The organism is Rhodococcus sp. C26F (assembly GCF_053345925.1).
The window spans coordinates 239,950-297,414 of sequence record NZ_JBKFBA010000004.1; the positions used below are offsets into that span (position 1 = coordinate 239,950).

Sequence of the window (57,465 nt, forward strand, 5' to 3'; positions counted from 1 at the left end):
TGTGCGGAAGCGCGAACCACGCCCGCACCGGCGTGCCGTCGGCGGCCTCGGCGGTCAGTTCCTCGAGGCGTCCCGGCAGTTCCGGGAGCGCAGCGGGAGCACGTAGCGGCGTGACGGTGCCGGCGTCGGGTCCGGTGATGTCGATGCGCACGGGGTGCGGCGGCGCTTCGTAGGAGGCGCGCAGCGCGTACGCCGTGCTGCCGTCGGGTGCGAGGCAGACGTCCGTGTAGGCGGCGTCGTCCGCGGTCAGGCGGTCGGGCTGCGCGGACCCGAGTCTCTGCACGAAGACCGGCGCGCGGCCGTGATCGTCGGCGGTGAGCACGAGACCGGAACCGTCGGGCAGCCAGGTGACGGAAGTGGAACGTCTGTCCCATTCAGGGGCCTCGATGGTCGTGGTTCCGCTCGCGATGTCCAGGACCCGGACGGTGATCTGCGGCGGGTTCTCCGCGTCGCTCATCGATTCGTGCAGGTAGGCGAGCTTGGTCCCGTCGCGCGAGATCGACGGGTGCGTCACGTCGCCGGTCTCGTCGTCGACGAGCGGGGTGCGCAGGCCGGTGCCGAGATCGACCCGCACGAGCGTGACGCGGCGCGAGGCGAGCGGACCGGGGACCACCCAGGTCGCGGCGGCGAACGAACCGTCGGCAGCGATGTCGACGGAGCCATCACGCAGCGACCCTCGGATCCCGGGCGTGAGGTCGGTGAACCCGTCGCCGCTCTTGTCCGGGACGAGCAGGTGCGGCTGGTCGGGTCCGAGATCGTGGTCCCAGTAGCGCACCGGATAGCCCGTGTGCAGCACCGCGGTCACGGCTCCGTCCTTGCGAGCGTCCCGGATCCGTTCGTCGTCGGACTCGCTGTGGCCGAGGACGGACGCGACGAGTACGATCCGGTCGGCCTCGGATGCCGCGTGCACCGATGCGAATCCACCCTTGCGGGATCCGACCTGCTCGGCCTCGCCGCCCGCCGCGGGCAGTCGCCACAGCGACACCGGCAAATCGTCCTTGCCACGGGCGGCGGTGAACAGCAGGTCGCCGGACGCGATGAAGGTCGGGTTCGATTCACCCGTGGTGCCGTGGGTGAGGCGTCGCGCCGGGGCGTTGCCTTCGGGATCCACCTCCCACAGGGCCTCGGTATACGAGGTGGCCTTGTCGTCGAGCGTCGACTGCGTGATCACCAGGCGATTCCCGTCCGGGGACATCGTGAGGGAGGTGACGCGGGGAAGCGCCAGGTAGTCGTCGAGCTCGTGGAAGGCCGTCATGCCTGGACGATATCGGGAGTGGCGGTGGGCGGTCCGCAAGGTGGCACCGAGTTCGTCTGTAACCTGGTCGTTCGGCGGGTACATCCCGTGGCAACGCCGTCACCCAGTCCGAACGGAGCACTCACATGGTCGACCTCGCATACGTCATCGCCGGCTCGGAAGCGACCGGTGGCGCCGGTCTGCAGGTCGACCTCAAGACGTTCCAGCAGCTCGGTGTGTACGGGGTGGGCACCACGACGTGCATCGTCTCGTTCGACCCGAAGAACAACTGGGGCCACCGCTTCTTCCCCGTCCCGGCCGACGTGATCGCCGAGCAGATCGAGGCCGCCACCGCCGCCCACAATCTCGACGTGGTGAAGATCGGCATGCTGGGTACGCCCGCGACGATCGACGTCGTCGCCGAGGGTCTCGAGAAGCAGGACTGGCGGCACGTCGTGCTCGACCCGGTCCTGATCTGCAAGGGCCAGGAGGCCGGCGCGGCCCTCGACACCGACAACGCCCTGCGCGCGCAGGTGCTCCCCCACGCCACGGTCGTCACCCCGAACCTGTTCGAGGCACGCACGCTGTCCGGGATGGACGAGATCACCTCGGTCGACCAGCTCATCGAGGCGGCGCGTCGCATCCACGACCTCGGCCCGAAGTACGTCGTCGCGAAGGGCGGCGTCGAACTCGACGGCGAGGACGCCGTGGACGTGTTGTTCGACGGATCCGACGTCACCCTGCTGACGGCACCGAAGGTCGGCAACGAGCGTGTCTCCGGCGCCGGCTGCACCCTCGCCGCCGCGATCACGGCCGAACTCGCGAAGGGCGCGTCCGTCGCCGACGCCGCGGCCCGTGCGAAGGATTTCGTGACGACCGGGATCAAGGGTCGCGTGTCCGCCAACACCCCGTTCGACACCGTCTGGCAGGGCGCCTGATCCGAGAGCGGGAAGCATCCCGTCAGCGCGGCTGTCGCCACATCCCCCACAGGGTCGGCCCGCCACCGGGGATGATGATGGCGCGGGTGACCTCGAACCCGAACCGCTCGTAGTAGGGGACGTTCGATTCCTTGCTCGACTCGAGGTAGGCGGGAGCGTGTTCGGCGTCGGCGCGGTCGAGGCCGGCCTTCATCAGGGTTTTGCCGAGGCCGGTCCCCCGCGCGGCAGGTGAGGTGCCGATCGTCGACAGGTACCAGTGCGGCTCGTCCGGATGCGCCGCGTCGAGGGTTTCGTTGACCTGCCCTCCCCGCTTCATGTATCTGCCGAGCGCCGCGTAGAAGCCGGGCAGAAGGCGGAGCGAGGTCCACACATCGGTGCGCCACCGTCCGGGCGGCGCCCACATCGCCGCGCCTCCGACCGTCCCGCCGGACTCCGCGATGTCGGTGGCTCCCAAGGGCACCATGTGGTGCCGGGCGTCGGCGGCGAAGAATCGGGTCATGCGGCGGATCCGGTGCTTCTCGTCCGGGAACATCCACGTGAAGACCGGATCGTCGAAGAACGCCTCGGCGATCACCCGAGCGAAGACCGGAATGTCGCGGCGCGTGGCGGTTCTCGGTTCGACAGCCATGTCGGCAGCCTACGACGAAGACGTGCCCGACGACCTGCCTTCCGTCGCCAGTTCCTTCGCGAGGGGCGTGGGGAACCGCGGCATCACCCGCACCCCACCGAGCCAGTCGTCGAGGCGGGCGGCCTCCTCGCGTAGCACCGCGGTGCCCTCGGCGCCGATGTCCTCGAGCAGGTGCAGGCTCACCGCTCCCGTGTCGGTCTGCCACCACGTGCCGACGATCCGTCCGTCCCACCAGGCGGTGGGACCGGCGTTGCCGTTGGAGTCGAACAGCGCCTCCTTGTACGGCCCCAGATACCACTCGCGTTCGGTCCACCCCATGACCGTGGGGTCCAGGCCGGGCAACAGCGCACCCCACGGTTCGACTTCGCCCTGCTGTTCGAGGTCGTCGGGCAGCAGGTAGCCGGGACGGCCGTCGAGATCGACCTCCACCACGTCGAGTTCGGCGAGGGCCGCGCGGACGGCGGTGAGGGTGGAGCCGAGCCACCACTTCAGATCCGCCTCGGTGCCGGGACCGAATGCGCGCAGCCACATCCGCACGAGTTCACGCACACCCGTCGCCTCGTCGACGGGGTCGATGGCCGAGCCCAGCCACGACTCGGTGGTCGTCCAGGTGGGGCGCGAGACCCGCCACGACCCCTTGTTCGACGCCCGGACCACTTTCCCCTCGGCGGAGAGCACCGTGAGCACGCGAGGCGCGAAGGTGACCGGCCCACCCCAGGATTTGCCGGCACCGAACTCCAGCGCGCCGTCGAGGAGCGGGATCTCGGCCTTGAGCTCGCTCGATGTCGCCTCCCGCCCGTCGGCCAGGGCGGCGAGGATGTGGCGGCTCACCTCGTCGAGCCAGCTCTCGCCGTCGTCGTGCAATCCGGCCTTCACGACGTCCTTGACGACCGTGCGTCGCTGTGCGGCGGCGACCCGGGCGCTCGCCCCGGCCTGCACCACCGGGAGGGTGTCGCGCGGGACGACGAAGACGGTGCGCCGCATGGCCATGTGTTTGACCAGGGCGCGGTCGTCGTAGAGCGCCCTGTCGAGGTCGGCCACAGTGAAGTCGCCCACCCGCGCCCACGCCGACAGGTAGACGGTCGCCGGGTCGGTGCCGTGCAGGCACACCAGGCTCCCCGCGGCATCGACCGCGTCGGACGCGCGGTGCTTCGGGTGCAGGCGGTGCCTGGCGGCAAGTCGTGCTCGGCGTTCGGTTGCGTCGATCCTGCGCGCGGCCATGGCCGACATCGTAGAGGTGGTGTCCGACGCAGGAGGACTACCGACGAGCCGAATCGACAACTGCGGGGAGGTTGTGTGCGTGTCCATCAGAAATTCCGCACACAACCTCCCACTCGTTCTGCGTTCAGGATCGGACGCCGCCGTAGGTACGCAGCCAACGCAGACCCGGTCCGCGAGTACGCGTAATTCCCTTGTACTCGGCCATGTCGTCGGGAAGTTCGTCGAGGACCGAGTGGAGACGCTCGGACCACTCGGGCACCCGGGCGATGTCCTCGAACGACAGCAGGTGCGTGCGGACGAGGAACATGATCGCGCCGGAGACGCCGAGACGCACGAGGTGCTGGATCTCGACGCGGAGGTGCAGGCGTCGTCCGACGTCCTCGAGCGGCCCCTCGGCGAGCAATCGGCGGTCGCGGCCCCATTCGGGATAGGTCTCGGTGGACTGGTCGAGTCGCCGGTCGACGCTGAGCGACCAGTTCGTGCGTCGGTAGCACTGTCCCGCCTGCAGTCCCATGAGGAACTGCTCGGCGCGCGGGATCACTCCTTCGGTGTGGACGCGCGGGACCGGCCCGTGGATCTGGCGGAAACTCATGCCGACGTCGAAGCGTAGCGACCAGTCGGCCGCGAAGGTGACCAGGCCGGCGTCACCCCAGAGTGCACCTTCGCGCTGGTCGAGCAGGACGACATCCTCCTGGAGGTGCCTGCCGATGAACCGCAGCGGTGGTTCGGGCAGCGTCGACCGATCACCGAAGACGAAGGACTGTTCGACGCCGAGCGCGCGGTTGACGAACAGTCGCGCCTCACCATCGCGTTCGAGTGCGAAGGTCTCCGGGTACGCGTCGGCGAGCCTCCGCATGAGCGTGACCATCGCGTCCCACTGCGCGATCTCCATGTGTGGCAGGGACTGGAACCGGGTGGGGTCGGCGCCGAGGATGCGCTCTCGTTCGGTGAGGTCGTCGAGATAGTGGCCGTCGATGTCGACGGGATGCCGGCCCCATCCGCCCGCGGCGGTCTCCACGAGGCTCCCGGCGGGTTCGACGTTGGTGCTGTAGCGATAGGTGTCACGAGTGAACGGAAACGGGAAGCGGGCGATCCGATCGGGAAGCCCGAGGTCGTCGTCGCGGACAGCGAGATCGATTGTCGTACTCACAGATCCAGCTCCAATCGTGGGCCGTTCGCGCGGGAGACGCACGGCATCACGCAGTCTCCCGCTTCCTTCTCTGCCTGACTCAGATACAGATCGCGGTGATCGATCCCTCCGCTCGTCACGGGCAACCGACACTCACCGCACACGCCCTGCCTGCACAGATTGGGCACTGCGACACCGCGTCCTTCGAGTGCGTCGAGCAGGCTGACGCCCGAGTCGACGGCGACGTCGATGCCGAGGCGGGTCAGATGTGCGGTGAACGGTTCTCCCGGGTCGAGGTCGCCGACCCCGAAGCGCTCGTGGTGCACACGCGCGTCGGGCCACCCCGTGCGACGCGCACGTTCGCAGAGGTCGTCGACGAGACCGGTCGGTCCGCACATGTAGAGGTGGGTGCCGATGGGCTGCTCCAGCAGCGCCTGCCCCATCCGCTCCCGGAAGACCTCGCGCGCCGTGTAGATGTGCAGACGCGGTCCGCACAGGTCATGCAGTTCGTCGAGGTGGGCACCGTCGCCGTCGCGGAAGGCGTAGTGCACCTCGAACGATCGACCCCACTGCACGGCCGCGCGGACATGGGACAGGATCGGCGTGATCCCGATTCCACCCGCGACCAGCAGATGGTGCCGGGCCGTGAGGATGGGAGCGAACGCGCTGCGCGGTGTGCCGACCGGGACTCGGTCACCGACCTGGAGGTCGTGGACCCACTGCGAACCGCCGCGACCGGATTCCTCCAGCCGCACCGAGATCGCGTAGTGGTCGGGTTCGAAAGCGGGACCGGTCAGGGAATACGAGTTGCGACGCGGTCGCCCGCCGGGTCCGGTGCCGCAGGTGACGACGACGTGGCTACCGGGCGTGAAGGAGGGAAGCGTGTGGCCGGCAGGGTCCACGAGGCGGACGTGTTGCACGGTGGGCGTCAGCGCGATCGTCTCCGCGACCGTCAACTGCAGTTCCGTTCCGCCGGCCGAGTTCCCCACCGGGACGTCGGATGTCAGCGTCATCGGCGTTCCTCCGCGTCGGCCGCGAAGCCGAGATAGGCGGCGTGCAGGCGGGAGACATGATGGTGGACGACGAGTCCCGAGGCGCAGGTCGGGCAGGTGCTGGACTGTCCGACCGCGACGTCGGCGACGTGCGTCGAATGGCAGTGCGCGCAGTAGACGGTGCGCGCCGCCGAATCCACGGGGAGGGGAAGGATCTCGTCGTCGAGGAGTCCTGCGGCCACGGCCGCCGATCGTGCCGCGAGCACCGCCGCTTCCGGTCCGACCAGCGCGAGGCGCCATCCCACACGAGCTGCGCTCGCCTGCCGCTTTAGGATCTGTGCGGCGGTGTCATCCCACTCCTCCGGCAGGCGGATCCAGTCGACACGACGACCCCCGAAGGACGACACGAGACTGCGCGCCTGGTCCAGGGCGGTGTCACCGAAGGACAGGACCGTCACGTAGCGACCCCCGCCGGCGATGCGTCGTTCCTCGTCCCACCTCGGGACGCTGGTGGTGCCCATACAGACGCTCACGCGATCACCTGTGCCTTCCGGCAGCCCGAGACGACAGGACAACGGTTGCAGTGGTGTCGATCTCGGACATGAGAACTCCTCGGGAGGACCGACGTGGACACGGCGGGTGTGGCTGATACCGATCGCTGATGTGAAACAGACGATAATGGGAAGAAACACAGCGATGGGTTGCCACTCGGTTAACGCGTGTAACCGATTCCTCTCGGGGCACGACGTTCGGGCCGCGGACATCGAGGTCCACGGCCCGAACGAGGAATTCGTCAGCTCTCCGGAGCGAAGAACGCGCAGTGCCAGATCCGCGTCACGATCTGCGCGGCATGCTCGAGAGGCATGGGCACGGCCTGCATCTCTTCCTGGGCGTACCAGACATAGGCCGACTGCTCCACCATGCACGCCACGGCTTCGACCATGCCCCTGATGTCGACGCCGTCGACCTCGTCCATCCCGCACTTGACCCGCAGAACGGTGGTGAAGCGGTCGATGTGCCGGTTGCGCATCTGCCACCAGAACTGCCGGAACTGCGGATCGACGTTCGCCGCCTCGACCAGCGTGCGCATGATGTCGCGGTTGTCGTAGTAGTGCGTCAGATAACCGGTGTTCGCTTCGAGCAGCGCCTGGTAGGGATCGTCCTCGATGCGGTGCTCGGTTGCGCCACTGGCACGGAACAGGTCGTCGTGCGTGTCGGCGATCAGCGCAGAGAACAGATCCTCCTTGTCGCCGAAGTACCTGTACAGCCCCCCGAGCGACATTCCCGCTTCCGTCGCCACACCACTCATGGTGGCACCGACGTATCCGTCGCGGGCGAAGACCGCGCGGGCCGCTTCCAGCAGTTTCGTCCGGGTGCGACGCCCCTTGGTGGTGTTCGGTAGGTGCGGCATGTCCCTCCTTTCGTTGCGGGAATCGTAACCGGTCAACACGATCGTCATCGGAGTTAACAAAAAAGCGACGTCACTCTCTTGACGTGAGCCACGTTACTCCCCCAGAATCGTCTCAACAACACCGCGCAGACCCTCAGCGCCCTTCTTCTTCATCGTTTCCCTCGAACGGAGTCCCTGTGAATTCCCGTGCAACCACACTCGCCACCGCAGCGCCGGCCGGCCACGTCGCCGGCGCCCGGACTCCCCTCGACCTGTTCCTCGGGCACCTCGACAGCGACCCCCACGCCCTCGCCGTCCGCGACGACCGGGGCCACTCCCTGACCCGCGCCGAACTGTGGGAGCTCGCCGCGGACATCGAGCACGAACTCGTCGCCCACGGTCTGGGCCGGGGCGACATGGTGATCGTCTGCATGCCCAACTGGACCGAATGGATGGGTGCCTATCTCGGAGTGGTCCGCGGCGAGATGGTCGCCGGGACCCTGCCGGTGACCACCGATCCCCGATCCATCGCCTACACCGCGAATCTCGTCGGCGCGAAGGCCGTCGTCCTCCCCCGCTCGCACCGCGGCCGCGACTTCGTCGCCGAATCAGAGGTCCTGGCAGCAGAACTCGGACGCGAGGTGCAGATCCTCCTGGTCGACGGCCAGGACGGAACCCGCACCTGGCGCAGCTTCGACGGCCCGCACGCGACGATCCCCGCCTACCCGGACGATCTCGTGCACGTACTGTTCTCGTCGAGCACCACCGGGAAGTCGAAGGCGATCGCGCATTCCGAGGCGAGTCTTAGTGCCTACAACCGGATGGTCATCGACCGCTACGAGGTCTCCGGTGAGCGTCCGATCTTCATGCCCTCTCCGCTCGGCCACAGCACGGGTTTCTGGCACGGCGCCCGGATGTCGCTGATGACCGGTGCGGCACTGATCCTCCAGGACGCCTGGGACCCGCGCCGTGCCCTCGAACTCGTCGAACAGCACGGCTGTGAGATCACTGTCGCCGCAACTCCTTTCCTCAAGGACATCGTCGACACCGCATGGGATTCCACCACCCCGAAGCTGGCCGGGATGCGGATCTTCCTGTGCGGCGGTGCCCCCGTCGCCCCGAGCCTCATCGAACTGGCGCAGGAGCAGATGCCCGACACCCGTATCGCGGCGATCTGGGCGATGAGCGAAGGTGGAGCGACCTCGAGCCTCCCCGACGACTCCACCGAGCTCGTCGCGTACACCTGCGGCAATGTGATGCCCGGTGTCACCCTCGAGGTCGTCCGTGAGGACGGCACGCTCGCACCGCGCGGGACCGACGGCGAGATCGTCATGCGCACCCCGTCGCTCTTCCTCGGATACATCGGCCAGGAGCAGCTCTACCGCGACTCGTTCACGACCGACGGCTGGTTCCGCACCGGCGACACCGGCATCGTCGACGACAACGGCTATCTGCGCCTGACCGGACGCCTCAAGGACCTCATCATCCGCGGTGGCGTGAACATCTCCCCCGTCGAGATCGAGAACGCCATCTCCGGACACCCGCAGATCGCACGCGTGGCCGTCGTCGGCAGCCCCGACGAACGACTCGGCGAACGCATCTGCGCGGTGATCCAGCCGCTCGGCACCGCCCCGACCCTCGACGAACTCGTCGGATGGCTCGCGGAGCGCGACGTGCCCCGGCGGCTGTGGCCGGAATCGATCCGCGTCCTGCCCACCATGCCGGAGACCCCCGCCGGGAAGATCCGCAAGAACGTTCTCAGAGAACTGCTCTCGTCAGGAGAAGATATGACCAGCAGCACCGTCGAGCTCACGACGCAGACCGTCATGCTCCGCGACATCGACGTGACCTACACCCGCGCCGGTGAGGGCCCGGCGGTCGTGCTGATCCACGGCCTCGCCGAGGATCACCGCAGCTGGCGCGCCGTTCAGGAGGCCGGCCTGCCGGTCACCACCTATGCCTACGACCTCCGCGGGCACGGACGCACCACCGTCGGTTCGCCCGAGGGCACGCTCGCCCAGCTGCGCGACGATCTGATCGCCTTCCTCGAGGAGGTCACCGGTCCCGCGATCTGCGTCGGCTTCTCCCTCGGCGGCACCGTCGTCCTCTCGGCCGCGGCCGNCCGAGCGCCCCGATCTCGTGACGAAGGTCGTCGCACTGGGCACCTCGAGCGTCGTCGGCCGCGGTGCTGCCGGCTTCTACGCCGGTCGCATCGAGCTGTTCCGCGGTGACGACAGCGAGGCGCAGCGCTCCGCCCTCCGCGACGACACCGCCGCCGCCCTGCACAACCCGGACTCCGACCTCGACGCCGTCACGGACTTCCGCCTCGAGGCGATCGGTGCAGCGCAGGGTTACATCAACGCATCCACCGCGATGGCCGCACTCCTCGACGCGCCGCTGACGCCCGAGCTCTCCCGCATCGCGCCCGACACCGAGGTCGCGATCGTCGGCGCCGACCACGACACCTTCTGCCCGAAGAAGGCCGCGGACATCATCCTCGGTGCGATCGAGCACGCCACCTATCACGAGATCACCGGCGCCGGGCACCTGATGCTCGTCGATCAGCCGGAACGGTCGATCGAGATCCTCCGCGGCCTTCTCCCCTGAGAAGCACTGCGACCGAACACTTCCGAAACAGCGCTCTTCCGAAAGGCTCCATGATGCAAGAACGCCCCACCGCCCTCGTCACTGCTGCCGCGGGCGCCGGGATCGGCGCCGCGATCGCCATCCGCCTCGCTGCAGACGGTTTCGATGTCGTCGTCACCGACATCCACGAGCGCCGCACCCAGGAGCTCGCGGAGAAGCTGGCCGCCGAGCACGGACGCGAGTTCGACCACTACGTACTCGATGTCACCGACGAGTCCCGGGTCGAGGCCGTCGTGTCCGAGATCGCCTCGAAGAAGGGCCGTCTCGACGTCCTCGTCAACAACGCGGGCTGGAGCAAGATCGAGCCGGTCGCCGAGATGTCCTCGGAGACCTGGAAGCGTTGCCTCGACGTCGACCTCAACGGCACCTTCTACACGATGCGCTACGCGCTTCCGGTGATGCAGAAGAACAACTCCGGCGCCATCGTCAACATCAGCTCGATCGCCGCCTACGAGACCAGCACCGAGCACGGCGCCGCCTACTCCGCCGCCAAGGCCGGCGTCCTCGCGCTCACCCGCGTCGCCGCCGCCGAGAACGGTAAGCACGGCATCCGCGTCAACGCCATCACTCCGGGCCTGATCTACAACGACTTCCTCCGCAAGATCTACCCGGACGAGTTCTTCTCCGGCTACGCGGAGAACCGCTCCCTCGTCGGCCGTGTCGGCCGCCCCGAGGACGTCGCCGGTCTCGTCTCGTTCCTCGTCGGACCCGACGCCGGTTACGTCACCGGTGAGGTCTACGGCATCAGTGGTGGGGTGCATCCGCATGGCTGACAACCCGTTGCACCTGACCGTCCGGGAGCTCACCGACGCCTACGCGCGCGGCGACCTGAACCCGATCGACGTGACCGAGCAGGTCCTCGACCGGATCGACCGGTTCGATCCGGAGGCGCGCGCATATGTGACCGTCACATCCGGTCTGGCACGGTTGCAGGCCGCCGAGGCGGCCGAACGCTACCGCCGCGGTGAGCGTGCACCCCTGCTCGGGGTGCCGGTGTCCATCAAGGACGCCTTCCACCTGGCCGACACGGAGACCGGACTCGGGTCGCTCACCCAGCGTGGGCGCGTCGCCCGGTCGGATTCCGGTGCCGTGGCGCGGTTGCGCGCGGCAGGATCGGTGCTGCCCGGCAAGACGAGCGTGCCCGAGTTCTGCCAGTCCGCCACCAGCGACAACCTGCTCGGACCCGAGACCGGCAACCCCTGGGACCCGACGCGGACCCCGGGCGGTTCGAGCGGCGGCGCGGCGGCCTCGGTCGGCGCCGGTCTCGCGACGATCGCTCTCGGTTCGGACGGCGGCGGATCCATCCGGATCCCCGCGGCCTTCAGCGGCCTCGTGGGATACAAGCCCACCACCGGCCTGTGTGCCGACGAGCGCGGTTTCCGGGCGATGACGGATTTCGTCACCGCCGGTCCCCTCGCCTGGTCGGTGGACGATGCCCGCATCATGACCGAGGTCCTCGCCGAGACGAGCTTCGCCCGCGCCTCGGCGCCGAACCGGCGGATCGCCTTCTGTCCCCGCCCGGACGGCCGGCCCGTCGATCCGGCGATCGTCCACACCCTGGAGTCGGTCGCGGCCACCCTGTCCGATCTCGGGCACGAGGTCGTCGAGACCGACATCCCGATCCAGGGATGGAACGAGATCTTCGGCCCCCTCGTGCTCGACGACGAACTCCGTGAGCGGGCCCACCTGCTCGACCGGCCGGAGTTGCTCACCCCGTACGAGCAGGCGAGCCTGCGCGCCGCGATGCGGTTGAGCAGTGCGGACGTCGCCGTGGCCCGCCAGGCACTGCTCGACTTCCGCCGGCGCATCGATACCTTCCTCCATCGCTTCGATGCGATTCTCACCCCGACGGTGGCAACGGTCGCGTTCCCGCACGACCAGCGGCCGAAGACCATCGACGGTGAGAAGGTGGACTGGCTGTGGGGAGCCTTCCCGTTCACGTCCCCGTTCAATGTGGCCGCCACACCGGCGATCTCGCTGCCGGCCGGCGTCCACGACGGTCTCCCGATCGGCGCCCAGCTCGTGGCGGCGCAGGGACGCGACGCGGATCTGCTGAACCTCGCCGAGTCCTTGGAAGCCGCACTCGCGTTCGACTACGCGCCGGTGCGCGAGCGCTGGGCCGACGTGGAATCCCGCGAACCGGAGCCCGTACCGTGAGCGCCGGGCTCGACCGCCGGCGGCACGGATCCGTGCTCGAGGTCGTATTCGACCGCACGGAACGACGGAACGCGCTCTCGCGCGCTCTGTTGACCGAGATCCGGCAGGTCTTCACCGAGTTGCCGGACGACGTCCGCGCAGTGGTGCTGACGAGTTCGGACCGAGTGTTCTGTGCCGGTGCGGATTTCGCAGACCTGACCGGGACGTCCGCGGATCTGGACTACGACCGGGATCTCGAAGACGCATGCTCGGCGATCCGGAACAGCGCGGTGCCGGTGATCGCGGTCGTGGACGGAGCGTGTGTGGGAGCCGGCGTCGAGCTGGCGACCTCGTGCGACGTGCGGATCGCGGGGCCGAGGGCGTGGTTCCGGGTCCCGGCGGTCGAGCTCGGCCTGCTCTACAACCCGGCGTCGATCCGCCGGATCCACTCGGTGCTCCCCCGCACGACGATCACCCGGTTGCTGGTGCTTGCCGAACGATTCGACGCCGACGACGCACTCCGCAGCGAACTGGTCACCCACACGACCGACGGCGATCCCCGCGAACAGGGACTGGCACTCGCAGAGCGGCTCGCCGGCCTCCCTCGGGATGCTCTCGCCGCGACCCGCTCCCTGCTCCATCATCTCGACGAGGGTCCTTACGACGACGTCGAATGGCAAGGAACCCGGATCCGATTGATGGACAGCCCCGATCGGCACGCCGCCGTCGCTGCGGCCTCCGAGCGGCACGGCACCCCCGCCTCCTGACCCCCACTCTCCACCCGAAGGAAAGTTCATGAACGCAGTTTCCTCCCTGAAGGGCTACGACCTCGGTAGCCGTGTCGTGTCGTACGACGAGTCCGATGCGATCCTCTACGCACTGTGCGTCGGGGCGCAGCCCGGTCAGTTGCCGCTGGTCTACGAACGGGACCTGCACGTGCTGCCGACCTTCGGGCTGGGCCTCGGCCTGTGGGCGGTCGAGGAGGCCGGGGAGCTCAGTGCCTACGATCGGTTGAAGTCGCTCCATGCCGCGCAGCAGCTGACGGTCCACGCACCGTTCCCCCGCTCGGGCAAGCTCGAGATGCGCGCCCACGTCGCCGATGTCTGGGACAAGGGATCCGCTGCGACCGTCGACATCGCCGTCGAGTGCGAGCAGTTCACCGCGACCTACGCGATCCACCTGCCCGGCTCGGGTGGTTGGGGCGGGGAACGCGCCCCCTCCACGCCGCGGGTCGATCTCGAGGACGCCCCGTTCCGGGCGGACACATACATCGCGGCGAATCTTCCTGCCCTGTACCGCCTGACCGGCGATCTGCACCCCGTTCACATCGACCCGGAAGTCTCCTCGGGGTACGGTTTCGAACGCCCCATCCTGCACGGTCTGTGCACGCTGGGTATCGCCGCCCGCACGGTCGCCGAGGCCGCCGGAGCCCAGCCGTGGGAACTCCGCGAACTCCGCGCCCGCTTCGCGGCCCCCGTCCTGCCCGACGCCACGCTCACCGTCCGCGCGCAGGCGTCCGGCACCGAGGTCGACTTCGACGCCCGGATCGATACCACGGGTGTGCTCTCCGGCGGTCACGCGAGCTTCTGATCGCGTACTGCCCGCTGTCCGGTTCTAACCCCAAGGAAATCCTCCGCCCCACAAGCAGTTCCCGCCGAAAGGGACTCCGATGACCGCACACGCCGCTTCCAGCTTCGGAACCAAGCAACAAAAACGAGCGTTTCTCGCCAGCCTCGTGGGCACCACCGTCGAATGGTTCGACTTCTTCATCTACGCGACGGCCGCGACGCTCGTCTTCTCGACGATCTTCTTCCCCGAACTGGGGTCGAACGTCGGCATCCTCGCCTCCTTCGCCACCCTCGGTGTCGCCTTCCTCGCCCGTCCGGTCGGCGCGTTCGTCTTCGGTCATCTCGGGGACCGCCTCGGGCGCCGCACGACGCTGATCACCACGCTGACCGTGATGGGCGCCGCCACCGGCCTCATCGGTCTGCTCCCCACCTGGGATCAGGTCGGTATCTGGGCACCGATCATGCTCACCGCACTCCGCTTCCTGCAGGGCGTCGCAGTCGGCGGCGAGTGGGGCGGCGCCGTCCTCATGAGTGTCGAGAACGCGCCGAAGACCCGCGAACGCTTCTACGGCTCCGCGCCGCAGATCGCGAGTCCCCTCGCGCTCGTGCTCGCCACCGTCGTCATGTACTTCGTGGCCCGGATGCCCAACGACCAGCTGATGTCGTGGGGCTGGAGGATCCCCTTCCTCGCCGGCTTCGTCCTCGTCATCATCGGCCTGATCATCCGGCTCGGCGTCGAGGAATCGAGCGAGTTCGCCGAGGTGAAGGAGACGGGCACCGTCACGAAGAACCCGATCGCCACCGTCCTGCGCACCATGCCGGGACGCGTGCTCGCCGGTATCGGCCTGCAGGCCAGCGTGATCGTGCTGTTCTACCTGATCACCACCTACATGCTCACGATGGCGACGAACATCCACGGGTTCTCCAAGAGCGACACCCTGATGATCCTGCTCATCGCCGCGACGATCGATCTGTTCGCAATGGTCGGTGTCGGCATCCTCTGCGACCGTCTGTCGGCCTGGACCGTCTTCGTCGGCGGTGTGGTCTTCACCGGTGCCTTCGCGTTCCCGCTGTTCGCGCTGTTCAACACCGGCAACATGGGCCTGATGATCGTCGCGTTCTCCGCGGCCCTCGTGCTCGGTCACGCCACGACCTACGCGGTGGTCTCGAGCATGACGGCCAACCTGTTCCCGACCGAGGTCCGCTACAGCGGCGTCGCTCTGTGCAGCGCGTTCTCCGGTGTCGCGTGGGCGGCCCCGACCCCGCTCGTCGCCGCCGCTCTCGTGCCGACCGACGGCTCGCAGCACTGGTGGCCGCTCGCCGCGATCCTTGTCGGCACCGCCGTCATCTCGTTCGTCGCCGCGGCCTCCATGCGGAACCATTTCACCACCGGGAGGGCGAGCGACGATCGTGACGACGAGTCCCGCGACCTTCGGGTCCGCGTCGGCGACCCCGCCTGAGCACCACCCATCCGAACGACCAGGAGATTCTCATGACTGTGATGCTCAGCGAGGAGCAGCGCGAGTTCGGGGCGGCAGTCCGCGAATTCTGCCGCCGCGAGGTGGGCACGCGTGAACAGCGCGACAAGCTCACCGACTGCGGCCGCGAAGGGCACAGCCTCGAGTTGAACCGGCGGATCGCCGAACTCGGCTGGGCCGCCATCAACGTCCCCGAGGAGTACGGCGGGGCCGGCGGCAACCACGTCGACCTGTGTGTCCTGCTCGAGGAACTGCACCGTGGTCTCGCCCCGGTCCCGTGGCACGGCACGACCCTCATCACCGCCGGGATCTACACCAGGTTCGCGAGCGAGGAGCTCAAGCGGTCGGTGCTCGGCCGGCTCGCCGAGGGCGCTGCACTGGCGATCGCGATGTCCGAGCCGGAGGCCGGTTCCGATGTCGCGGCGCTGACCTGCCGCGCCGAGCGCACGACGGAGGGCTGGGTGATCAACGGTCAGAAGACGTGGATCACGAACGCCCATCAGGCGGACAGCATCCTCCTGGTCGCCCGCACCGAGCGTGGCGAGAAGAAGCACCACGGCCTCACCATGTTCCACGTGCCGGCCGATACGCCGGGACTGACGATCAAGGGCATCGACACACTCAACGGAACCGAGGTCAACGACCTCTACTTCGCCGACTGTGTGCTGCCCGCCGACGCGGTGGTCGGTGAGATCGGGCAGGGCTGGGCCCAGCTCATGCCCGGCCTGGCCACCGAGCGGCTGATCCTTGCCGCGCAGATGCTCGGCACCGCCGAACGTGCCTTCGACGACGTGCTGGCGTTCGTCTCCGAGCGCACCCAGTTCGGCAACCGGGTCGGCTCGTACCAGGCGATCAAGCACCGCATCGCCGATCTCGCGACGGAGATCGAGTGCACCCGCTTGCTCGTCTACAGCGTCGCGCACCGCGCGGATGCCGGCGACGACCCACAGGGGTTGGCCCGCGCGTCGTCGATGGCGAAGCTCAAGGCAACCGAGGTCGCGAAGAACACCGCCCTCGAGGGCATGCAGATGATGGGTGGCTACGGCTACTCCACCGAGTTCGACATGGCCCAGCACGTGCGTGCAGCACTGGGCGCCACCATCTACGGCGGCACCAACGAGATCCAGCGGGACATCATCGGGAACTCGTTCGGGCTCCGGTAGAACACCCTCTTCACCACCGCAGCGGCGGGANCCGTCCCGCCGCTGCTTTCCGTTCGCATGCAGGCTGTTTCCGGCGAACCGTCACGGCAATCTCACCCTCGCGTAACACTCCCGTCATGGGTAGAGTGTTTCCTTGCATTCGACACCGATTCACATAGTGAAACCCCCGGTCGAATCCGACCAGTCGAATCCGAGGAGCCCCCATGACGCTGGAAGCCACCGACACGTCCGTGCTGCGCCTCCCGTCCGCGAACGGCCGGTCCCCCGAGACCTCCGGATCCCCCACCCTGACCGAACTCGCCCACGCCGCCGGCACCCGCTACATCCTCGCCGTCTTCACCACCCTGTCCGGAAAACCCTGCGCCAAGCTCGTTCCCGTCGAATCGGTCGGTGAGCTCGAGACCGAGGGAGTCGGGTTCGCCGGCTACGCCGCCGGCTCGATGGGCCAGGTCCCGAAGGATCCCGACCTCGTCGCCATCCCTGACGCCGCGTCGTTCACGCCCATCCCGTTCGTGCGCGAGGGCCTCGCTCTCGTCCACTGCGACCCGCACGTCGAAGGAAAGCCCTGGCCGTACGCACCGCGTGTGATCCTCGAGTCCGTGCTGGCACAGGCCGCCGAACTCGGCCTCGAGGTCAACGTGGGCGCCGAGATCGAGTACTTCCTCGTCAACAAGGACGAGAACGGAACGCTGCGCACGGCCGACGCCCTCGACACCTCCCGTCAGCCCTGTTACGACGCCCGCGACGTCACCCGCATGTACGAGCACCTGACGTCGATCTCGTCGGCGATGAACACCCTCGGATGGGGCAACTACGCCAACGACCACGAGGACGGGAACGGCCAGTTCGAGCAGAACTTCCAGTACGCCGACGCCCTGACCACCGCCGACCGGGTCGTGACCCTGCGCTACCTCATCTCCGTGCTCGCCGAGCAGCGCGGCATGACCGCGACCTTCATGCCCAAGCCGTTCGCCGACCGCACGGGCTCGGGCATGCACATGCACCTGTCGCTGTGGAGCGACGGTGCCTCGGCGTTCCCCGACGCATCGGACCCGCGCGGCCTGGGCCTGTCGAAGACCGCTTACTCGTTCATCGCCGGCATCCTCGAGCACGCCTGTGCTCTGCAGGGCGTCATCGCGCCGACGGTCAACTCCTACAAGCGCACCGGCGCGACCAGCACGTCCTCCGGCGCCACCTGGTCGCCGCGCCACGCGACATACGGCGGCAACGACCGCACCCACTACCTGCGGGTCCCCGATTCCAACCGCGTCGAACTGCGCGGGGGTGACGGTTCCGCGAACCCCTATCTCGCCACCGCCGCGACCGTCGCTGCAGGCCTCGACGGCATCGAGCGCAATCTCGACCCCGGCGCTCCAGGTACGGGCGGTTCCACGGAAACCCTGCCGATGACGCTGTTGCACGCGATGGACGCCCTCCGGGCCGATCCTGTCGTCTCCGGCGCCCTCGACGCAGCGGGTGCGAGTGTCGCCGATTACTTCGCCTCCCTCAAGCGCGAGGAGTTCTTCCACTGGCACAACACCGTGACGCCGTGGGAGATCGACAGCTACCTGACCGCCTTCTGAGAAATCTTCGCCTACTTCCCCATCCCATCGAACAGGAGAGACGACCATGTGCGGAATCGTCGGACTTCATCTGCGGGACACCTCGCTCGAACCCCGGCTGGGCAGCCTGCTCACCGGAATGCTCGGGCAGATGGTGGACCGCGGACCGGATTCGGCGGGCGTCGCCGTCTACGGCAACCCGGTCTTCTCCCCCGCCGGGGAGTCGTCGGTCTCGGTACTCGACGCACCCTCGGACCTCGCCACGATCGTCGGCGACGCACTGGGCGTGACCATCGGGTCGCTCGACCTCGCACCCACCACCGTGCTGCACGCCCCCGTCCCCGCTACCCTGCTCGCCGACACCGTCCGCGCACTGGCCCCCACGGCGACCGTCATCGGCTTCGGTGACGACGTGACCGTCCTCAAGGGCACCGGTGATCCGCGCGTCCTCGCCGAGAACTTCGGCCTGCCGGCCGCATCCGGATGGCAGGGCGTGGGCCACACCCGCATGGCCACCGAATCCGCCGTCACCGCAGCAGGATCGCACCCCTTCGCCGTCGGACCGGACCAATGCCTCGTCCACAACGGCTCGTTCTCCAACCACCTGTCGATCAAGCGCGAACTCGAGGACGAAGGCGTGGTGTTCGACAGCGAGAACGACACCGAGGTCGGCGCACGCTTCGTCGCCAAACACCTGGCAGAGGGCGCCGATCTCGAGAAAGCACTGCGCCTGCTCGGCGAACGCTTCGACGGGTTCTACACCCTGCTGGTGTCCACCTCCGATTCCTTCGCCGTGGTCCGCGATCCGATCGCCTGCAAGCCCGCGATCGTCGCCGAGTGCGACGCCTACGTCGCGATGGCCTCGGAATTCCGCGCCCTGGCAGGACTTCCCGGCATCGCCGACGCCCGCATCTTCGAACCCGAACCTGACCGGGTCTACGTGTGGCGACGCTGACCGGCCACGCGAATCCCGACTCCGCCGTCCCGATCTCATCCCCGGAGGCAATCATGACCACCGACACCCTGCTCCCGACCGCCACCTACGACCTGGCGACGACCACCACCCGCGAACTCAATGCGGCACTGCACGCGACGGAGGCCCCGGCCTCGGTCGAGGTGGTGAACCCGCAGGGCGCCCACGCACTCGCCTGCGGCCTGAACCGGCCGATCGACGTCCGCATCGACGGCCACGTCGGCTACTACGCAGCCGGGATGAACCAGCACGCCCACGTGACCATCGACGGCAACGCCGGCGTCGGGGTCGCGGAGAACATGATGTCGGGCAGTGTGCGCGTCACCGGCGACGCCTCGCAGTCCGCCGGTGCGACCGCCCACGGCGGGCTGCTGGTGATCGAAGGCAACGCCGCCGCACGCTGCGGCATCTCGATGAAGGGCGTCGACATCGTCGTCGGCGGTGATATCGGGCACATGAGCGCCTTCATGGGACAGGCCGGCCGACTCGTCGTCCTCGGCGATGCCGGTGAGGCCCTGGGCGATTCACTGTACGAGGTGCGGATCTACGTGCGGGGCAGCGTCGCCTCGCTCGGTGCGGACTGCGTCAAGAAGGAGATGCGCCCCGAGCACATCGCCGAACTGCAGGAACTGCTCGACACGGCCGGTTTCGACGCCGACCCGGCCGAGTTCACCCGCTACGGCTCGGCCCGGCAGCTCTACCACTTCCACGTCGACAACGCTTCGGCCTACTGAGAGCCCCCGACGTTCTTCCGCCCGCCCGACCCCCGAGGAGACTTCCATGACCTTCCAGCCCGGACTGCGTGAGTCGGCCACCTTCGACCGCAACGTCATCCACGAGATCCAGCGCGCCGCCGCGACCGGCATCTACGACATCCGCGGCTGGGGTGCCAAGCGCAAGGTTCCCCACTTCGACGACCTGCTCTTCCTCGGCGCATCCATGTCGCGTTACCCGCTCGAGGGCTACCGCGAGAAGTGCGAGACCGACGTCGTCCTCGGCGACCGCAACGCGAAGTACCCGCTGCACCTCGACATCCCGGTCACGATCGCCGGAATGAGCTTCGGTGCGCTGTCCGGTCGCGCGAAGGAGGCCCTCGGGCGTGGAGCCAGCGAGGTCGGCACGTCCACCACCACCGGCGACGGCGGCATGACCGCGGAGGAACGCGGGCAGTCCAAGCATCTCGTCTACCAGTACCTTCCGTCGCGATACGGCATGAACCCCGACGACCTCCGCAAGGCCGACGCCATCGAGGTCGTGCTCGGCCAGGGCGCCAAGCCCGGTGGCGGAGGCATGCTCCTCGGGCAGAAGATCACCGAGCGGGTCGCGGGGATGCGTACCCTGCCGGTGGGCATCGACCAGCGCAGCGCGTGCCGGCACCCCGACTGGACCGGCCCCGACGACCTCGCCATCAAAATCCTCGAACTGCGCGAGATCACCGACTGGGAGAAGCCGATCTACGTCAAGGTCGGCGCGACCCGCACCTACTACGACGTCAAGCTCGCCGTGAAGTCCGGCGCCGACGTCGTGGTGGTCGACGGGATGCAGGGTGGCACCGCTGCCACCCAGGACGTCTTCATCGAGCACGTCGGCATCCCGACCCTGGCCGCGCTCCCCCAGGCGGTGCAGGCCCTGCAGGAGATGGGTGTGCACCGCACCCCGGGCGGCGTGCAGCTGATCGTCTCGGGCGGCATCCGCTCGGGCGCCGACGTCGCCAAGGCGATGGCCCTCGGCGCGGACGCCGTCGCCATCGGCACGGCCGCGCTGATCGCCCTCGGCGACAACGATCCGAAGTACCAGGCCGAGTACGAGAAGCTGGGCTCCGCGGCCGGTTTCTACGACGACTTCCAGGACGGCAAGGACCCCGCCGGCATCACCACGCAGGATCCCGACCTGCAGGCCCGTTTCGATCCGGTCGTGGGTGGCCGTCGCCTCGCGAACTACCTGCGGGTGCTCACCATGGAGGCCCAGACCATCGCCCGGGCGTGCGGCAAGTCGCACCTGCGCAATCTCGAACCGCAGGACCTCGTCGCCGTCACGATGGAAGCCGCCGCCATGGCACGGGTTCCCCTGGCCGGAACCGATTGGATCCCCGGCCGGACGCTCTAGTCCCGTGACGACCTTCGCAACCCTGCTCGACGACATCCGGGACTGGCAGGCACAGGCCGTCTGCCGGTCCCGGGACGTCGACTTCTTCGACGACGCGCCCGAGGGTGTCGCCCGCGCCAAGTCCGTCTGCGCCTCCTGTCCCGTGCGGGAACCGTGCCGCGACCACGCGGCGCTCGCCGGGGAGACGCACGGGATCTGGGGCGGGTTGAAGCCCACGGAGCTGATCCGTCACCGGTGGCTCGCCCGCGCCCGATCCACGCAGCACGAACGGGCCTGCCACAGCCAATTCTCGAGAGGACACAGCACTTAACGCCCCTCCTGCCCGAAGGCAGGAGATTCCCGACTCAGACCGCACCAGAACCACCACCCGAAGGAGGCGGACCCCAGTGACCTACGTCGTCGACACCGGTGTGGCCACGCTCAACCACAACCAGAACCACTCTGGCAGCGTTCCGATCCCGGCACGCGGTATGCCCGCACGCCCAGCACCGGAATATTCGTTCCGCGAGTCCAAGGGATTGCTTGGCTCTCGCGAAACACCTCGAACACGTCATCGTCGTATACGCGGGCCGCACCAACACCACCTTCCGGCCGGCCCGCCTGCCCTGCTCGACCAACTCCCGCTTGATCGCCCCGACCGCGGCATCGGCGGCCTTACGCGCCATGTTCGTCTTCGACAGGAACTTGGGTTTGAAGTCCTCCACCGCGAGCAACCGATGTTCGGCGACGACAGTTCTCGCCCAGATCCGGCCGTCGTGCCGGTTCTGCCGCGCCGCCTTCTTCTGCACCTTCGCCGCTGTCTTGCGGGCACGCTGGTAGCCCTTCGACGGCGGATGGCCCTTGCCACGACGGCGGCGCGCCATCCAGCGCTGGGATTTCGCCAACTCCGCCGCACACCGTTTCCGGTGCCCGGCATGCGGAAGATCGAACCGCTTGTCGGTGGCCGTGGCGGTGCGGGTCACTCCCCAATCGATCCCGACACCACTGTTCTCATCGGCGACGGGGATCGGCTCGGCGACGCGGGTCACCACGAACGAGGCATACCAATGCCCCAACGCATCACACGTGATCCGCACATTCGACGGCTCCGACGGCAACTCCCGCGACCACACCACCGGGATACTCACACCCTTGGGCAACACCAGGCGTCCGTCCCGGATCCGGAACCCGCGGCGGGTGTATTCGAGCGACGGCAACGTCTTCTTCCGCGCCTTGAAACGAGGCCTGCCCCGCCCCTTGACCGTGAACGAGGCATCCAACGCCTGCGCATAGGTGCGCAACATCTGCTGCTGCGCCACCTGCGAACCGTCGCGCAGCCACGACGAGCGGGCCCGGGCCTCGGTCAACTGTTTGCTCAGTTTCGCGAACGTCGGCTTCCCGCCGGTCTTCTGCTGGCGCACTGCTTCGTTCCACAGGAACCGACAGCGATGCCACTCCGCGATCAGGGCACGCTCGGCGAGTGCACCCGGACGCAGCCGATAGTTGTAGCGCACTACCTCGATCCCCATGCTCGGCACCGTAACCGCACCCACCGACACGTTCGTTCGACACCACTACACCTTCGGAAAGGAGGACGGCGCTTCCTCTCCCCCGTGAACGAGGGAGTATCCGCGCCGAACATCAGATGACCGTCTTCGACTCGCTCTGGGCATCGATCCTCGACGTCGGCAAGCACTCGACCACCGGAGGCTACCGCCGATTTGCTTGGAGCGACGCCGATCTCACTCTCCGCGAGTGGTTCCGCGGTTGTGCCGCCGAACGCGGCATGGACGTCGAAGAGGACCGTAACGGGAACCTGTGGGCGTGGTGGCTCCCCGTCGGCTGGGAAGGCGATCCCACCGACGCCTTCGTCACCGGTTCGCACCTGGACTCGGTGCCCGACGGCGGCGCGTTCGACGGACCACTCGGCGTGGTCTCGGCGTTCGCCGCGGTCGATCTGGTCCGTGAGCGCGGCATCGTCCCGACCGTGCCGATCGCGATCACCGCGTTCTCCGACGAGGAGGGTGCCCGCTTCGGTGTGGCTTGCGTGGGCAGTCAGCTCACCACCGGGGCGCTCGCTCCGCAGCGTGCGCTCGGCCTGCGTGATCGTGACGGAATCACGTTGGCCGAGGCCATGACCCGCGCCGGTCGCGTGCCCGAACACATCGGCACCGACCCCACCCTCGTCGACCGGGTCGGGGTGTACGTCGAACTTCACGTCGAACAGGGCCGGGCCCTCGACCTCGTCGATGCACCGGTCGCGGTCGCGTCGTCGATCTGGCCGCACGGCCGATGGCAGTTCACCTTCACCGGTGAGGCCAACCACGCCGGAGCCACGCGCCTGGTGGACCGCCGCGACCCGATGCTCGCCTACGCCTCGTCGGTGCACAGCGCCCGCTCGTGTGCCGCGGCGGCCGGTGCGGTCGCCACCTTCGGCAAACTCGAGGTGCTGCCCAACGGGGCCAACGCGATCCCCTCCGAGATCAAGGCCTGGCTCGACGCTCGCGCCGCGGACGAGGAGACCCTGACGACGCTGGTCGCCGAGATCGGGGCCGAGGCCCGCAAGCACTGCCTGCCGGACGAGATCGGACTCGACGTCTTCGCCGAATCGATCACCCCGATCGTCGAGTTCCCGGCCGGACCGCGCGAACGGTTGCGCCGCGCGCTGTCGCATCTCGGGGACATCCCGGTACTGCCCACCCAGGCGGGACACGACGCGGGCATCCTCTCGGAGAAGGTTCCCACCGCAATGTTGTTCGTGCGCAACCCTACCGGCGTCTCGCATTCACCGCACGAGTTCGCCGAGGCCGACGATTGCAACATCGGAGCGCAGGCGCTGGCCGACATCATGGTGGACTGGACGACGGGCAGTTAGGTGGCCGCGCAGGTGATCCGGCCCGGCGAGCGGCGGCGGGTGCCCTGGCGCAACGGCGCCGGGATCACGGAGGAGGTCGCGACCGGACCCGACGGCCCCTCCGGCCGTCCGCTGTGGCGGATCAGCGTGGCCGAGCTGGGCTCCGACCCCAGCGAGTTCTCGGTCTTTCCCGGCACGGACCGGATCTTCACCGTCATCGGTGGGCACGGCGCCGACCTCGACTCGGGCCACGGACCCCGTTCGCTGGATCCGTGGCATCCACACTCTTTCGCCGGTGAGGACGCGCCCCACTGCGTCCCCCGAGGCGCCACCCGTGCATTCAATGTCATGACCGAGCGCGGGGGCGCCACTGCGGCCGTCGGGTACTTCGCGCTCGACACGGTGTGCGACACCGCCGCAGATGGTGTCACAGCCCTCTACGTGCGATCGGGCTCGGTGCAGACCGGCACCGACCGAGCTGCGCCCGGGGACTGCGTCCTGATCCGCGGCGAGGCCGTCACCCTACGAGGCTCGTCGGCCACCGGACTACTGGTCCGCATCGAACCCACTTCCTCCCTCTGACATCGACTCCCCCACCGACCTCCCGATTCGGAGGCCGACCGAACAAAGGATCCTCAGGTGACGGACACGACCAAGTTTCTGATCGTCGGCGGCGGCCTCGAAGGCCTGGCCATCGCCTACTCCCTCGCCGACCGCGGCGAGACCGACGTCCTCGTCCTCGAGCGCGACACCGTCTGCTCGGGCATGACCGGTAAATCGAGCGGCGTCGTGCGGTGCCACTACGGCACCCCCTCGCTGGCCGCGATGTCCTGGTACGGCGTCGACATCTTCACCAGGGCGACCGAAATCTTCGGCGACGACATGGCATTCCGCCGGTGCGGTTACGTCGTCGGTGTCGCGGAGAACAACGTCAAGCCGCTCGAGGCGAACATCGAGATGATGCAGGGCCTGGGCATCGCCACCGAACTCATCTCCCACGACAAGATGGCCGAACTGTGGCCGGGCCTGAACCTCGACGATTTCGCCCTGTTCGCCTACGAACCGCTCGGCGGTCGCGGCGAGGCCTACATGGCGGGAATGGCGTTCGGTGCAACGGCACGTCGGATGGGCGTGAAGATCCGACAGAGCACCCCGGTGGTGTCGTTGCTGCAGAACGCCGCGGGCCGGGTCTACGGCGTCACTCTCGCCGACGGGTCCGAGGTGCACGCCGAGCAGGTCATCGTCGCGGCGGGACCGTGGACGCCGGCACTCGTCGCCGGTGTCGGCGTCGACATCGACGTCCGGGCGCAGCGCGCGCAGTTGGTTCTCGTCGACCAGGGTGTCCCGACCCCGGAGGTGCCCGTGCTGTCCGATCTGGCGGGTCTGCAGTACATCTGCCGTGAGCCGAACGGTGAACTCCTGGTGGGCAATTCCGATCATCAGACGCCGCAGTACATCGATCCCGACAAGTACGTCAACCGCGCCGACGACTCGACGATCGAGAAGAACATCATGAAGCTCGGCAACCGCCTTCCCGACATGCCGGACCCGCGGATCACCAGTTCGTACGTCGGTGCCTACGACGTCACCGAGGACTACAACCCCGTCATCGGTCCGGCACCGGTCGAGGGTCTGTTCCTGGCGACGGGATTCTCCGGGCACGGATTCAAGATCTCCCCCGCGGTGGGCAAGCTGGTCGCCGACCTGCTGATCGACGGGAAGACCGACCTTCCGAACGTGAACCCGGACGACTTCCGTTTCTCCCGCTTCGAGGAGGGTGATCTGCTCCTGAGTCTCAACCCCTACGAAGGCGCCGGCGAGATGCGCTGATCCCCACCTACTCAGCACTCGTGCCCTCCACGGACCCGGCCGGATCCCTGTCGTCCGGATCCGTGGAGGGCACCGCCATGTCCGCATTGCGGCGTTCACCACCGGTGGACACACGCTACGCTGACGATATGGCCAGCCCAGATCGTCCCGTCCTGTACGACGATTCCGGACGCGAAGTCCCGCGCGGCACCCCGACGGGCGTGGATCTCGAGCGCGCGATCGCCCACCAGGTACGGTCGTTGCGGCTGGCCAGCGGCCTGTCCGTCGGCGACATGGCCGCGAAGGTGGGGATCTCCAAGGCGATGCTCTCGAAGATCGAGAACGCCCAGACCTCGTGCAGTCTGTCGACGCTCGCCCGGCTCGCCGCCGGCCTCGACGTCCCCGTCACCTCGCTCTTCCGGGGCGCGGACGCGCACCGCGACGCGGTGTTCACCAAGAACGGGCACGGCGCCGAGATCGTCGGTCGCGGTACGCGGGTGGGTCATCACTACGAACTGCTCGGCGCGCTGCGGGGACAGCACAAGAGACTCGAACCGGTGCTGGTGACCCTCACCGATGCGAGCGACGTCTTCCCGCTCTTCCAGCATCCCGGCACGGAACTGCTGTACATGCTCGAGGGCGAGATGCTCTACGGCCACGGCGATTCCGAGTACCACCTGCAACCGGGCGACGCCCTGCTCCTCGACGGCGAGGGGTTGCACGGACCGAACGAGCTGCTGAAGCTGCCCATCCGGTTCCTCGCCGTCACGGCGTATCCCGACAACCACCAGCCGTGAACGACCGGCAACCGTGAACACGACGGAGCCCTCACCGCGCGGTGCGGTGAGGGCTCCTGCCGTTCGATCGGTGAAGCTCGCCGGTCAGGACTTGGGCACGATCACGTCGCGATCCTCGGCGAACACCTCGGGACGCAGCGTCGACGGACCGGTTGGTGAGAACGAGTCCATCACGTAGGCCGTCTCCCCATGGACCGGGACGTCGATGCCCCGCATCTCCGTCTCGGTGTCGACCCGGATGCCCATGATCTTGTCGAGCGCCTTCGCGATCAGGAAGGTCACCGCGAACGAGTAGGCGAACACCGCGGCCATCGCGACGATCTGGCGTCCGAGGAAATCGATCCCGCCGCCGAAGAACAGACCGTCGACACCGGCCGGCGCGGTGGCCGTCGCGACGAAGGCGATGAGGGTGGTGCCCACGACGCCGCCCATGAGGTGGATGGCAACGACGTCGAGTGAGTCGTCGTAGCCCATGCGGAACTTCCAGCTCACGGCGAAGCAGCCGACGGCACCGGAGACCACGCCGATCAGCAGGGCACCGAGCGGGGACACGAGGCTCGCTGCGGGCGTGATGCCCACGAGTGCGGCGATCACGCCCGAGATGGCACCGAGTGTCGTCGCGTGCTTCTCCTTGATGCGTTCGACGATCAGCCAGCCGAGCAGGCCGGCCATCGCGGCGACGAGCGTGTTGAGGACGACGACACCGGCCGTGTGGTTGGCGCCGCCCGCCGAACCGCCGTTGAAGCCGAACCAGCCGAACAGCAGGATTCCGCCACCGAGCACGACGAGGGGCAGGTTGTGGGGACGGGCCACGTGCGGGAATCCGCGGCGGCGACCGAGTGCGATGGCGAGTGCCAGCGCCGCGACACCCGAGTTCATGTGCACGGCGGTGCCGCCGGCGAAGTCGTGGGCGGCGAGCGTGTTGGCGATCCATCCGCCCTTCGTGCCCGCTTCCTCGTCGTCGAAGGCGAAGACCCAGTGCGCGACCGGGAAGTAGACGAGGACGACCCAGATGCCCGAGAACACCAGCCATGCCGAGAACTTCATCCGGTCCGCGACACCACCGGCGATGATCGCCACCGTGATGCCCGCGAAGAGGAGGTGGAAGGCCGCGGTCAGTGCGGCGGGCATCCCTCCGTCCGGGTCCTCCTCCAGCAGCGACCCCAGACCGATGTCGGTGAAGGGATCGCCGATGAGGCCGAGGCCCCCCACGCTGTCACCGAGCACGGCGGCCGGACCGAACAGCACCCACAGGACGGCGGTGACGGCGAATCCGCCGAACACCATCATGATCATGTTGAGCGCGCTCTTGACTCCGAGCATGCCGCTGTAGAACAGCGCCAGGCCCGGAACCATCAGTACGACTGCTGTGAACGCCGCCAAAACCCAGGCGGTATCGGCGGCCGCGAGTGCCTGTTCCATATAAGTCCACCCTGTTCGATCCCGGGGTTCACGACCCCTACGTCAGTCGGTGACCCGCATTCATCACCGTCCCCTGAGAGTGGACCGACTCTGTAATGTCCCTGCGAGATGCGAGTGAACTTCGTGTAACGCCACCGCAGTTACCGGAGGGGGCCGCGGTTGCGTGCGGGCAGGCAGTATGGAGGACGAGGCGCCGCGTCCCGCGGTGTGCACAACCTGTGCCACCGGGGTACCCCTGCCCTGCCGGGATTCCGTGGGAACGACGGCTCGAGCCGCTGCACGCATTGGAGGTAGACGATGGGACGGGTCACGACACGTCGACCGGTACTGCGCATCACTGCGGGCGGGGCGACGCGACGTCCCGACACCCTCGCCGTCGAGGAACCGCTCGAGATCAGGGTCGGGGGTGAGTCGCTCACCGTCACCATGCGCACCCCCGGGCACGACGTCGATCTCGTCCACGGATTCCTGTTGGCCGAAGGGATGATCGGCAGTCGCGAGGACATCGCCGCCGTCCGCTACTGCGACGGGGTGGACGAGAGCGGCGCCAACACCTACAACGTCCTCGACGTCGCCCTCGCCCCCGGCGTCACCATCCCCGAAGGGACGGGGCGACGCGCGTTCACTACGACCTCCGCGTGCGGGGTGTGCGGGAAGAACTCGCTCGACGAGGTGCGCACGCGCACGCGCTATCCGCTGAGGGATGTCGGCACCACTTCGATCGGTACGCACACCCTCGCCGAACTGCCCGACACGCTGCGCCGGCACCAGCAGGTCTTCGAGTCGACGGGCGGTCTGCACGCGGCCGCACTGTTCACCCCCGACGGGGTGCTGCTGGCCCTGCGCGAGGACGTCGGCCGGCACAACGCCGTCGACAAGGTGATCGGCTGGGCCCTGACCGACAACCGGGTTCCGCTCTCGCACACCGTGCTCATGGTGAGCGGACGCGCGTCGTTCGAACTCGTGCAGAAGGCGGTCATGGCCGGGATCCCCGTGCTCGCGGCGGTCTCCGCGCCGTCGTCGCTGGCCGTCGATCTCGCCGCGGAGTCCGACCTCACCCTCGTGGGCTTCCTCCGCGGCGACACGATGAACGTCTACACCGTCCCCGAGCGCATCAAGACCGACTGATCGACGGCATCAGCCGCACGTGCCGTCCTGCGCCTGGCCCGCGCGTACTCCGTCGACGAACGCCCGCACGTCGTCGAAGGACTCCTCGAGTACCGCACGGTGGTCGGCCCCGTCGTACACCCGGTAGGCCAGATCGGCTCCGTTGTCGCACAGTGCAGCGGTCACCTGATCGGTGACCGGACGCGACACCAGTACATCGTCGGTTCCCTGCACCACGAGTGTCGGCACCGTGAGGGTGAGCGGTTCGACCTCCTGGCCGGCGTAGTACTCGCGGAGCGACTCGAGGTCCGCATCGGGGGCGAACACCTGGTCCACCGGGACCGTGCTCGCCACCTCGCGGATGTCGTCCATGCACCCGGTGCGCGCGGCATCGAGCAGGGGGCGCGAGGCGTCGGTGAGCATCGCGTCGGCGTCGATGCTCGGGTCCGCCGCCTGCGCTCCGAGCAGCAGCACCGGCAGGAAGCCCAACGCCGGACCGATCGCGGGACCGGCCGTCGCATAGTACTCGGCGGTTTCACTGGTCCGGCTACCCGGAGCGAAGGCGACCGCGCCCTGCAGTTCGAGTTCGGGTGCGCGTTCCTCGCCGCGTGCCGCCGCATACAGCGCGGCGTGCCCGCCCTGGCTGTGCCCCATCACGACCCATCGGGTGCCGATGTCGGGATCGAGCTGCCGAGCGGCACGCACGATGTCGACGACGCCGGCGGCCGCGCTGTCTCCGTTCATGTACGGATGTCCGCCCGGCGTTCCGAGGCCCTCGTAGTCGGTCTGGACCACGGCGTAGCCGTCGGCGACCCACCGGTCGAGCATGGCGGTCGTCCTGCCGACGTAGGAATGGGCGGGACCGCCCGGCATGTCGGCGGAGGGCGCGCAGGCGTCACCGACCCCGGTGGTGCCGTGTGCCCAACTGATCACGGGCCAGCCTCCGTCGGGGGCCTCACCTTCGGGGATCGCGACGGTGCCCGACACGAGAGTGGGACGCCGATCGGCGCCCTCGGACAGGTAGGTGATCAGATGCGTGCGCGATGCGCTGGGAATTGCCGCCGCGCCGGTGAGGGTGCGTTCGGTGACGAGGGAGCCCGGTCCCCCGACAGTCTCCTCGGTCTCGTCACCCGAGTCCGCGCAGGACGTGATGCCGAGCATCGACGCTGCGGCGAGTGCTGCCACCAGGCGCCGGGAAGTACGAGAGATCATGAATCCTCCGTTGGGATGTCAGTCCACGTTCGGCGCCCACTGCACGCCGTTGATGTGGCTACCGCCGTCGACGAACAGCGTGTTGCCGGTGAGATACCGCGAGTCGTCGCTCGCGAGAAAGGCTGCCACGGTTCCGATGTCCTCGAGAGGGTCGCCGATACGGCCCATCGGGTTCGCTGCGGCCTGCGTCGCTGCCATCTGCGGGTCCGCCTCCGTGACCCGCTGATATGCCGCACTCTGCGCGCCGGGACAGATCACGTTGCAGCACACCTGCTTCGGCGCCCACTCTCGGGCCGCAGTGCGAGTCATGCTGCGCAGCGCCTCTTTCGCGGCGTTGTACGACACCGAGTACCTGTGCGCATTGACGCCGTTGAGACTGCACATGTTGATGACTCGGCCGGTTCCGTGCCGGGCGAGTTCCGGGTACGCACGTTGCATCGCCCAGAAGGCGGCCATCACGGCCATGTCGAAACCCGACTGCATGCTCTCCTCGGGCGTGTTCTCCAGCCGCGCGAAACCCAGTGAACGCCAGGCGTTGTTGATCAGGATGTCGAGACGCCCGAATTCGCGCACGGCCGTGTCCACCATGGTCTGGACCTGCTCACGGTCGGTGACATCCGTCGGCACGAAATGTGCCTCCACGCCCCAATGCTCGGTGAGCCACCGCGCGGTATCCGCTCCTGCCTGCTCGTCGACTTCGGCGATGACGACGCTCGCTCCCTCGCGGGCCAGCGCACCGGCGACTCCGCGGCCGATTCCCATCCCGGCGCCGGTGACGATCGCCACCCGCCCGTCCAATTTCCCCATGCCGTTCCTTTCCGATACCACGGCGTGTGCGATGCAGGCCGTCAACGGGGACGGGGAACCGTCCTGTCGATGAACAGCGCCTCGACTGACACGCACACCGTGCCGTCCGCGGTCCTGATCTCGCCGACCGTGTTGATCTTGCGTCCGTTCTGTTCGACCAGGCGGCCGGTGATCGTCAGCGGCTCGAACAGGGGGGTCGGGCGGTGGTAGCGCACGTTGAGTTGCGCAGTGGCGCCGCTGCGCCCGGCCCAGGCGTTCGCCACGCCCAGCGTGTGGTCGAGCAGCAGGGCGGACACTCCGCCGTGCACGTGCCCGGGCGGCCCCTGGTACGGGAAGGTCAGTTCGACGACGCCTTCCACCGATCCGTCCTCCCGACCGGCGAGAACCACCGGCGGAGCGAGCGCGTTCTCCGGTCCGGTGACCGGGTCGTGCCGGGTGACGCCTTCCCCGTGCCACATGTCGATCAGTCGCTCCTGCACTTCGGGAGCGTGTTCCTCGAGGTGCTCGGCGATATTGTCGAGTTCTTCGGCGACCCGCTCGAGATTCGCGTTGCGACGGTCGGTGCGCAGCAACGCGTCCACCACGCGCCGCGCGGCAGCTGTGGCGCGGTCGACGGCGGTGTCCTGCGGTGCCGAGGTCAGAACCGTACCGTCGGGCGCGCGTCCGACGACGGGGTGGGTGTCCGGGTCGACTCTCATCGAATCTCCATCGTGGCGTGGGTGAGCACCGGTTGCCCGTCGCGCTCGGGACATGTGGCGAGCAAGGTGAGGGTGTCGTCGTCGCGCCAGACCGCCGTCTCGATCGTCTCCCCGGGGTACAGCGTGCCGGCGAAGCGGACCGAGAACGACCGGACCCGGGTCGGGTCTCCGTCGAGCACACCGTCGACGACGGCCTTGCACACGACACCGTACGAGGCGAGTCCGTGCAGGATCGGCCGATCGAAACCGGCCGCCTTCGCGAATTCGGGATCGGCGTGCAGCGGGTTCATGTCGGCACTGAGCCGGTACACCAGTGCCTGTTGCGTGCTCGTAGGTGACACCAGGGTCTTGTCGGCGTCCCGTTCCGGCACTGCGTTCGGCACATCGGGCCCGGCGTCTCCGCCGAAACCACCCTCACCGCGCGCCCAGATCTGCATTGCACTGGTCCACAACGGGTTTCCGTCGACGTCCACTGCGGACTGCTCGAGCACGATCACGGCGGCCTTGCCCTTGTCCCATACGTCGGAGATGCGGGACGAGACGGTCGCCGAACCCGAGACCGGGATCGAGGCGTGCACGGTGACGGATTGGCCGCCGTGCAGGATCCTGCGCAGGTCGATGTCGATTCCCGGCAGGCTCAGTCCGGCCGGTGTCACCGCACCGGCAGAGACGCCCTGACCGGCGACCATCGCGAAGGTCGGCAGGACCCGCAGGTCCTTCTCGTACACCCACCGCAGTTCGGCGGGATCGAGCGAGTCGACGCCCGCACCCAGACCGAGGTGGTAGAGGATCACATCGCGTTCGGTCCACGAGGTGTAGCGGACGGTGGGCGCAGCGGAGAGCGCGACATCGGTATCGATGGGCATGGGCGTCACTTTCCGGGTTCGGGGTCGCGGGGCAGGCCGAGAAGCCTCTCACCGATGATGTTCAGCTGGACGTTGGTCGTCCCACCGGCGATGGACATGCACTGCACGTTGAGGAACATGTGGGTGGCCGAGGTTCGGTCCTGGTCGTCGAGCAACGACGCAGTACCGGCCCAGTCCATCGCGGTCTCCCAGACCTGCTGCAGGTGCTCGACACCGAGGAGCTTGGCGACGGAGGACTCGGCACCCGGCTGCGCGCAGGCCAGGGACCGCAGAGCGGTACGCAGACCCATGAGGCCACCGGACGCGGCATCGCCGAGAACCTTGCCGAGGACGGTGAGTTGTTCGTCGTCCGGCCCACCGGGCATACCGTTCGCAAGCGCCATGAGGGTCTCGCAGCCGGCACCGAAAGTCGAATCGTGCGAGAGGGAGACGCGTTCGTTGGCGAGGGTGGTACGGGCGAGTTTCCATCCGTCCCCGGGCTCGCCGACGAGGCACTCGTCGGGCACGAACACGCCATCGAGGAACACCTCGTTGAACAGGGCTTCGCCGGTGATCTCTCGCAGCGGCCGGATGTCGAGACCCTCGGTGTTCCTGATGTCGATCAGGAAGTAGGACAGGCCTTTGTGCTTGGGCGCTTCCGCGTCGGTGCGGGCGAGGCAGATGCCCCAGTCCGCGACCCGCGCCATCGAGGTCCACACCTTCTGGCCGTCGAGCCTCCACCCGCCGTCCACCTTGACGGCCTTGGTGGACAGGCCCGCGAGGTCGGACCCGGCGCCGGGTTCGGAGAAGAGCTGACACCACACGAGATCCCCGCGCAGCGACTGCGGGACGAATCGCTCGATCTGCTCGGTACTGCCGTGCGCGATCAGGGTCGGCACCACCCAGTTGCCGATGATCATGTCGTGCGGTTCGAGTTCGGCGGCGCGCAATTCCTCGGCGACGACGAGTTGCGTGACGGCGTCGGCGGCCTTGCCCCACGGTTCCGGCAGATGGGGAGCGGTGTAGCCCTTCTCCGCCAGATACGCCTTCCGCGCTGCGTTCTCCAACGACTTCGCCGGCTCGAGTTCGGCACGGACGTCGGCGCGGATCCGTTCCGCCTCGGGCGGAAGATCGACGCTCAGCACGCGGCGGGCACCGTCGAGCGTGAGGTGGGCGACCCGGCGCCGCCACGACGCCGTGGAGCCGAGCAGGATCCGGAGCGACTGGGCGCGCCGCACGTACAGGTGGGCGTCGTGCTCCCAGGTGTAGCCGATACCGCCGAGCACCTGGATGCAGTTCTTGGTGACTTGGAAGGCGGCCTCCGGGGCGATGGACGCGGCAACTGCGACGGCGAGCGACGCCTCGTCGTCCGACACGTCCTCGGCCTGCGCACGGGCAGCATCCCAGGCCACGACCCGAGCCTGTTCGGTATGGCAGAGCATCCGGGCGACGGTGTGCTTGACGCCCTGGAACTGCCCGATGACACGTCCGAACTGCTTACGGACCCGCGCATAACCCGCAGCGGTGGTGGTTGCCCAGTCCGCGAGACCGGCAGCCTCTGCGGCGAACAAGGTCGCGGCGATATCGACGATCCGATGCGAGTCCGATCCCAGTACGTCCTCGTCGGACAATGTCACGGCACTTGCGGTGATCTCGGCGTTGCGGCGGATCACGTCGTAGCTGGGCAGGTTCGTGACCTCGACCCGGTCACGGGTCACGACGACGAAGACCCGCTCACCACCGTCGTCGGCCGCGAGCAGGAACACATCCGCGACCTGGCCGCCGAGGGCGACACCGGAGGTTCCCGAGAGTGTGACGGAATCGCCGTCGCGCTCCACGCGCAGGTCCCCGGGTTGCAGGGCGACCGCACCGAACAGCGAACCGTCCGCGAGCCCGTCGAGTTCGCTGCGACGGCCGGCCTCGTCGAGGACCGCGGACACGATCACGGTCGGAAGGAACGGGCCGGGCACCATGGCCCGTCCGAGTTCCTCTGCGACGATTGCTGTTTCGAGCAGACCGAAACCGGCGCCTCCGACCTCTTCGGGCAGGTGCAATCCCAGCATTCCGAGTTCGGCGAACGAGCTCCAGTACGTCGGGCGGGCCTCCGTCTTCGCTTCGACGGCCGTGCGGATCACGTCGGGTGTGGCGTGTCGTGCCGCCCAGCCGCGTACGGAATCACGGAGCTCGCGGTCCTCGTCGCTCAATCCCAGAGTCATGATCGGGTCCCTTCGGATAGCAGAATGTCCGGCGTCAGATGCGCTCGATGATGGTGGCGGAGGCCATCGCGCCACCCGCACACATCGTGACCAGCGCCGTCGAACGGTTCGAACGCTCGAGTTCGTGCAGGGCACTGGTGATCAGTCGCGAGCCGGTGGAACCGACGGGGTGGCCGAGCGCGATGGCGCCGCCGTTGACGTTGACCTTGCTCATGTCGGCCCCGTGGACCTGCGCCCAGGACAACACGACCGAAGCGAAGGCTTCGTTGATCTCGACGATGTCGATGTCGGACAAGGACATTCCGGTGCGCTCGAGTACCGCGCGAGTCGCGTCGATGGGGCCGTCGAGGTGGTGGTACGGGTCCGAACCGACGAGCGTCGACGCGAGGATACGCGCACGTGGCCGCAGACCCGCCTCGCGCGCCTTGTCCTCACTCATCAGCAGTACGGCGGCCGCGCCGTCGCTGACCTGGGAGGAGTTTCCGGCGGTGTGGATTCCGTTCTCGATGACCGGCCGGAGACCGGCGAGTCCTTCCGCGGTGGTTTCGCGAAGACCTCCGTCACGCGTCACGGTCGCGATCTCACCGGTGGGCTCGCCCTCCTTGGTCACGACCGGCGCCTGCACCGGGACGATCTCGCGGTCGAAGCGCCCCTCGGCCCACGCGGCTGCGGCGCGACGCTGCGACTCGAATCCGAGAGCATCGACATCGTCACGTTTGATGCCGCGCTTGTGGGCGATACGTTCGGCAGAGGTGAACTGGTCGCCCATGTCGATCGACCAGTCGTCCGGATAGGGGTTGCCGGTGCCCGGGGCGTTTGCCTGGCCGAGGAACACGCGGCTCATGACCTCGACGCCGCATCCGATTCCGGCGTCGATCTGCCCGGACGCGATCAGGCCCGCCACCATGTGGACCGCCTGCTGCGACGAACTGCACGCGCAGTCGATGGTCGTCGCCGCGGTCGTGTACGGGAGACCTGCGTGGAGCCAGGCCTGCCGGGTCACGTTGTTCGACTGTTCCCCCGCCTGGGTGACGGCGCCTCCGACGAGCTGACCGATCTGGTCGGCGGGGAGGCCGGTGCGGTCGAGAACGGCCTTCTGGGCGGCACCGAGCAACACCGCGGGGTGGACCCCGGCCAGCTGTCCGCGGCGACGACCGATCGGTGTCCGCGCGGCCTCCACGATGACGACCTTGCTCATGCCTACTCCCAGCTCTCGAAGATATTGAAATTTATTCTAGTGACGGTGACCGCAGTTTCCTGCACAGTCCCACCGAGCGGGACGGACCTTGCGGAATGCGGTCTTCGAGAATTGCCCGTCAACGCGTATCGGCGGGCAGATCGACCAGCAGAAGGTCGCACGCGACGCGCAGATCGGACTCCACCTCGGGGATCGATATCCGCCCGTTGAGCGCGGACTGGACGAGACCGAACCACAGCGCCACGACCAACCGCACGACGGTCGCGTCCCGCACCGTGGGTTCCGCGATACCCGCGGCGGCCAGGAGCAGTCCGTCGAAGTGCTGGTCGATCTTCGCCACGTCGGGAATGGTGGCGGCGTTCGACGACGCGGCGGATTGGATCATCGCGTTCGCCAGTAACGGAGTGCGCACGAGCGCCCGGGTGGCCTGCAGCAACGCGTCGTATACGACGTCGACAGGCGACGAGGACGACTGCGAGCGCCTGGAGAGGTGGATTCCCATCCGATCGATCTGATCCACCATGACCGCGACGAACAGATGGGTCTTGGACGGAAAGTAGCGGTAGAGGGTCCCGATGGCGACGCCGGCGAGTTCGGCGACCTCCTGCATCCGAACGCGTTCGAGTTCCTTCACCGCCCCCAACTGTGCGGCAGCGTCGATGATCCGGCCGTATCGCGCATGCTGTTCCGCCGAACTCGGTTCTGCGGCGTCCCGGGCCTCCGCAAGTCTGGGCATGCTCGGTTCCTCCCCTTCACGACCGGTGGCGCATCGACCACTGCGGCGACGAACGTTCCAGGTGGGCACGTCTCGTATCCCGCCTGATCCCGGCCAGTGGGACCTGTCCCGTGGGTGGACCAACCACCACCCGAGACTAGAATGAATACTAATTCCGGCGCGGTGCACTGACGAACCGCCGCCATCGAACAGGAGACGTTTCATGGGTGAATCCGTAAGTCTGGCCGGGCGCGCGGCGGTCGTGACCGGCGCCGGGGCCGGCCTGGGCCGCGCCGAAGCCCTCGCCCTCGCCGAGGCAGGCGCCGCAGTCGTCGTCAACGACATGGGCGACGCGGCGCACGAGGTGGCAGAGGAAATCGTCGCGTCGGGAGGCCAGGCCATCGCCGTCACCGGCGACGTGTCCGACTGGGCTCTCGGCGGTCGCCTCGTCGAGGAATCGGTCAAGGCATTCGGGTCCTTCGACATCCTCGTCAACAACGCGGGCATCATCCGCGACAAGATGATCTTCAACCTCACCGAGTCCGACTGGGACGACGTGATCCGAGTGCACCTCAAGGGCCATGCCGCCACCTCACATGCGGCGGCGGTGTACTGGCGTCAGGCGAGCAAGGCTGCGGGTGGACCGGTCTACGGCCGCGTCGTCAACACCTCGTCGGAGGCCTTCCTCTTCGGTTCCGCCGGACAGCCGAACTATTCCGCTGCGAAGGCAGGCATCACGGCACTGACACTGTCCACGGCGCAGGGGCTGGCGCGCTACGGCGTCACCGCGAATGCGATCTGCCCCCGCGCACGCACCGCGATGACCGCGGAGGCCTTCGGCGAGGCCGGCGCCACGACCGGACTCGATCCCCTGGCGCCGGAGCGCGTGGCCACCCTCGTGCGTTACCTCGCCTCGCCGGCCTCCTCGGAGATCACCGGACAGGTGTTCGTGGTGTACGGAAAAATGGTCGCGCTCATGGCAGCGCCGACCGTCGAGAACCGCTTCGACGCAGCCGGTTCGGCATTCACGGTCGAGGAACTCGACGAGCAGCTCTCGTCGTACTTCATCGGCCGCGGCCCGTACGAGACCTACGCCGCCTACAGCATCGCGGAACTCGAGAAGGTCGCACTGGCCGTCGACTGATCGCTTGACACCGCACCCACGAAGGGAGCAAACATGAGACTTGCAGACAAGGTCGCGATCGTCACCGGTGGTGCCGGAGGGATCGGACGCGGCATCGTCAGAGCATTCATGGGCGAGGGTGCCCGCGTCCTGTTCGTCGACATCGACCGGGCCGCCGGTGAAGCCCTCGAAGCCGAGGTCGGCGAAGCCGGGAAATTCCTGTACGCGGACATCTCCGACGAGTCGAGCGCCGAGACGATCGTCGCGGCGGCCGTCGAACGGTTCGGAAAGCTCGACGTGCTCGTCAACAATGCGCACGCATCCCGACAGGCGCCACTGCTCGAGACCACTCAGGAGATGATCGACCTGTCGTTCGGCACGGGCTTCTATCCGACCTTCCGGTTGATGAAGGCAGCGCACGCCCAGCTCGCCGCGAACAAGGGGTCGGTGATCAACTTCGCGTCGGGAGCCGGGATCGACGGGAGCGCCACGCAGAGTTCGTACGCCGCGGCGAAGGAAGCGATCAGGGCGATCAGCCGGGTCGCGGCCAACGAATGGGCGTCGGACGATATCAACGTCAATATCATCTCGCCGCTGGCGCTGACCGAGGGCGTGGAAGCGTACATCGCGGCCAACCCCGGCGTCGAGGAGGCTCTGCTGGCGAAGACCCCGATGCACCGGTTCGGCGACCCGCAGGCCGATATCGGCCGCGTCGCGGTCTTCCTGGCCAGTGAAGACGCGTCCTACATGACCGGCCAGACACTCATGGTCGACGGCGGAACCGTCAAGCTGCGTTGACCGGATGCCCGTCCGAGGACGACAGCACCTCCGACCGCGGCATGGTCGGAGGTGCTCGTGGCCTCCAGTCGCTACGGCGCCATGTCCGTCCAGCCGACGAAACCGGATGGGTCGTGCCGTCCCATCACCGCGTGCTCGAACATCCCCCAGCCGACCTGTCCGTCGATCGTCGCTCGTGCGATGTGATCGATTGTCGAATACGGCAACCGGCCGTGGAACTCCGCAGTGGTGGTATCCACCACCGAAGAGGACGACCAGTTCTCCCCGCGCCACTCACCGTGCGTCCACTCGGGGTCGCCGCCGTATCCGGCACCGTGACTCAGAGAGATGAACCCGAGGTTGTCCACGTCCACGACCAGGGGCTTTCCCTCCGGCGTGGTGAGGTGGATGCGTGCGGACTCGGGGTGCCGCGTGCCGCTGCGATAGTTCACCTCGAGGCGCGGCCAACCGAGCTGTTCGATGCGGCCGTCGGCGAAGACGCGCGTGGCGTGATTGAGCGTGCGATGTCCGTCGGACGATTCCTGGACGATCACCATGAGTGCGAAGTCGTCGAATCGCAGAGGGACGTACGTCCAATAGTGGCCACCGCGGTTCTCGTAGGTCCAGCGCCCCTGCGGATCCGGCTCCCCCACCGGGCGAATGCCCCACGAGCGGTCGCGGGTACCCATCCAGGTGTCCGGGTCGACCGCGAAATCCTTCCCCTGCACGCAGATACTGCCCGACCAGCTCCCGACCTGAGCGAATCGGGAAGCGTCCAGGATGGGGCGCGGACCCGACATCAGGATGTGCGCCTCCTCGAGTACCGCGGGGAACGACCCGTCCCAGGTGAGATCACAGGACAGCTCGTCGTGTTCGCAGATGACACGAATCTTCTGCAAGGGCTCGATCACCTCGAGCCGGTACCCCCCGACCGCGCTCTCCATGGACCGCTCCCCGAGAGCATCGGAGAACCGGACCGCTACTTGGGAATCCCCGTGCCGAACCGTGACGAAGGCGTCGACCACACTCAGATTCGGATACACACCGAAGCCGGTGATGAGGTAGATCTCGCCGGTGCGGTCGTGGGCATTGAAATAGTTGCGATCGTAGAAGTTCCGGTCGGTGGACGCCACCCGTCCCATCGACAGTGGTGACTGATGCACCGGATATTCGTCGAGCAGAGCTGGTTTCATCGAGTCATTTCTCCCAATCGTAGGATTCGTCGAGCAAGCGCGCGAGCATGTCGCGGTGGAGGACGTACGCGTCGGGGTCGTCGTGCGGTTCCACCTCACCGAAGTGGATGCGCCGGCGCTCGATCTGCGACATCACGATGCCGTGGCGCAGCGCGGCGTACACGAGGTAGAAGTCGAGGTCACGCACCTTCACTCCGGCGACTTTCTCGTACTCCGCTACCACATCGGAACGTCGGAGAATACTCGGGAGACCGGGGAACGAGAACTGTTCGGCGATGTCCTGGAAGATGCGGTGGAAACAGATGAACCAGCCGAGGTCCAACTCCCGGGGCGCGAGCGCGGCCGACTCCCAGTCGAGCACCGCGACCGGGATCGTGCCGTCGTACATGATGTTCCCGATCCGGGCGTCGCCCCAGCACAGCACGTCGGGCGACGGTTCGGCAGGCCAGCGGGCTTCGAGCCAGTCGAATGCCCTCTCGAGCACCGGGATACGAAGACCGTCTTCGCGACGTGTCCATTCGTAGTAGGCACGTTCGTTCTCGAAGTGCTGTCGCAGCCTCGACAATCCGTTCGTACCGGCGAGCGACGGGACCCGCGAAGCGGGATCGTCGACGGCATGGATCGCCGCGAGCACCCGTACGCTGGCTTCCTCCAGGGCTGCGCGCTCGTCGCCGCTCATCTCCTAGAGCCACCCGCCGAAGACGTACGGTGGATTGTCCACCGGCACCTCGCCTTCGGCGCGTTCCATGACGAGAAAGGGGCGGCCGAGCGGACCCGAGGAGGACTCCACCCACCGCACCGCGGGCACCGGCACCGCGCCGTGATCGCGCACCGCGGCCATGACGTCGAATTGACGTTGCCCCAGCAAGGGCGCTCTGGTCACTGCGCTCCACGCATGCCACATGGACGCGCTCGCCCGACTGGTCGACGACCTGCTGTCCCGCGACCTGACCACCGAAGAGCGAATCGTAGCCGTATTCGCGGACTTCGCACGTGAAACCCGTGAGCCACCCGGCTATCTACGGGAACTCGCAGTAGAGCTCGAGAAGGACATGGCCACAACGGAACTCAGCGATGCACGCACGCAGCGGCTGGACGACGAACTGCTCCGCATCGTGCAGGCCGGCGCACCTCGCCGAGGTGCGCACCGACCACCCGCCGCAATTCCTCGCCGGAATGGTCGGTGCGATGTACCTCTCGACCGTTCGACGTTGGAGATCCGACCCGAACGACGACGTAACCGAGATGTTCGTCCGCGCAGCGCGTTTCGCAGCCGAATCGATTTCCCCGGGCCGGAGTCCCGACGGGACGTCCCGCTAACGGGACGATTCGAGGGTCGTCTTCGCCCAACGGTAATCGGCCTTGCCGGCGGGAGATCGCACGATGTGGTCCACACCGATAACCACCCGCGGAACCTTGTAGCGAGCGATGAGTCCGGCGACGTGCTCGGCCAATTGGTCGACCGGTGGCACCTCGTGCCCCTCGCGCGGCTGGATCACGGCCCCGACCCGCTGGCCGTAACGCTCGTCGTCGACCCCAGCGACGAGCACATCCATGACGGCAGGATGACTCTTCACGGCCATTTCCACCTCTTCGGGGAACACCTTCTCCCCTCCCGTGTTGATACACATCGATCCCCGGCCCAGCAGGACGATCGTGCCGTCCTCCTCGACTCGGGCCATGTCACCGAGAACCGACATACGCACGCCGTCGATGACCGGGAAGGTGGCTGCGGTCTTCGTGGGGTCGCCCCAGTAGCCAAGCGGCACGTGCCCGGTACGGGCGATGTAGCCGATCTCTCCTGAACCCGGCTCGACGGGGCGCATACGTTCGTCCACGACACGCACGGTGGGCTTCGGGGCGATGCGCATCGTCCCGTCGCCTCCGATGGCGAGTTCACCGTCGGTACCGGACTCCGACGAACCGAAATTGTCGCGCACCATGACGTTCGGGAGCAGCGAGGACAACTGCTCGCGGACAGTGCGAGAGAACAGCGCACCACCGGAACCCACCACGAACAGCGAGCTGAGGTCGTAGTCGGATCTGTGCTCGGTGATCGCGTCGGCGAGCGGGCGGGCCATGGCGTCGCCGACGATGGTCATCGTCATCACCCGCTCGCGTTGGATGAGACCGAGCACTTCGACGGGGTCGAAGCTGCGCACCAGCACCTGCGCCGTTCCGAGACAGAAGGCACTGAACATGCTGTACATGGCAGCACCGTGGATGAGGGGTGCGGTGAGCATCCAGGTCATCTCCGGCATATCTGAGGCCGCGGCCGCCACCGCGGCGGCGTCGGCGTGGGGCTCGCCGAACGGATTCCCGCCCGACAGCGCCGCGTGGAAAAAGTCCTCATGCCGCCACATCACGCCCTTCGGCAGACCCGTCGTTCCTCCGGTGTAGATGATGAACAGGTCGTCGCCGCTGCGCGCCGGGAAGTTGCGCTCGGCAGACTCTCCGGCCGTCGCCTTGTCGAGGTCGACGGCGGTGACTTCGCCCCATTCCACGTCGGCGACCGAACCGACGGTGACGACGTGCCGCACCGTGGGCGTTCGCGGCAGCACCGCAGCGGTGGTGCCGGCGAACTCGCCGTCGGTGATCACGACGACGAGTTCGGCGTTGTCGAACAGATAGGCCAGTTCCGCGTCGACGTACCGGAAGTTGATATTGATCGGGACCGCCCGGATCTTCAGGCACGCGAGCAGCGACTCGACGAATTCCGTGCTGTTGCGCATGTACAGCCCGACATGGTCACCGGCGCCCACTCCCGCACCGGCGAGATGATGAGCAAGACGATTGGCGCCCGCGTCGAGTTCGCCGTAGGTGAGTCGCTCGTCACCGCAGACGATCGCCGTCCGTTCGGGCACAGCGTCGACGATTGCTTCGAACAGATCCGCGAGGTTCAGCGACATCGAGAGTCCTTCCGACACAGTGGCATGAGACGCGGCCAAGGTGTCACCTCACACGCACAGTGACGTTCACCACTCCCGGTGAGTGGGACGGGTGAATATCACACTCGATACCCACACGACGACGAACGCCCCAGCACTGTTGATGCCGGGGCGTTCGTGAATCGTCGGTGTTGTGTGATCAGGCGCTCTTGTCGCGACGCTCCCGATCGGCCTTGCGCGGCACGATCGTCGGAAGGACGTTGTCGTTGACGGTCTCGGCGGTGACCACGACCTTGGCGACGTCGTCGCGGCTGGGGATGTCGTACATCACGGGTAGGAGCACCTCCTCCATGATGGCACGGAGCCCGCGAGCGCCGGTGCCACGGAGGATCGCCTGGTCGGCGACCGCTTCGAGTCCGTCCTGGGAGAACTCGAGTTCGACGCCGTCCATCTCGAACAGGCGCACGTACTGCTTGACCAGAGCGTTCTTCGGCTCCGACAGGATCTGGACGAGCGAATCCTTGTCGAGATTGGTCACCGACGCGAGGATCGGCAGGCGGCCGATGAACTCGGGGATCAGACCGAACTTGATGAGGTCCTCGGGCATGACGTCGGCGAAGTGGTCGGTGGTGTCGATCTCGGCCTTCGACCGCACCTCGGCGCCGAAGCCGATGCCACGCTTGCCGACGCGGTCGGAGACGATCTTCTCGAGACCCGCGAACGCACCCGCCACGATGAACAGCACGTTCGTGGTGTCGATCTGGATGAATTCCTGGTGCGGATGCTTGCGACCACCTTGCGGCGGGACGGATGCCTGGGTGCCTTCGAGGATCTTCAGCAGCGCCTGCTGCACACCCTCGCCCGACACGTCGCGGGTGATCGACGGGTTCTCGCTCTTGCGGGCGATCTTGTCGACCTCGTCGATGTAGATGATGCCGGTCTCGGCGCGCTTGACGTCGTAGTCGGCGGCCTGGATGAGCTTGAGGAGGATGTTCTCGACGTCCTCGCCGACGTAGCCGGCCTCCGTCAGTGCGGTGGCGTCGGCGATGGCGAACGGCACGTTGAGCATCTTCGCGAGCGTCTGCGCGAGATAGGTCTTGCCGCAGCCGGTGGGGCCGAGGAGCAGGATGTTGGACTTCGCGAGTTCGACCGTCTCACCGCGGGAGTCGCGGCCCTTGTCGCCGGCCTGGATGCGCTTGTAGTGGTTGTAGACCGCGACGGCCAGCGTGCGCTTGGCGGCGTCCTGGCCGATCACGTAGTTGTCGAGGAAGTCGCGGATCTCGGCCGGCTTGGGCAGCTCGTCGAGCTTGACCTCGCTGGTCTCGGCCAGCTCTTCCTCGATGATCTCGTTGCAGAGATCGATGCACTCGTCGCAGATGTAGACACCGGGGCCCGCAATGAGCTTCTTGACCTGCTTCTGGCTCTTTCCGCAGAAGGAGCACTTGAGCAGATCTCCGCCGTCACCGATACGTGCCATCAGTCAGGTCCCTACTTCCTCGTGTGCGTGCAACCGGTCCCGCAACCACCACACGGGGCGGTCCCGGGGAGCGGGCCCTTTGATCGACCGTACCCGGATGTCGGCGCGCAGGTCGACCGGTTCTGCGCGTTTCCGGTCATATTTGTACAGCACAACATGTGTCGGCGATCACAGTCCCGGCGTCGGNNCCGCCTGCGACGTTCTACTTCTGGGCCGAGAGCTTGCGGTACTCGAGGACCCGGTCGATCAGACCGTATTCGACGGCCTGCTCCGCCGTGAGGATCTTGTCCCGATCGGTGTCCTTGCGGATCTGCTCGGGATCCTTACCGGTGTGCTTCGAGAGCGTGTTCTCCATGAGGGTACGCATGCGCTCGATCTCGGCGGCCTGGATCTCGAGGTCGGAGACCTGACCCTGGATGCCACCCGTCGCGGGCTGGTGGATGAGCACGCGAGCGTTGGGCAGCGCCAGGCGCTTGCCGGGGGTGCCGGCGGCGAGCAGGACGGCCGCGGCGGATGCCGCCTGGCCGAGGCACACCGTGGTGATGTCGGCGCGGACGTACTGCATGGTGTCGTAGATCGCCATGAGCGAGGTGAACGAACCACCCGGCGAGTTGATGTACATGGTGATGTCGCGGTCGGGATCGAGCGACTCGAGCACCAGCAGCTGGGCCATCACGTCGTTGGCGGACGCGTCGTCGACCTGGACGCCGAGGAAGATGATGCGCTCTTCGAACAGCTTGTTGTACGGGTTGGATTCCTTGACGCCGTAGCTCGAGTGCTCGATGAACGACGGGAGGATGTAGCGGCTCGCGGGCGAGGCAGGAGCGGCGCCGCCGAGCTGGCGCGGATCGAACATGTTGGTCATCGCTTCTCCAAGAATTCGGTGGTGTGAGGGCAGATCGGGCCGGGACCTAGTTGGCGGTGCCGCCGGCCTGCTGCGCCCGGGAGACGACGTGGTCGACGAAGCCGTATTCGAGCGCCTGCTGCGCCGTGAACCAGCGGTCGCGGTCGGAGTCCTTGGTGATCTGCTCCACCGACTGGCCCGTGTGCTCCGCGATGAGCTCGGCCATCTCGCGCTTGGTGTGTGCGAACTGCTCCGCCATGATCGCGATGTCGCTCGCCGTACCACCGATGCCTGCGGACGGCTGGTGCATCATGATCCGCGCGTGCGGGAGTGCGTAACGCTTGCCCTTGGTGCCGGCGGAGAGCAGGAACTGACCCATCGAGGCGGCGAGGCCCATCGCGAAGGTCGCGACATCGCACTCGACGAACTTCATCGTGTCGTAGATCGCCATACCGGCGGTGACCGAACCGCCCGGCGAGTTGATGTACAGGGAGATGTCGCGGGTGGGGTCCTCGGCCGACAGCAGAAGGATCTGCGCGCACAGCTTGTTCGCGATGTCGTCGTCGACCTGGGTGCCCAGGAAGATGATGCGCTCGCGGAGCAGGCGTTCGTACACCGAGTCGCTGAGGTTCAGCCCAGCGGTGGCCGAGGTCATCGCGGGACCGATGGATGTCGCCGGATTCTGAGGAGTCACGGGTACCTGCCTTCTCGTCGATCGTGGGTTGCTGACACTGACACTAACGAAACGGGGCGGCACCGGATGCCCGGTGCCGCCCCTCTTCGCTGAAAGCGGAAATTCGTGCCCCTGGGGTTTCGAATCTCCGTGGGTCGTCCGACTACTCGGAGGCCGAGTCCTCGGTGGTCTCCGCCTCGGCGTTCTCACCCTCGGCGTCGTCGTCCTTCTTGGTGCCGAACAGCTCGGCGGTGTCGACGGTCGCACCCGTGGTGTCGGTCACGTTGGCGCGATCGACCACGGTGCCGAGTGCCTTGCCGCGTCGGACGTCGGCGAAGACCGCACCGAGCTGGTTGGCCTGGCTGATCTGCTGGATGAACTGCTCCGGCGGGATGCCGTAGCGCTGCGCCTGGAAGAAGATGCGCTCGGTCAGCTCCTGCTGCTCGACCGTGGTGTTCTCCGCCTCGGCGATCGCGTCGAGGAGCAGCTGGGTCTTCACCGAACGCTCGGCGGACTCGCGTGCTTCCTTGTCGAACTCCTCGCGGCTCGTACCCTGAGCCTCGAGCAGCTCGTTCAGCTTGGTCTCGTCGTGATCGAGCTCGTGGATCGCGTCGTGCAGCGCGCTGTCGACCTCGGCCTGGACGGCGGCCTCGGGGACCGGGATCTCGACGGTCTCGAGGAGGACCTCGAGGACCTTGTCGCGGATCTGGCCGGCCTGCTCGACCTGCTTGACGCGCTGGACGCGCTCGCGGAGGTCGGCCTCGAGCTCGCCGATGGTGTCGAACTCACTCGCGAGCTGGGCGAACTCGTCGTCGGCCTCGGGCAGCTCGCGCTGCTTGACGGTGTTGACCTTGACGGTGACGACGGCTTCCTTACCGGCGTACTCGCCGGCGACCAGCGTGGAGGTGAACTCCTTCGACTCGCCGGCGGACAGGCCGATGATCGCCTCGTCGAGTCCGTCGATGAGCTGGCCGGAGCCGACCTCGTGCGACAGGCCCTCGGTGGCGGCCTCGGGAACCTCGTTGCCGTCGACCGTCGCGGACAGGTCGATGGAGACGAAGTCGCCGTCCTGCACCGGACGCTCGACGCCCGTCAGGGTGCCGAAGCGCTGACGCAGCGACAGCATCTGCTCGGCGATGTCCTCGTCGGTGATCTCGACGGGATCGACGGTGACGGCGATCTCGGAGAAATCGGGGAGGGTGATCTCGGGACGGACGTCGACCTCGGCGGTGAACGCCAGCTCGACGTTGTCCTCGAGCTTGGTGACGTCGATCTCGGGCTGGCTGATGACCTTGACGTCGTTCGCGGTCACGGCCTCGCTGTAGCGGCTCTGGATGGCCTCGTTGATGACCTGGTCCAGAACGGCGCCGCGGCCGACGCGGGCCTCGAGGATCTTGCGAGGAGCCTTACCGGGGCGGAAGCCCGGGATGCGGACCTGGCCGGCGAGGGCATTGAAAGCGCGGTCGAAATCAGGCTGGAGCTCCTCGAAGGGCACCTCAACATTGATACGGACTCGCGTCGGGCTCAGCTGCTCGACGGTGCTCTTCACGGACATGCTCCTTCTGTCGTGCTCTCTTGTCGGTCGTTCGTGTCACTACTGAGCGCGCTGACGCTGTTCGATCTGGTCGGGATGACAGGATTCGAACCTGCGACCCTCCGCTCCCAAAGCGGATGCGCTACCAAGCTGCGCCACATCCCGGTCGTGAAGGCACCGCATCCGACCGCGGGACCCATCGCAGAATCCTACGGCCCCCCGATTATGAAATCCAAAGCGAGGTCCGGTACAGTCTCATCTCGCAAGCCGCAGCACCGGTCGACACCGGTGCTGCAGCCGCAACGGGGATGTAGCTCAATGGTAGAGCCCCAGTCTTCCAAACTGGCTACGCGGGTTCGATTCCCGTCATCCCCTCCACGGAGGAAGCCCGCCGGGTGCGCACAGCACCGGCGGGCTTCGTCGTTCCGGAACGTCGCCCGACGTCCGGTTTCCGGCAGGTGGCATGCACATTTTCTGGACACATCGTCCCGAGGGGTGTCATCATGCCGTCGAGGTTGAGAAGCAGCCCCACCACAGGTCGTCCGAATGCGACCTCGGCTGCAGTCCACTCCGGTTCGACTCGCATCGGCCTCGGCCCTCGGCCCTTCTCGTCCGGCCCCGTCTCGGCCGGCGCCGCCCACCCGCATTCCGACGACTGCACGAACCACCGCGTCGTGATTCCTCGTCCTGTCCCTCCAGCGGACGCGACCGCGAACGGGTGGGGCGTCGTCGGATGACACCGCAGGGGGGTGTCGAGGGACCGGCCTCGCCCCACCTCCGGCCGGCCGGAGTCGGGAACGGCTCCGGTCGGTCCCCTCTCCCCCACCGAATGCCGTTCTCCGGTGTGAAATCCGAGTATCGTCGTCTCACCCCCGTAGGTCAGCGGTCGGTCGAGAAGGCGCCGGCGTCTCCGNNGGCGCCGGCTGTACCGACGGCGCCTCGCTATGCAGGGAGGCAACGATGCCTCGGTGGCACAGACCGAATCCCGAATCGCCTGCGGCCGCCGCGGGCGCCGGACACGGCCGCCCGACATCCGCTCCGACCGTCGGCGTCGAGGAGGAGTTCTTCCTCGTCGACCCCACCTCCGAACGGCTCACCGCGAGCAACGACCTCGTCGTGGCCGCCGCTGCCCGACTCGGACTCGACATGGACTACGAACTCAAACGCACCCAGGTCGAGGTGAACACGCCGGTCTGCCACAGCTCGACCGAGTTGCGCGCGCGTGTCGTCGAAGGCCGGACCATCGCAGCCGCGGCCGCGCGGGAGGCGTACGTGGGTCTGCTCGCCTCGGGTGTCTCGCCCACGCTCCAACAGCTCGCGTCCGTGACGGATGTGCCGCGCTATCGGACGATGGCCGAGCGGTACGGACGTCTCGTCGAGGAGCAGGAGGTCTGCGGCTGCCACGTCCATGTGGGTGTCGCGGACCGCGAGACCGCCGTCCTGGTGTGCAACCACGTCCGGGTGTGGTTGCCCACCCTGCTGGCCGCGACGGCCAACTCGCCCCTCCATCGGGGCCGCGACACCGGGTACGCCAGTTGGCGGGCGATCATGGCCTCCCGGTGGCCGTGCGCGGGTCCTCCCCCACGGTTCACGTCGGCGGAGCACTACGACGCGATCGTCGCCATGATGATCGACAGCGGCAACATCCTCGATCCGGGCATGGTCTATTGGGACGTGCGTCCCTCGGCGCATCTGCCCACCGTCGAGGTGCGGGTGAGCGACGTCCCGGCGACGGTGGACGAGACGGTTCTCCTGGCGATGCTCGTCCGCGCGCTCGTCGCTACCGCCGAACGGGAGGTCCGGGAGGGCATCGCTGCTCCCCCGGTCGCCGACGAGATCGTCCACGCCGCCTATCTGTGTGCCGCGCGCGAGGGGCCGACCGGACGTGCCGTCGACGTGTTCACCGGGCGGCCCACCACCGCGCAGCAGTCCTTCCGCGCATTCCTCCGGTACCTCGGCCCACAACTCGAGGAGACCGGCGACCGCCGGTGCGCGGTGGCGATGTGGGAGGCGGTCCTCGCCCGCGGCACCGGGGCGATGCTGCAGCGACGCGCGTTCGCCCGCCGTCACGCCGTCGCCGACGTCGTCGATGCCCTGCGACGGGCGTTCGTCGACGGACCGCAGACTCCTCCTCTGTCCGGCGGTGCCCACCCGGCCCCGGACGTCCCGGCGCTCTGATCCCGCGACCTGCCGTTTGGAGCACCTTCCCTCGGGTATTCGCGACCACACGAGCCACGACGAGGGAGCACGTATGCGCGCGATGGTCTATCGCGGCCCCTATCGGGTCCGCGTCGAAGAGAAGGACATTCCCCGGATCGAGCACCCCAACGACGCCATCGTGCGCGTCGAGTCGGCGGCGATCTGCGGTTCCGACCTGCACCTCTACCACGGGATGATGCCCGACACCCGCGTCGGTACGACCTTCGGCCACGAGTTCGTCGGCGTGGTCCACGAGGTCGGTCCGTCGGTGCAGAACCTGAAACCCGGAGACCGGGTCATGGTCCCGTTCAACGTCTTCTGCGGGTCGTGCTTCTTCTGCGCGCGCGGCCTGTACTCGAACTGTCACAACGTCAATCCCAACGCCACCGCGGTCGGCGGCATCTACGGCTACTCGCATACCTGCGGCGGCTACGACGCCCTCATGCTTACCGACGCCCTCGCGACCGGATACTTCGGCGCGCAGCTGGGTGACATCGTCGAAGGCGACACGGTCGTGGTCTTCGGCGCCGGCCCGGTGGGCCTGTACGCGGCGAAGTCCGCCTGGTTCATGGGTGCCGGCCGGGTCATCGTGATCGACCATCTCGAATACCGGCTGGAGAAGGCCCGGACCTTCGCTCACGCCGAGACCTACAACTTCGCGGAGTACGACGACATCATCGTCCACCTGAAGAAGATCACCGGTCATCTCGGAGCGGACGTCGCCATCGATGCGGTCGGGGCGGAGGCCGACGGCAACTTCCTGCAGCACGTCACCGCCGCGAAACTGAAGATGCAAGGTGGCTCGCCGGTCGCGCTGAACTGGGCCATCGACGGTGTCCGCAAGGGCGGCACCGTCTCGGTGGTGGGCGCCTACGGCCCGATCTTCAGTGCCGTGAAGTTCGGCGACGCGCTCAACAAGGGACTGACCCTGCGGATGAACCAGTGCCCCGTCAAACGTCAGTGGCCCCGTCTGTTCGAGCACGTCCGCAACGGCTACCTGAAGCCGAACGACATCGTCACGCATCGTGTCCCGCTCGAACACATCCCCGAGGCCTACCACATGTTCTCGTCGAAGCTCGACGGGTGCATCAAGCCGATCATCGTCGCCGACGGGAGCTGAGGAGGATCCGCCATGGCCTACACCGCAGACAAGCCCGAACCCCCGGAGACCCCCGACCAGCTGCGCGCCCGCATCCCCGGATGGGGGGTCGACCTGGATCCTCGCGACCGGCCCTCGGTGCCGAAGGAACGCTTCGCACCTGAGGCGACCGGCGCGCACTGGGACTTCCCCGAACGCCAGCCCGGGTACGAGACCCGCGAACGCTCGATCGAGCATGCCTTCGTCACCCCGGTCTTCGGCACCACGGCGCCGCTGAAAGGACTGTCCGGTGTCGTGCGCAGGTACGCCTACCGCCGCTACAGCGAAGGCCGCGCCGCGCACTGGTTGCTCCTGATCGGCGCCGACCGCATCGACGTCACCGAGAGCCGGGTGCGGGCCCTGATGCAGGGCCGTCCCGACAATCCCGTGACCGAGAGCGGGATCCGGTCGGAGATCACCGCGCACGGCGGGGCGTCGAGGCGGCGGAGTTCGCGTGCCGACGTCAACCACCAGTGGCTCGATCCGTTCGTCTCCGGCGCACCGTGGATCGCCGCAGCGGGTCTGGGCGCAGCGGTGGTGGTACGCCGGAAAGGGCGCTCACGGAGGTGAGAACCGGCACGTGGGGAGATCCCGAATCCAGCAACGACGTGTCACCTTTTCGACTCGATAGTGCAAAGCGAGAGTCAAGCAGGGGTGTGCGTCGTTCACGATATGAGACCGTCCCTCTTGTGAAGGACACCTCCGACGACCTCCCCCGGGCCCTCTCTCCCGGCTCCTCCGTCGTCGCCGCGGTCCTTCTCGATGCCACCCCCGACTGGGATCGGGTCGCCGCAGTGCTCGCGCCCGGCAACCACGAGTCGCCCAGTTTCCGGCACCGGGTGGTGGAACTGCCGTTCGGGCTCGACCCGCCGCGCCGCGCCGGGCATCCCGACTCGGATCCGCCCTGGCATCTCGAGCGGGTCGAGCTACCCGCCCCAGCGAGTTTCGAGGAGGTACTCACCTACGCCCGGACGGCACCCGACCCCGTCGGTCTCCGGCATCCACGCTGGGAACTGACCCTGCTCGACGGCCTCGACGGCGGCCAGTCGGCACTGGTGATCCGTCTCCGCCACCTCGGCTCCGTGCCGGCCCCCGGGCAGTCCGATTCCATGTTGTCGTGGGCGAGATCGGTGTCCGAGCAGAGCGCCGAGTCGTTCCGCACCGCCGCACACGTCTTCACCTCGCTGGGCACCGGATTGATCAACGCCCTGCTCGGACGTACCGGCGACCGCGAGGAACCCGCACCCCGCGCCCCGCGACTGCACGTGCTCGACGCGGATCTCGGCGCCCTGCGTCACGCCTGCGAACGCGCGGGTTGTCGCGTGACGAGCGGGTTCTCCGCTGCGATGCTCCTCGCGTGCAGCGAGTACCGCCGTCGACACGGTCGCTCGATCGACGGCCTGCGCGTCGTCGTCCCCGGGCCGGACGGCGGGGCGGTGCCCATGGCACCCGAGGATGCGGCCGACCTCCAGGCGATGGACGCGGTCGATCTCATGCGGCGCATCGACATCTCGTTCCCATCCTCCGCCGGTGCACAGGCCGACATCGCCGTCGGTCCGCGGGACGTGGTGGTGTCCACGCTCCCCGGTTCCCACGCGCCGCTCTACGTCGGCGGCGCGAAGATCGAGCGGTACTACGGCTTCGGTGCGGCCGTCGGCGCGATGATGACCGCGTCGGCGATGTCCTATCGCGACACCTGCTGCATGGGCCTGGCGGTGGACCCCACGGTCGTCCCCAACCGCGATTCGTTCGATTCGTGCCTGCAGGAAGGGATGCGCGCGGTCCTCGGGGAGTGACTCCCCGCGTCGGTACGCTGGGTGACAGAACCCTCCCCCACCGGAAGGATCGGCCGTGGAACTTCTGCTCATCCTCGCTGCCGTCGGTGCCGTGGTGTACTTCGTCTCCCGCTCCCAGAAGAGCACCACCCGTCACCGCACCGTCACCCTCGACGACGCCAAGGCCGACGCACGGCAGGCGATCGAGCGTCTCGGCGGCCAGATCTACAACCTGACCGGCACCGACGACGCCTCGCGTCAGGCGCTGGCGGACGCGTCCGAGCGCTTCACCGCCGCCGGCTCCCAGATCGAGCAGGCGAACTCGCCGATGCAGGCGCGTCTCGCAAAACAGACCGCGCTCGAAGGTCTGTACTACATCCGCGCCGCGCGCCTGGCGATGGGCATGGACCCGGGGCCGGAGATCCCGACGCTCGACGGACAGAAGTCCGCCGGCGAGGTCACCGAGAAGCGCACCGTCGACTTCGAGGGCCGCACCATCGCCGCGTCGCCGTCACCGTCCTCCGCGACGCCGAACTACTACCCCGGCGGCCGCGTCGCGGGCCGGCCTGTCCCTGCGGGCTGGTATTCGGAGCCGTGGTGGAAGCCCGCCCTGGTCGCGGGCGCGTGGGGCGTCGGCTCGATGCTGCTCTTCTCGACGATGTTCGCCGGGATGGCCGGTGTCCCCTACGACGCGCAGGCATTCGAATCCGGTGTCGGCGATCCGTCGGCGGAGACAGGTGCGGGCGACGACTTCGGCGGTGGTGACGAGTACGGCGGGGGCGACGAGTACGGAGGCGGTGACGACTTCGGTGGCGGCGACTTCGGTGGCGGAGACGGCGGCGGATTCGATTTCGGGGGCTTCGACTTCTGATCCGGGTCTTCCGAGTCGGGTCTTGTGAGTCGGGTCAGCTCGGCTGACAGACCGGGCACCAGAACAGGTTCCGCGCCTGCATGACCGAGTGCAGAACGGGAGTCCCGCAGATCCGGCAGGGTTCGCCGGCACGGCGATAGACGTACGTCCGGGGCCTGTTCTTGGCGTAGGCCGGTGCGCCGTGGTCGTGTTCGGGTCGCACGACGTGCATGCGCCCGTGCTCCACACCGACGTTCATCAGTTCGACGAGATCGACCCAGATCGCGTCGAATTCGCTGCGGGACAGCGTGTTTCCCGGACGTTCGGGATGGATGCCGTGACGGAAGAGCACTTCGGCCCGGTACACGTTGCCGACCCCGGCGATGACGGCCTGGTTCATGAGCAACGCCCCGATCGCGGTGCGTGATCTGCCGATGCGACGCCACGCCCGCTCGGGATCGGCGTCGGGTCGTAGCGGGTCGGGACCGAGTCGGGCCTCGATCGCCTCGACCTCGCCGGGGGTGAGCACCTCGCACGCCGCCGGACCGCGCAGGTCGCTGCCGTGGCGCGCGCCGATCATCCGCATCCGTACCTGTCCGACCGGTTCGCCGAGCGGCAACTCGCGGTCGGTGAACTCACCGTAGATACCGAGATGCACGTGGACGGCGAGACCGCCCTCGTAGTGGTGGAAGAGATGCTTGCCCCACGCGTCCGCGTGGGTCAGGACGCGCCCGTCCACGGCGGCGGCACCGTCGGCGAACCGCCCCTGCGGACTGGACACCCGCACCGGCGCACCCGAGTACCACTCGTGGTGCCGCCGGGCGAGCCGGTGCAGGATGTGTCCTTCGGGCACGGATCAGGCGGGCGCGCCGGGAACTGCCGGGGCCTCGCCGGTCTTCTCGTACTCGGCGAGGATGTCGATGCGGCGCTGGTGACGCTCCTCGTTCGACCACTCGGTCGACAGGAAGGCGTCGACGATCGCGAGGGTCTCCTCGAGGCTATGCATGCGGCCACCGATGCCGATGAGCTGCGCGTTGTTGTGCTCGCGCGCGAGCTCGGCGGTGTCGACGCTCCAGGCGAGGGCGCAGCGCGCACCCGGCACCTTGTTGGCGGCGATCTGCTCGCCGTTGCCGCTGCCACCGAGCACGATGCCGAGGCTGCCCTTGTCGGCGACGGTGCGCCGCGCAGCCTCGATGCAGAAGGCCGGGTAGTCGTCGAGGGCGTCGTACTCGAACGCACCGCAGTCGATCGGCTCGTGGCCGTTCTTCTTCAGGTGCTCGATGATCTCATTCTTCCGTTCGAAGCCCGCGTGGTCGGCTCCCAGGTAAACGCGCATGGGCCGAGTCTAACGAGGCCCGTCCGCTCGCCCGCACGCGCCGTTCGCCGTGCGAGGGGCGGGTCGGAGAACACCCCGCCGGGGCGGGTCAGAGCACACCCCGCCGAGGGCGGGTCAGAGCACACCGTAGCGCGGCGGGTGGGTGCCGCTGAGGGTCCACCGGCCGATGTGCTGGAGCTTCCACCGGGTCGCGTCGTGCAGGGTGTGGGTGCGGGCGTCGCGCCAGTAGCGCGACAGATTCGCGGCTCCCGACGCGCTGCGGGTGCCGCCGAGTTCGAACAGGATGTTCGCCGTCTCCACAGCGGCGCGGGTCGCGGCGACCTTCGCGGTCGCGACCTCGATGGAGGCCGCGGCGGTGGACTCTGCGGTCGGGTTCGCGCGTGCGCGGTCGACGGCCCGCCCTGCCTCCGCGAGCAGTGCCTGGGCGGCGCGGACGGTGACGGTGGCCTCCCCGGCGATCTGGACGAGCAGCGGATCGTCCACTGCGCGTTCCACATCCGCCTCGAAGTGCGGACGCGCGCGACCTGCCTGGACGACGGCCTCGGCGAGCGCGCCGGTCGCGATACCCACGTCGATCGCCGAGTGCAGCAGCTGCGCCTGGGCGCCGTAGGTGGTGGGCGCTTCGAAGATCGGCGTGTATGGCACGACCGCCGCGTCGGGGACCTCGATGTCGTCGAGGGTGACGGTGCCGCTGGCGGTGGTGCGCTGGCCCATGCCGTCCCAGTCGTCGACGACGGTGAGTCCGGCAGTCTCGCGCCGGACGAAGGCGACGGCCTTCGGGGTCGACGCGTCGGTTGCGTCCGGGTCGTCGGCGAGACTGGCGCGCACCGCGATCCAATCGGCGAACAGTGCACCGGTGCTGTAGAACTTGCGGCCGGTGAGGACATAACCGTCGCCCTGTCGGCGCAGCACCGTGCTGTCGACGTTCACCGCACGCGACCCGCGTTCGCTCTGGGCGTTGGCGAACAGTGCCCCGTCGAGCACCTCGCCGTAGAAGAAGCGCTTCTGTTCGTCGCTTCCCTGGGACCGGATCGCCTCGAGGAAGGTGAAGTGCGAGTGCGGGATCTGGGAGATGCTCGGATCCGCGGAGGCGAGGATGCGGAAGATCTCGGCGACCACTTCGTACGGAGTGGCGATGCCACCGTATTCGGTGGGCACGGTCACCGCGAGCAGTCCGGAGGCCGCGAGCGCGCGGATCTCGTCGCGCGGCAGTTCCCGTTCGGCATCACGACGTGACGCGCCGGCTGCGAACTCGTCGGCGAGCGCGGAGGCGACGCGCAGGGCCTCGTCGGTGTCGGCGAGGCGGGTCGCGGTGCGTGAGGTGGTCATCGCGTCACCTCCGGCGCGAGCGACGCGCTGGTTGTGACGAGCAGGGTACGGGGACAGGGAACAGCCATGATGCATCACGGTAGTCCGCGCCCGACCCGAAGCCGAGAATTGAATTCGGAGTGAGCACAAGTCTGTACGGCGGAGCGTTGCGACCTTCGGTCCCGAGCGTGGCGAACCCCGCCGCGGCAGGTCAGCGGCGCATCGCCCAGACCTTCGGGCCGCCGTCCGGCAGCTCCACGACACCGGTGACCACGAATCCGAGACGTTCGTAGAGCGCGACGTTCGCCTCCGAGGAGGTCTCCAGACAGGCCGCGACCCCCTGCCGCTCGGCCGCGCGGAGTCCTGGTTCGAGGACGGCCCGTCCCAGGCCGCGCCCCTGCGAGGCGGGATCGACGCCCACCGTGGCCAGGAACCACACCGGCTCGCTCGGTTGCAGTTCCGCGGTGGCCTGCTCGGCCAGTTCGGCGGCGCGGGCACGATCACCCCGCAGCTCCGTCACCCGATCGGAGACGGACGCGAACGCCTCCCTGAGTCCGGTGGAGCCGGGCGTCGTCCAGACGGCCACCGCGTCGACGTCGTCGGAGACCCACACCTCGCCGCAGCGCATGCCGATCTCGGCGAGGAAGAGCCCTTGGAGGTCGCGGACCCGGGTCTCGTGGTCCCGGCCGTCGACGGTGTAGCGGGTGAACGGATAGTCGCGGAACGCTCGTCCGAGCGTTGCCGTCGCCTTCTCGACATCGTGCACCGTCGCCGGCCGGACCACATGATCGTTCGACACGCCGTGGCACTCTACCGAGCGCCACGGCGGTGCCCGGTCAGGAGAAGTCGGGCTCCTCGTCGCGGCTGCGCTTGAGCTCGAAGAAGTGCGGGTAGGACGCGAGGGCAACCACACCGTCCCACACCTTGCCGGCCTCTTCGCCGCGCGGGATCTTCGACAGGACGGGCCCGAAGAAGGCGATGCCGTTGACATGGATCGTCGGGGTACCGACGTCCTGGCCCACCTTGTCCATGCCGGCGTGGTGGCTCGTGCGCAGAGCCTCGTCGTAGGCGTCGCTGTCGGTGGCCTCGGCCAGCGAGGCGTCGAGGTCGAGTTCGGCGAGCGACGCGGCGATCACGTCCGCGAAGTCCTTGTTGCCCTCGTTGTGGATGCGGGTGCCCATCGCCGTGTACAGCGGGGAGAGGATGTCGTCGCCGTACTTCTGCGCCGCAGCGATCGCGACGCGCACCGGGCCCCAGGCCTTCGTCATCAGCTCGGCGTACTCCTCCGGCAGGTCGCGCCCCTCGTTCAGCACGGCCAGGCTCATGACGTGGAAACGCGCCTCGATGTCGCGCACCTTCGTGACCTCGAGGATCCAGCGCGAGGTGATCCAGCACCACGGGCACAACGGATCGAACCAGAAGTCGGCGGTGTCCTTGCCGGTCGAGGACGCGGCAGTCAGGTCGCTCAAGAGATCTCCTCACAAGAGTTCGTACGGGCCGGACAACTACAAGCATGTTCAACACGGC

General features: G+C 67.9%; 52 protein-coding genes, 2 tRNA genes and 2 pseudogenes. 27 read left to right on the forward strand and 29 right to left on the reverse strand.

The features are described from left to right. Positions 1-1,255 (reverse strand): annotated as a pseudogene (locus tag ACLBYD_RS08040) (S9 family peptidase); the annotation flags it as partial. Positions 1,256-1,380: 125 nt separating this feature from the next. Between ACLBYD_RS08040 and thiD the strand changes: the two are divergent. Further along, positions 1,381-2,172, forward strand: a complete 792-nt coding sequence (thiD, locus tag ACLBYD_RS08045) for a bifunctional hydroxymethylpyrimidine kinase/phosphomethylpyrimidine kinase (RefSeq protein ID WP_271038189.1) — start codon at positions 1,381-1,383, stop codon at positions 2,170-2,172. A 22-nt stretch (positions 2,173-2,194) separates the two neighbouring features. Here thiD and ACLBYD_RS08050 read toward each other — a convergent pair whose 3' ends face one another. The 6 genes from ACLBYD_RS08050 to ACLBYD_RS08075 form a co-directional block, all read right to left on the reverse strand. Further along, on the reverse strand, positions 2,195-2,800 hold the full coding sequence (locus tag ACLBYD_RS08050) for a GNAT family N-acetyltransferase (protein ID WP_447815997.1): 606 nt from the start codon (positions 2,798-2,800) through the stop codon (positions 2,195-2,197). 9 nt (positions 2,801-2,809) lie between these two features. Beyond that, positions 2,810-4,021 (reverse strand): winged helix DNA-binding domain-containing protein, encoded by a 1,212-nt coding sequence (locus ACLBYD_RS08055; protein WP_447815998.1) that lies wholly within the window; start codon positions 4,019-4,021, stop codon positions 2,810-2,812. 124 nt (positions 4,022-4,145) lie between these two features. Continuing rightward, positions 4,146-5,171 carry a heme-dependent oxidative N-demethylase family protein gene (locus ACLBYD_RS08060; RefSeq protein ID WP_447815999.1) on the reverse strand — a complete coding sequence of 342 codons (1,026 nt, stop codon included), beginning with the start codon at positions 5,169-5,171 and terminating at the stop codon, positions 4,146-4,148. Next, positions 5,168-6,163, reverse strand: a complete 996-nt coding sequence (locus tag ACLBYD_RS08065; RefSeq protein WP_447816000.1) for a PDR/VanB family oxidoreductase — start codon at positions 6,161-6,163, stop codon at positions 5,168-5,170. Before ACLBYD_RS08065 ends, ACLBYD_RS08060 begins: the two co-directional genes overlap by 4 nt. After that, complete coding sequence (locus tag ACLBYD_RS08070) at positions 6,160-6,675, reverse strand: dimethylamine monooxygenase subunit DmmA family protein (RefSeq protein ID WP_447816001.1); 516 nt, start codon at positions 6,673-6,675, stop codon at positions 6,160-6,162. The genes ACLBYD_RS08065 and ACLBYD_RS08070 overlap by 4 nt, the downstream gene beginning before the upstream one ends. A gap of 260 nt (positions 6,676-6,935) precedes the next feature. Then, the gene (locus ACLBYD_RS08075) at positions 6,936-7,553 is read right to left on the reverse strand and encodes a TetR/AcrR family transcriptional regulator (protein ID WP_059383881.1); all 618 of its coding nucleotides are present in this window, start codon (positions 7,551-7,553) and stop codon (positions 6,936-6,938) included. Positions 7,554-7,729: 176 nt separating this feature from the next. Here ACLBYD_RS08075 and ACLBYD_RS08080 point away from each other — a divergent pair, with 176 nt between their 5' ends. From ACLBYD_RS08080 to ACLBYD_RS08140, 13 genes are all read left to right on the forward strand, one after another. Next, positions 7,730-9,763, forward strand: a complete 2,034-nt coding sequence (locus ACLBYD_RS08080) for an alpha/beta fold hydrolase (RefSeq protein ID WP_447816003.1) — start codon at positions 7,730-7,732, stop codon at positions 9,761-9,763. After that, entirely contained in the window at positions 9,672-10,139 is a 468-nt protein-coding gene (locus ACLBYD_RS08085) for an alpha/beta fold hydrolase (protein WP_447816004.1), read from the forward strand. Before ACLBYD_RS08080 ends, ACLBYD_RS08085 begins: the two co-directional genes overlap by 92 nt. A 50-nt stretch (positions 10,140-10,189) precedes the next feature. Then, positions 10,190-10,951, forward strand: a complete 762-nt coding sequence (locus ACLBYD_RS08090; RefSeq protein WP_447816005.1) for an SDR family NAD(P)-dependent oxidoreductase — start codon at positions 10,190-10,192, stop codon at positions 10,949-10,951. Beyond that, positions 10,944-12,335 carry an amidase gene (locus ACLBYD_RS08095; protein WP_447816006.1) on the forward strand — a complete coding sequence of 464 codons (1,392 nt, stop codon included), beginning with the start codon at positions 10,944-10,946 and terminating at the stop codon, positions 12,333-12,335. Before ACLBYD_RS08090 ends, ACLBYD_RS08095 begins: the two co-directional genes overlap by 8 nt. Further along, entirely contained in the window at positions 12,332-13,081 is a 750-nt protein-coding gene (locus tag ACLBYD_RS08100) for an enoyl-CoA hydratase/isomerase family protein (protein ID WP_447816008.1), read from the forward strand. Before ACLBYD_RS08095 ends, ACLBYD_RS08100 begins: the two co-directional genes overlap by 4 nt. 28 nt (positions 13,082-13,109) lie before the next feature. Beyond that, a complete protein-coding gene (locus ACLBYD_RS08105) occupies positions 13,110-13,904 on the forward strand; it encodes a MaoC/PaaZ C-terminal domain-containing protein (RefSeq protein ID WP_447816009.1) in 795 nt (264 codons plus the stop codon). Between the two features lie 79 nt (positions 13,905-13,983). Continuing rightward, a complete protein-coding gene (locus ACLBYD_RS08110) occupies positions 13,984-15,342 on the forward strand; it encodes an MFS transporter (protein WP_447816010.1) in 1,359 nt (452 codons plus the stop codon). A gap of 32 nt (positions 15,343-15,374) precedes the next feature. After that, positions 15,375-16,523 carry an acyl-CoA dehydrogenase family protein gene (locus tag ACLBYD_RS08115; protein ID WP_447816011.1) on the forward strand — a complete coding sequence of 383 codons (1,149 nt, stop codon included), beginning with the start codon at positions 15,375-15,377 and terminating at the stop codon, positions 16,521-16,523. Positions 16,524-16,726: 203 nt separating this feature from the next. Beyond that, the gene (gene glnT, locus ACLBYD_RS08120) at positions 16,727-18,106 is read left to right on the forward strand and encodes a type III glutamate--ammonia ligase (RefSeq protein ID WP_447816012.1); all 1,380 of its coding nucleotides are present in this window, start codon (positions 16,727-16,729) and stop codon (positions 18,104-18,106) included. Positions 18,107-18,152: 46 nt separating this feature from the next. Beyond that, complete coding sequence (locus ACLBYD_RS08125; protein WP_088897358.1) at positions 18,153-19,040, forward strand: glutamine amidotransferase; 888 nt, start codon at positions 18,153-18,155, stop codon at positions 19,038-19,040. A gap of 53 nt (positions 19,041-19,093) precedes the next feature. Continuing rightward, on the forward strand, positions 19,094-19,792 hold the full coding sequence (locus ACLBYD_RS08130) for a GltB/FmdC/FwdC-like GXGXG domain-containing protein (protein WP_447816013.1): 699 nt from the start codon (positions 19,094-19,096) through the stop codon (positions 19,790-19,792). A gap of 46 nt (positions 19,793-19,838) precedes the next feature. Beyond that, on the forward strand, positions 19,839-21,164 hold the full coding sequence (locus ACLBYD_RS08135; protein WP_447816014.1) for an FMN-binding glutamate synthase family protein: 1,326 nt from the start codon (positions 19,839-19,841) through the stop codon (positions 21,162-21,164). A 4-nt stretch (positions 21,165-21,168) separates the two neighbouring features. Next, positions 21,169-21,474, forward strand: coding sequence for a WhiB family transcriptional regulator (locus ACLBYD_RS08140; protein WP_447816015.1), 306 nt, complete (start codon positions 21,169-21,171; stop codon positions 21,472-21,474). 34 nt (positions 21,475-21,508) lie between these two features. On the opposite strand, the gene ACLBYD_RS08145 is transcribed toward ACLBYD_RS08140, so the two are convergent. Next, positions 21,509-22,672 carry an RNA-guided endonuclease InsQ/TnpB family protein gene (locus tag ACLBYD_RS08145; RefSeq protein ID WP_447816016.1) on the reverse strand — a complete coding sequence of 388 codons (1,164 nt, stop codon included), beginning with the start codon at positions 22,670-22,672 and terminating at the stop codon, positions 21,509-21,511. Positions 22,673-22,788: 116 nt separating this feature from the next. Here ACLBYD_RS08145 and ACLBYD_RS08150 point away from each other — a divergent pair, with 116 nt between their 5' ends. The 4 genes from ACLBYD_RS08150 to ACLBYD_RS08165 all read left to right on the forward strand — a co-directional run bounded on the left by ACLBYD_RS08150 (position 22,789) and on the right by ACLBYD_RS08165 (position 26,603). Further along, on the forward strand, positions 22,789-24,018 hold the full coding sequence (locus tag ACLBYD_RS08150) for an allantoate amidohydrolase (protein ID WP_447816017.1): 1,230 nt from the start codon (positions 22,789-22,791) through the stop codon (positions 24,016-24,018). Next, positions 24,019-24,579: a HutD family protein gene (locus ACLBYD_RS08155; protein WP_447816018.1), complete on the forward strand. Its 561-nt coding sequence runs from the start codon at positions 24,019-24,021 to the stop codon at positions 24,577-24,579. It abuts the gene before it with no gap. 57 nt (positions 24,580-24,636) lie between these two features. Further along, on the forward strand, positions 24,637-25,827 hold the full coding sequence (locus ACLBYD_RS08160) for an NAD(P)/FAD-dependent oxidoreductase (protein WP_447816019.1): 1,191 nt from the start codon (positions 24,637-24,639) through the stop codon (positions 25,825-25,827). Between the two features lie 128 nt (positions 25,828-25,955). After that, positions 25,956-26,603, forward strand: coding sequence for a helix-turn-helix domain-containing protein (locus ACLBYD_RS08165; protein ID WP_059383893.1), 648 nt, complete (start codon positions 25,956-25,958; stop codon positions 26,601-26,603). 84 nt (positions 26,604-26,687) lie between these two features. Here the strand turns inward: ACLBYD_RS08165 and ACLBYD_RS08170 are convergent, their stop codons facing one another. Next, entirely contained in the window at positions 26,688-28,025 is a 1,338-nt protein-coding gene (locus ACLBYD_RS08170) for an ammonium transporter (RefSeq protein WP_447816020.1), read from the reverse strand. Positions 28,026-28,322: 297 nt separating this feature from the next. On the opposite strand from ACLBYD_RS08170, the gene fdhD reads away from it, so the two are divergent. Beyond that, positions 28,323-29,153, forward strand: coding sequence for a formate dehydrogenase accessory sulfurtransferase FdhD (gene fdhD / locus ACLBYD_RS08175; protein WP_447816021.1), 831 nt, complete (start codon positions 28,323-28,325; stop codon positions 29,151-29,153). A 9-nt stretch (positions 29,154-29,162) separates the two neighbouring features. On the opposite strand, the gene ACLBYD_RS08180 is transcribed toward fdhD, so the two are convergent. From ACLBYD_RS08180 to ACLBYD_RS08210, 7 genes are all read right to left on the reverse strand, one after another. Continuing rightward, positions 29,163-30,344, reverse strand: a complete 1,182-nt coding sequence (locus ACLBYD_RS08180) for an alpha/beta hydrolase family protein (RefSeq protein WP_447816023.1) — start codon at positions 30,342-30,344, stop codon at positions 29,163-29,165. An 18-nt stretch (positions 30,345-30,362) separates the two neighbouring features. Next, the gene (locus tag ACLBYD_RS08185; protein ID WP_447816024.1) at positions 30,363-31,151 is read right to left on the reverse strand and encodes an SDR family NAD(P)-dependent oxidoreductase; all 789 of its coding nucleotides are present in this window, start codon (positions 31,149-31,151) and stop codon (positions 30,363-30,365) included. 41 nt (positions 31,152-31,192) lie between these two features. Then, positions 31,193-31,849 carry a hotdog domain-containing protein gene (locus ACLBYD_RS08190; protein WP_447816025.1) on the reverse strand — a complete coding sequence of 219 codons (657 nt, stop codon included), beginning with the start codon at positions 31,847-31,849 and terminating at the stop codon, positions 31,193-31,195. Beyond that, on the reverse strand, positions 31,846-32,715 hold the full coding sequence (locus ACLBYD_RS08195; protein WP_447816027.1) for a MaoC/PaaZ C-terminal domain-containing protein: 870 nt from the start codon (positions 32,713-32,715) through the stop codon (positions 31,846-31,848). Before ACLBYD_RS08195 ends, ACLBYD_RS08190 begins: the two co-directional genes overlap by 4 nt. A 5-nt stretch (positions 32,716-32,720) precedes the next feature. Further along, positions 32,721-34,910 (reverse strand): acyl-CoA dehydrogenase, encoded by a 2,190-nt coding sequence (locus ACLBYD_RS08200; RefSeq protein WP_447816028.1) that lies wholly within the window; start codon positions 34,908-34,910, stop codon positions 32,721-32,723. Between the two features lie 34 nt (positions 34,911-34,944). Next, complete coding sequence (locus ACLBYD_RS08205; protein ID WP_447816029.1) at positions 34,945-36,108, reverse strand: steroid 3-ketoacyl-CoA thiolase; 1,164 nt, start codon at positions 36,106-36,108, stop codon at positions 34,945-34,947. Between the two features lie 118 nt (positions 36,109-36,226). Then, complete coding sequence (locus tag ACLBYD_RS08210; protein WP_447816030.1) at positions 36,227-36,844, reverse strand: TetR family transcriptional regulator; 618 nt, start codon at positions 36,842-36,844, stop codon at positions 36,227-36,229. Positions 36,845-37,046: 202 nt separating this feature from the next. Here ACLBYD_RS08210 and ACLBYD_RS08215 point away from each other — a divergent pair, with 202 nt between their 5' ends. Both ACLBYD_RS08215 and ACLBYD_RS08220 read left to right on the forward strand, forming a co-directional pair. Next, entirely contained in the window at positions 37,047-37,967 is a 921-nt protein-coding gene (locus ACLBYD_RS08215; protein ID WP_447816031.1) for a 3-oxoacyl-ACP reductase, read from the forward strand. A gap of 33 nt (positions 37,968-38,000) precedes the next feature. Continuing rightward, positions 38,001-38,744, forward strand: a complete 744-nt coding sequence (locus ACLBYD_RS08220; RefSeq protein WP_447816033.1) for an SDR family NAD(P)-dependent oxidoreductase — start codon at positions 38,001-38,003, stop codon at positions 38,742-38,744. 71 nt (positions 38,745-38,815) lie between these two features. Here the strand turns inward: ACLBYD_RS08220 and ACLBYD_RS08225 are convergent, their stop codons facing one another. The 8 genes and pseudogenes from ACLBYD_RS08225 to ACLBYD_RS08260 all read right to left on the reverse strand — a co-directional run bounded on the left by ACLBYD_RS08225 (position 38,816) and on the right by ACLBYD_RS08260 (position 47,497). Continuing rightward, complete coding sequence (locus tag ACLBYD_RS08225; protein ID WP_447816034.1) at positions 38,816-39,916, reverse strand: hypothetical protein; 1,101 nt, start codon at positions 39,914-39,916, stop codon at positions 38,816-38,818. A gap of 4 nt (positions 39,917-39,920) precedes the next feature. Next, positions 39,921-40,820 (reverse strand): annotated as a pseudogene (locus ACLBYD_RS08230) (phosphotransferase family protein). A 412-nt stretch (positions 40,821-41,232) separates the two neighbouring features. Then, positions 41,233-42,825 (reverse strand): acyl-CoA synthetase, encoded by a 1,593-nt coding sequence (locus tag ACLBYD_RS08235; protein WP_447816035.1) that lies wholly within the window; start codon positions 42,823-42,825, stop codon positions 41,233-41,235. 178 nt (positions 42,826-43,003) lie between these two features. Then, entirely contained in the window at positions 43,004-44,281 is a 1,278-nt protein-coding gene (gene clpX, locus ACLBYD_RS08240) for an ATP-dependent Clp protease ATP-binding subunit ClpX (RefSeq protein WP_258259230.1), read from the reverse strand. Positions 44,282-44,483: 202 nt separating this feature from the next. Then, positions 44,484-45,146, reverse strand: coding sequence for an ATP-dependent Clp protease proteolytic subunit (locus ACLBYD_RS08245; RefSeq protein WP_016691867.1), 663 nt, complete (start codon positions 45,144-45,146; stop codon positions 44,484-44,486). Between the two features lie 46 nt (positions 45,147-45,192). Then, complete coding sequence (locus ACLBYD_RS08250; protein ID WP_016691866.1) at positions 45,193-45,819, reverse strand: ATP-dependent Clp protease proteolytic subunit; 627 nt, start codon at positions 45,817-45,819, stop codon at positions 45,193-45,195. A 142-nt stretch (positions 45,820-45,961) separates the two neighbouring features. After that, the gene (tig, locus tag ACLBYD_RS08255) at positions 45,962-47,347 is read right to left on the reverse strand and encodes a trigger factor (RefSeq protein ID WP_447816036.1); all 1,386 of its coding nucleotides are present in this window, start codon (positions 47,345-47,347) and stop codon (positions 45,962-45,964) included. Positions 47,348-47,420: 73 nt separating this feature from the next. Then, a tRNA-Pro gene (locus ACLBYD_RS08260) sits at positions 47,421-47,497 on the reverse strand. A 139-nt stretch (positions 47,498-47,636) separates the two neighbouring features. On the opposite strand from ACLBYD_RS08260, the gene ACLBYD_RS08265 reads away from it, so the two are divergent. The 6 genes from ACLBYD_RS08265 to ACLBYD_RS08290 all read left to right on the forward strand — a co-directional run bounded on the left by ACLBYD_RS08265 (position 47,637) and on the right by ACLBYD_RS08290 (position 53,315). Beyond that, positions 47,637-47,710, forward strand: a tRNA-Gly gene (locus ACLBYD_RS08265). Positions 47,711-48,292: 582 nt separating this feature from the next. Then, positions 48,293-49,510, forward strand: a complete 1,218-nt coding sequence (locus ACLBYD_RS08270) for a carboxylate-amine ligase (protein WP_447816037.1) — start codon at positions 48,293-48,295, stop codon at positions 49,508-49,510. A 73-nt stretch (positions 49,511-49,583) separates the two neighbouring features. Further along, complete coding sequence (locus tag ACLBYD_RS08275) at positions 49,584-50,651, forward strand: zinc-dependent alcohol dehydrogenase (protein ID WP_447816038.1); 1,068 nt, start codon at positions 49,584-49,586, stop codon at positions 50,649-50,651. Between the two features lie 12 nt (positions 50,652-50,663). Then, on the forward strand, positions 50,664-51,239 hold the full coding sequence (locus ACLBYD_RS08280) for a hypothetical protein (protein WP_447816039.1): 576 nt from the start codon (positions 50,664-50,666) through the stop codon (positions 51,237-51,239). A 119-nt stretch (positions 51,240-51,358) separates the two neighbouring features. Then, entirely contained in the window at positions 51,359-52,465 is a 1,107-nt protein-coding gene (locus ACLBYD_RS08285; protein ID WP_447816040.1) for a wax ester/triacylglycerol synthase domain-containing protein, read from the forward strand. A gap of 55 nt (positions 52,466-52,520) precedes the next feature. Then, the gene (locus tag ACLBYD_RS08290; RefSeq protein ID WP_006551135.1) at positions 52,521-53,315 is read left to right on the forward strand and encodes a hypothetical protein; all 795 of its coding nucleotides are present in this window, start codon (positions 52,521-52,523) and stop codon (positions 53,313-53,315) included. A gap of 34 nt (positions 53,316-53,349) precedes the next feature. On the opposite strand, the gene ACLBYD_RS08295 is transcribed toward ACLBYD_RS08290, so the two are convergent. The 5 genes from ACLBYD_RS08295 to ACLBYD_RS08315 all read right to left on the reverse strand — a co-directional run bounded on the left by ACLBYD_RS08295 (position 53,350) and on the right by ACLBYD_RS08315 (position 57,407). Next, positions 53,350-54,147, reverse strand: coding sequence for an Fpg/Nei family DNA glycosylase (locus tag ACLBYD_RS08295; RefSeq protein ID WP_447816041.1), 798 nt, complete (start codon positions 54,145-54,147; stop codon positions 53,350-53,352). 3 nt (positions 54,148-54,150) lie between these two features. After that, a complete protein-coding gene (locus ACLBYD_RS08300; RefSeq protein WP_447816042.1) occupies positions 54,151-54,630 on the reverse strand; it encodes a ribose-5-phosphate isomerase in 480 nt (159 codons plus the stop codon). A 114-nt stretch (positions 54,631-54,744) separates the two neighbouring features. Continuing rightward, positions 54,745-55,959 carry an SfnB family sulfur acquisition oxidoreductase gene (locus ACLBYD_RS08305; RefSeq protein ID WP_447816043.1) on the reverse strand — a complete coding sequence of 405 codons (1,215 nt, stop codon included), beginning with the start codon at positions 55,957-55,959 and terminating at the stop codon, positions 54,745-54,747. A 190-nt stretch (positions 55,960-56,149) separates the two neighbouring features. Next, positions 56,150-56,737 (reverse strand): GNAT family N-acetyltransferase, encoded by a 588-nt coding sequence (locus ACLBYD_RS08310; RefSeq protein ID WP_447816044.1) that lies wholly within the window; start codon positions 56,735-56,737, stop codon positions 56,150-56,152. A 37-nt stretch (positions 56,738-56,774) separates the two neighbouring features. Continuing rightward, a complete protein-coding gene (locus ACLBYD_RS08315) occupies positions 56,775-57,407 on the reverse strand; it encodes a mycothiol-dependent nitroreductase Rv2466c family protein (RefSeq protein WP_447816045.1) in 633 nt (210 codons plus the stop codon). Positions 57,408-57,465: the final 58 nt, after the last annotated feature.

Bases quoted from the DNA above. Each gene is read 5' to 3' on its own strand.
- thiD (WP_271038189.1), top strand. From the start codon at position 1,381: ATGGTCGACCTCGCATACGTCATCGCCGGCTCGGAAGCGACCGGTGGC.
- ACLBYD_RS08050 (WP_447815997.1), bottom strand. From the start codon at position 2,800: ATGGCTGTCGAACCGAGAACCGCCACGCGCCGCGACATTCCGGTCTTC.
- ACLBYD_RS08055 (WP_447815998.1), bottom strand. From the start codon at position 4,021: ATGGCCGCGCGCAGGATCGACGCAACCGAACGCCGAGCACGACTTGCC.
- ACLBYD_RS08065 (WP_447816000.1), bottom strand. From the start codon at position 6,163: ATGACGCTGACATCCGACGTCCCGGTGGGGAACTCGGCCGGCGGAACG.
- ACLBYD_RS08075 (WP_059383881.1), bottom strand. From the start codon at position 7,553: ATGCCGCACCTACCGAACACCACCAAGGGGCGTCGCACCCGGACGAAA.
- ACLBYD_RS08090 (WP_447816005.1), top strand. From the start codon at position 10,190: ATGATGCAAGAACGCCCCACCGCCCTCGTCACTGCTGCCGCGGGCGCC.
- ACLBYD_RS08095 (WP_447816006.1), top strand. From the start codon at position 10,944: ATGGCTGACAACCCGTTGCACCTGACCGTCCGGGAGCTCACCGACGCC.
- ACLBYD_RS08105 (WP_447816009.1), top strand. From the start codon at position 13,110: ATGAACGCAGTTTCCTCCCTGAAGGGCTACGACCTCGGTAGCCGTGTC.
- ACLBYD_RS08110 (WP_447816010.1), top strand. From the start codon at position 13,984: ATGACCGCACACGCCGCTTCCAGCTTCGGAACCAAGCAACAAAAACGA.
- ACLBYD_RS08115 (WP_447816011.1), top strand. From the start codon at position 15,375: ATGACTGTGATGCTCAGCGAGGAGCAGCGCGAGTTCGGGGCGGCAGTC.
- glnT (WP_447816012.1), top strand. From the start codon at position 16,727: ATGACGCTGGAAGCCACCGACACGTCCGTGCTGCGCCTCCCGTCCGCG.
- ACLBYD_RS08125 (WP_088897358.1), top strand. From the start codon at position 18,153: ATGTGCGGAATCGTCGGACTTCATCTGCGGGACACCTCGCTCGAACCC.
- ACLBYD_RS08130 (WP_447816013.1), top strand. From the start codon at position 19,094: ATGACCACCGACACCCTGCTCCCGACCGCCACCTACGACCTGGCGACG.
- ACLBYD_RS08135 (WP_447816014.1), top strand. From the start codon at position 19,839: ATGACCTTCCAGCCCGGACTGCGTGAGTCGGCCACCTTCGACCGCAAC.
- ACLBYD_RS08145 (WP_447816016.1), bottom strand. From the start codon at position 22,672: ATGGGGATCGAGGTAGTGCGCTACAACTATCGGCTGCGTCCGGGTGCA.
- ACLBYD_RS08150 (WP_447816017.1), top strand. From the start codon at position 22,789: ATGACCGTCTTCGACTCGCTCTGGGCATCGATCCTCGACGTCGGCAAG.
- ACLBYD_RS08165 (WP_059383893.1), top strand. From the start codon at position 25,956: ATGGCCAGCCCAGATCGTCCCGTCCTGTACGACGATTCCGGACGCGAA.
- ACLBYD_RS08170 (WP_447816020.1), bottom strand. From the start codon at position 28,025: ATGGAACAGGCACTCGCGGCCGCCGATACCGCCTGGGTTTTGGCGGCG.
- fdhD (WP_447816021.1), top strand. From the start codon at position 28,323: ATGGGACGGGTCACGACACGTCGACCGGTACTGCGCATCACTGCGGGC.
- ACLBYD_RS08180 (WP_447816023.1), bottom strand. From the start codon at position 30,344: ATGATCTCTCGTACTTCCCGGCGCCTGGTGGCAGCACTCGCCGCAGCG.
- ACLBYD_RS08185 (WP_447816024.1), bottom strand. From the start codon at position 31,151: ATGGGGAAATTGGACGGGCGGGTGGCGATCGTCACCGGCGCCGGGATG.
- ACLBYD_RS08190 (WP_447816025.1), bottom strand. From the start codon at position 31,849: ATGAGAGTCGACCCGGACACCCACCCCGTCGTCGGACGCGCGCCCGAC.
- ACLBYD_RS08195 (WP_447816027.1), bottom strand. From the start codon at position 32,715: ATGCCCATCGATACCGATGTCGCGCTCTCCGCTGCGCCCACCGTCCGC.
- ACLBYD_RS08200 (WP_447816028.1), bottom strand. From the start codon at position 34,910: ATGACTCTGGGATTGAGCGACGAGGACCGCGAGCTCCGTGATTCCGTA.
- ACLBYD_RS08205 (WP_447816029.1), bottom strand. From the start codon at position 36,108: ATGAGCAAGGTCGTCATCGTGGAGGCCGCGCGGACACCGATCGGTCGT.
- ACLBYD_RS08210 (WP_447816030.1), bottom strand. From the start codon at position 36,844: ATGCCCAGACTTGCGGAGGCCCGGGACGCCGCAGAACCGAGTTCGGCG.
- ACLBYD_RS08215 (WP_447816031.1), top strand. From the start codon at position 37,047: ATGGGTGAATCCGTAAGTCTGGCCGGGCGCGCGGCGGTCGTGACCGGC.
- ACLBYD_RS08220 (WP_447816033.1), top strand. From the start codon at position 38,001: ATGAGACTTGCAGACAAGGTCGCGATCGTCACCGGTGGTGCCGGAGGG.
- ACLBYD_RS08225 (WP_447816034.1), bottom strand. From the start codon at position 39,916: ATGAAACCAGCTCTGCTCGACGAATATCCGGTGCATCAGTCACCACTG.
- ACLBYD_RS08235 (WP_447816035.1), bottom strand. From the start codon at position 42,825: ATGTCGCTGAACCTCGCGGATCTGTTCGAAGCAATCGTCGACGCTGTG.
- clpX (WP_258259230.1), bottom strand. From the start codon at position 44,281: ATGGCACGTATCGGTGACGGCGGAGATCTGCTCAAGTGCTCCTTCTGC.
- ACLBYD_RS08245 (WP_016691867.1), bottom strand. From the start codon at position 45,146: ATGACCAACATGTTCGATCCGCGCCAGCTCGGCGGCGCCGCTCCTGCC.
- ACLBYD_RS08270 (WP_447816037.1), top strand. From the start codon at position 48,293: ATGCCTCGGTGGCACAGACCGAATCCCGAATCGCCTGCGGCCGCCGCG.
- ACLBYD_RS08275 (WP_447816038.1), top strand. From the start codon at position 49,584: ATGCGCGCGATGGTCTATCGCGGCCCCTATCGGGTCCGCGTCGAAGAG.
- ACLBYD_RS08280 (WP_447816039.1), top strand. From the start codon at position 50,664: ATGGCCTACACCGCAGACAAGCCCGAACCCCCGGAGACCCCCGACCAG.
- ACLBYD_RS08300 (WP_447816042.1), bottom strand. From the start codon at position 54,630: ATGCGCGTTTACCTGGGAGCCGACCACGCGGGCTTCGAACGGAAGAAT.
- ACLBYD_RS08305 (WP_447816043.1), bottom strand. From the start codon at position 55,959: ATGACCACCTCACGCACCGCGACCCGCCTCGCCGACACCGACGAGGCC.